The 57,671-nt window shown below is 37.4% G+C and carries 65 protein-coding genes and 1 riboswitch (2 of these 66 running past the window's edge); of the genes, 59 read left to right on the forward strand and 6 right to left on the reverse strand.

Going from position 1 to position 57,671, the window contains the following annotated elements; all coding sequences use genetic code 11:
• The 11 genes from M3175_RS03120 to M3175_RS03170 all read left to right on the forward strand — a co-directional run.
• Positions 1-920: the 3' portion of a pyrimidine-nucleoside phosphorylase gene (locus M3175_RS03120; RefSeq protein WP_251515274.1), read on the forward strand. Its footprint begins 385 nt before the window's first position; only the last 920 of its 1,305 coding nucleotides appear in the window; its start codon lies beyond the left edge, outside the window; the stop codon is at positions 918-920.
• A 120-nt stretch (positions 921-1,040) separates the two neighbouring features.
• A complete protein-coding gene (locus tag M3175_RS03125) occupies positions 1,041-2,210 on the forward strand; it encodes a D-alanyl-D-alanine carboxypeptidase family protein (protein ID WP_251514569.1) in 1,170 nt (389 codons plus the stop codon).
• Positions 2,211-2,335: 125 nt separating this feature from the next.
• Complete coding sequence (gene spoIIAA / locus M3175_RS03130) at positions 2,336-2,686, forward strand: anti-sigma F factor antagonist (protein ID WP_119709004.1); 351 nt, start codon at positions 2,336-2,338, stop codon at positions 2,684-2,686.
• Between the two features lie 3 nt (positions 2,687-2,689).
• Positions 2,690-3,130: an anti-sigma F factor gene (gene spoIIAB / locus M3175_RS03135; RefSeq protein WP_251514570.1), complete on the forward strand. Its 441-nt coding sequence runs from the start codon at positions 2,690-2,692 to the stop codon at positions 3,128-3,130.
• A 13-nt stretch (positions 3,131-3,143) separates the two neighbouring features.
• The gene (sigF, locus tag M3175_RS03140) at positions 3,144-3,902 is read left to right on the forward strand and encodes an RNA polymerase sporulation sigma factor SigF (RefSeq protein ID WP_119709002.1); all 759 of its coding nucleotides are present in this window, start codon (positions 3,144-3,146) and stop codon (positions 3,900-3,902) included.
• Between the two features lie 125 nt (positions 3,903-4,027).
• Positions 4,028-4,648: a stage V sporulation protein AA gene (locus tag M3175_RS03145; RefSeq protein WP_251514571.1), complete on the forward strand. Its 621-nt coding sequence runs from the start codon at positions 4,028-4,030 to the stop codon at positions 4,646-4,648.
• The gene (locus M3175_RS03150; RefSeq protein WP_251514572.1) at positions 4,638-5,060 is read left to right on the forward strand and encodes a stage V sporulation protein AB; all 423 of its coding nucleotides are present in this window, start codon (positions 4,638-4,640) and stop codon (positions 5,058-5,060) included. The genes M3175_RS03145 and M3175_RS03150 overlap by 11 nt, the downstream gene beginning before the upstream one ends.
• Positions 5,061-5,085: 25 nt before the next feature.
• Positions 5,086-5,655: a stage V sporulation protein SpoVABEA gene (gene spoVAEA / locus M3175_RS03155; RefSeq protein WP_251514574.1), complete on the forward strand. Its 570-nt coding sequence runs from the start codon at positions 5,086-5,088 to the stop codon at positions 5,653-5,655.
• Positions 5,648-7,129 carry a spore germination protein gene (locus M3175_RS03160; RefSeq protein WP_251514576.1) on the forward strand — a complete coding sequence of 494 codons (1,482 nt, stop codon included), beginning with the start codon at positions 5,648-5,650 and terminating at the stop codon, positions 7,127-7,129. Before spoVAEA ends, M3175_RS03160 begins: the two co-directional genes overlap by 8 nt.
• Before the next feature lie 120 nt (positions 7,130-7,249).
• Positions 7,250-8,569, forward strand: a complete 1,320-nt coding sequence (lysA, locus tag M3175_RS03165) for a diaminopimelate decarboxylase (RefSeq protein WP_251514577.1) — start codon at positions 7,250-7,252, stop codon at positions 8,567-8,569.
• Between the two features lie 352 nt (positions 8,570-8,921).
• A complete protein-coding gene (locus M3175_RS03170) occupies positions 8,922-9,275 on the forward strand; it encodes a GNAT family N-acetyltransferase (protein ID WP_119708997.1) in 354 nt (117 codons plus the stop codon).
• 19 nt (positions 9,276-9,294) lie between these two features.
• On the opposite strand, the gene M3175_RS03175 is transcribed toward M3175_RS03170, so the two are convergent.
• Positions 9,295-9,819, reverse strand: coding sequence for a DUF309 domain-containing protein (locus tag M3175_RS03175; protein ID WP_251514579.1), 525 nt, complete (start codon positions 9,817-9,819; stop codon positions 9,295-9,297).
• Positions 9,820-9,998: 179 nt separating this feature from the next.
• Between M3175_RS03175 and M3175_RS03180 the strand changes: the two genes are divergently transcribed.
• From M3175_RS03180 to M3175_RS03265, 18 genes are all read left to right on the forward strand, one after another.
• Entirely contained in the window at positions 9,999-10,742 is a 744-nt protein-coding gene (locus M3175_RS03180; RefSeq protein WP_251514580.1) for a segregation/condensation protein A, read from the forward strand.
• Positions 10,743-10,750: 8 nt separating this feature from the next.
• On the forward strand, positions 10,751-11,338 hold the full coding sequence (gene scpB / locus M3175_RS03185; protein ID WP_251515277.1) for an SMC-Scp complex subunit ScpB: 588 nt from the start codon (positions 10,751-10,753) through the stop codon (positions 11,336-11,338).
• A gap of 124 nt (positions 11,339-11,462) precedes the next feature.
• Entirely contained in the window at positions 11,463-11,885 is a 423-nt protein-coding gene (locus tag M3175_RS03190) for a hypothetical protein (RefSeq protein WP_285852111.1), read from the forward strand.
• Between the two features lie 58 nt (positions 11,886-11,943).
• Entirely contained in the window at positions 11,944-12,432 is a 489-nt protein-coding gene (locus M3175_RS03195; RefSeq protein WP_251514582.1) for a YpuI family protein, read from the forward strand.
• 105 nt (positions 12,433-12,537) lie between these two features.
• Positions 12,538-13,434 (forward strand): superoxide dismutase, encoded by an 897-nt coding sequence (locus M3175_RS03200; RefSeq protein ID WP_251514584.1) that lies wholly within the window; start codon positions 12,538-12,540, stop codon positions 13,432-13,434.
• Positions 13,435-13,537: 103 nt separating this feature from the next.
• Positions 13,538-14,665, forward strand: a complete 1,128-nt coding sequence (locus tag M3175_RS03205) for a D-alanyl-D-alanine carboxypeptidase family protein (RefSeq protein WP_251514586.1) — start codon at positions 13,538-13,540, stop codon at positions 14,663-14,665.
• Positions 14,658-15,245 carry a nucleoside recognition domain-containing protein gene (locus M3175_RS03210; protein ID WP_251514588.1) on the forward strand — a complete coding sequence of 196 codons (588 nt, stop codon included), beginning with the start codon at positions 14,658-14,660 and terminating at the stop codon, positions 15,243-15,245. The genes M3175_RS03205 and M3175_RS03210 overlap by 8 nt, the downstream gene beginning before the upstream one ends.
• Positions 15,246-15,253: 8 nt before the next feature.
• The gene (locus M3175_RS03215; RefSeq protein WP_251514590.1) at positions 15,254-15,787 is read left to right on the forward strand and encodes a spore maturation protein; all 534 of its coding nucleotides are present in this window, start codon (positions 15,254-15,256) and stop codon (positions 15,785-15,787) included.
• A 148-nt stretch (positions 15,788-15,935) separates the two neighbouring features.
• Entirely contained in the window at positions 15,936-16,658 is a 723-nt protein-coding gene (rluB, locus tag M3175_RS03220) for a 23S rRNA pseudouridine(2605) synthase RluB (RefSeq protein ID WP_119708989.1), read from the forward strand.
• Between the two features lie 123 nt (positions 16,659-16,781).
• Positions 16,782-17,309 (forward strand): thiol-disulfide oxidoreductase ResA, encoded by a 528-nt coding sequence (gene resA / locus M3175_RS03225; RefSeq protein ID WP_251514592.1) that lies wholly within the window; start codon positions 16,782-16,784, stop codon positions 17,307-17,309.
• A 19-nt stretch (positions 17,310-17,328) separates the two neighbouring features.
• A complete protein-coding gene (resB, locus tag M3175_RS03230) occupies positions 17,329-18,975 on the forward strand; it encodes a cytochrome c biogenesis protein ResB (protein WP_251514593.1) in 1,647 nt (548 codons plus the stop codon).
• Positions 18,972-20,159, forward strand: coding sequence for a c-type cytochrome biogenesis protein CcsB (gene ccsB, locus M3175_RS03235; protein ID WP_251514595.1), 1,188 nt, complete (start codon positions 18,972-18,974; stop codon positions 20,157-20,159). Before resB ends, ccsB begins: the two co-directional genes overlap by 4 nt.
• Positions 20,160-20,247: 88 nt before the next feature.
• Complete coding sequence (locus tag M3175_RS03240) at positions 20,248-20,964, forward strand: response regulator transcription factor (protein WP_251514597.1); 717 nt, start codon at positions 20,248-20,250, stop codon at positions 20,962-20,964.
• Positions 20,961-22,736, forward strand: coding sequence for an ATP-binding protein (locus M3175_RS03245; RefSeq protein WP_251515283.1), 1,776 nt, complete (start codon positions 20,961-20,963; stop codon positions 22,734-22,736). Before M3175_RS03240 ends, M3175_RS03245 begins: the two co-directional genes overlap by 4 nt.
• Positions 22,737-22,914: 178 nt before the next feature.
• Positions 22,915-23,442 carry an RNA polymerase sigma factor SigX gene (sigX, locus tag M3175_RS03250; RefSeq protein ID WP_251514598.1) on the forward strand — a complete coding sequence of 176 codons (528 nt, stop codon included), beginning with the start codon at positions 22,915-22,917 and terminating at the stop codon, positions 23,440-23,442.
• Positions 23,439-24,629, forward strand: a complete 1,191-nt coding sequence (locus M3175_RS03255; protein ID WP_251514600.1) for an RsiX family anti-sigma factor — start codon at positions 23,439-23,441, stop codon at positions 24,627-24,629. Before sigX ends, M3175_RS03255 begins: the two co-directional genes overlap by 4 nt.
• Positions 24,630-24,857: 228 nt before the next feature.
• Positions 24,858-25,799, forward strand: a complete 942-nt coding sequence (locus M3175_RS03260) for a peptidoglycan DD-metalloendopeptidase family protein (RefSeq protein ID WP_251514602.1) — start codon at positions 24,858-24,860, stop codon at positions 25,797-25,799.
• A gap of 71 nt (positions 25,800-25,870) precedes the next feature.
• The gene (locus tag M3175_RS03265; protein WP_251514604.1) at positions 25,871-26,683 is read left to right on the forward strand and encodes a histidinol-phosphatase HisJ family protein; all 813 of its coding nucleotides are present in this window, start codon (positions 25,871-25,873) and stop codon (positions 26,681-26,683) included.
• Positions 26,684-26,717: 34 nt separating this feature from the next.
• Here the strand turns inward: M3175_RS03265 and serA are convergent, their stop codons facing one another.
• Both serA and M3175_RS03275 read right to left on the reverse strand, forming a co-directional pair.
• Entirely contained in the window at positions 26,718-28,292 is a 1,575-nt protein-coding gene (gene serA / locus M3175_RS03270) for a phosphoglycerate dehydrogenase (protein WP_251514606.1), read from the reverse strand.
• Positions 28,293-28,465: 173 nt separating this feature from the next.
• Positions 28,466-29,401 carry a manganese-dependent inorganic pyrophosphatase gene (locus M3175_RS03275; protein WP_251514608.1) on the reverse strand — a complete coding sequence of 312 codons (936 nt, stop codon included), beginning with the start codon at positions 29,399-29,401 and terminating at the stop codon, positions 28,466-28,468.
• A gap of 156 nt (positions 29,402-29,557) precedes the next feature.
• A riboswitch (FMN riboswitch) is annotated at positions 29,558-29,692 on the forward strand.
• A gap of 162 nt (positions 29,693-29,854) precedes the next feature.
• Here M3175_RS03275 and M3175_RS03280 point away from each other — a divergent pair.
• Entirely contained in the window at positions 29,855-30,439 is a 585-nt protein-coding gene (locus tag M3175_RS03280; RefSeq protein ID WP_251514609.1) for an ECF transporter S component, read from the forward strand.
• Between the two features lie 44 nt (positions 30,440-30,483).
• On the opposite strand, the gene M3175_RS03285 is transcribed toward M3175_RS03280, so the two are convergent.
• Entirely contained in the window at positions 30,484-30,732 is a 249-nt protein-coding gene (locus M3175_RS03285; protein WP_066047499.1) for a ferredoxin, read from the reverse strand.
• Between the two features lie 245 nt (positions 30,733-30,977).
• Between M3175_RS03285 and M3175_RS03290 the strand changes: the two genes are divergently transcribed.
• The 12 genes from M3175_RS03290 (at position 30,978) to M3175_RS03345 (ending at position 41,577) form a co-directional block, all read left to right on the forward strand.
• On the forward strand, positions 30,978-32,027 hold the full coding sequence (locus tag M3175_RS03290) for a YpbB family protein (protein WP_251514611.1): 1,050 nt from the start codon (positions 30,978-30,980) through the stop codon (positions 32,025-32,027).
• Positions 32,024-33,523 carry a RecQ family ATP-dependent DNA helicase gene (locus tag M3175_RS03295; RefSeq protein ID WP_251514613.1) on the forward strand — a complete coding sequence of 500 codons (1,500 nt, stop codon included), beginning with the start codon at positions 32,024-32,026 and terminating at the stop codon, positions 33,521-33,523. The genes M3175_RS03290 and M3175_RS03295 overlap by 4 nt, the downstream gene beginning before the upstream one ends.
• Positions 33,516-34,118, forward strand: coding sequence for a CPBP family intramembrane glutamic endopeptidase (locus M3175_RS03300; RefSeq protein WP_251514615.1), 603 nt, complete (start codon positions 33,516-33,518; stop codon positions 34,116-34,118). Before M3175_RS03295 ends, M3175_RS03300 begins: the two co-directional genes overlap by 8 nt.
• On the forward strand, positions 34,111-34,806 hold the full coding sequence (locus M3175_RS03305) for a LysM peptidoglycan-binding domain-containing protein (RefSeq protein ID WP_251514617.1): 696 nt from the start codon (positions 34,111-34,113) through the stop codon (positions 34,804-34,806). The genes M3175_RS03300 and M3175_RS03305 overlap by 8 nt, the downstream gene beginning before the upstream one ends.
• A gap of 96 nt (positions 34,807-34,902) precedes the next feature.
• On the forward strand, positions 34,903-35,361 hold the full coding sequence (locus M3175_RS03310) for a YpbF family protein (protein ID WP_251514619.1): 459 nt from the start codon (positions 34,903-34,905) through the stop codon (positions 35,359-35,361).
• A 79-nt stretch (positions 35,362-35,440) separates the two neighbouring features.
• The gene (locus tag M3175_RS03315; RefSeq protein ID WP_251514621.1) at positions 35,441-36,073 is read left to right on the forward strand and encodes a CBS domain-containing protein; all 633 of its coding nucleotides are present in this window, start codon (positions 35,441-35,443) and stop codon (positions 36,071-36,073) included.
• A 62-nt stretch (positions 36,074-36,135) separates the two neighbouring features.
• On the forward strand, positions 36,136-36,528 hold the full coding sequence (locus M3175_RS03320) for a hypothetical protein (RefSeq protein WP_251514623.1): 393 nt from the start codon (positions 36,136-36,138) through the stop codon (positions 36,526-36,528).
• A gap of 17 nt (positions 36,529-36,545) precedes the next feature.
• Entirely contained in the window at positions 36,546-37,328 is a 783-nt protein-coding gene (locus tag M3175_RS03325; protein ID WP_251514625.1) for a metallophosphoesterase, read from the forward strand.
• Positions 37,329-37,410: 82 nt separating this feature from the next.
• On the forward strand, positions 37,411-38,319 hold the full coding sequence (locus M3175_RS03330) for a MerR family transcriptional regulator (RefSeq protein WP_251514627.1): 909 nt from the start codon (positions 37,411-37,413) through the stop codon (positions 38,317-38,319).
• An 84-nt stretch (positions 38,320-38,403) separates the two neighbouring features.
• Positions 38,404-38,982: a genetic competence negative regulator gene (locus M3175_RS03335; RefSeq protein ID WP_251514629.1), complete on the forward strand. Its 579-nt coding sequence runs from the start codon at positions 38,404-38,406 to the stop codon at positions 38,980-38,982.
• Between the two features lie 275 nt (positions 38,983-39,257).
• Positions 39,258-40,535 carry a Glu/Leu/Phe/Val family dehydrogenase gene (locus tag M3175_RS03340; protein ID WP_251515286.1) on the forward strand — a complete coding sequence of 426 codons (1,278 nt, stop codon included), beginning with the start codon at positions 39,258-39,260 and terminating at the stop codon, positions 40,533-40,535.
• 76 nt (positions 40,536-40,611) lie between these two features.
• On the forward strand, positions 40,612-41,577 hold the full coding sequence (locus M3175_RS03345) for a YpdA family putative bacillithiol disulfide reductase (RefSeq protein WP_251514631.1): 966 nt from the start codon (positions 40,612-40,614) through the stop codon (positions 41,575-41,577).
• A 32-nt stretch (positions 41,578-41,609) separates the two neighbouring features.
• Here M3175_RS03345 and M3175_RS03350 read toward each other — a convergent pair whose 3' ends face one another.
• A complete protein-coding gene (locus tag M3175_RS03350; protein ID WP_251514633.1) occupies positions 41,610-42,578 on the reverse strand; it encodes an asparaginase in 969 nt (322 codons plus the stop codon).
• A 141-nt stretch (positions 42,579-42,719) separates the two neighbouring features.
• On the opposite strand from M3175_RS03350, the gene prsW reads away from it, so the two are divergent.
• The 9 genes from prsW to fni all read left to right on the forward strand — a co-directional run bounded on the left by prsW (position 42,720) and on the right by fni (position 50,708).
• Entirely contained in the window at positions 42,720-43,412 is a 693-nt protein-coding gene (gene prsW, locus M3175_RS03355) for a glutamic-type intramembrane protease PrsW (RefSeq protein ID WP_251514635.1), read from the forward strand.
• 129 nt (positions 43,413-43,541) lie between these two features.
• On the forward strand, positions 43,542-44,588 hold the full coding sequence (gene sleB, locus M3175_RS03360; protein WP_251514637.1) for a spore cortex-lytic enzyme: 1,047 nt from the start codon (positions 43,542-43,544) through the stop codon (positions 44,586-44,588).
• 13 nt (positions 44,589-44,601) lie between these two features.
• On the forward strand, positions 44,602-45,954 hold the full coding sequence (gene ypeB, locus M3175_RS03365; protein ID WP_251514639.1) for a germination protein YpeB: 1,353 nt from the start codon (positions 44,602-44,604) through the stop codon (positions 45,952-45,954).
• Positions 45,955-46,056: 102 nt separating this feature from the next.
• Complete coding sequence (locus tag M3175_RS03370) at positions 46,057-46,719, forward strand: flagellar brake protein (RefSeq protein ID WP_251514641.1); 663 nt, start codon at positions 46,057-46,059, stop codon at positions 46,717-46,719.
• A gap of 57 nt (positions 46,720-46,776) precedes the next feature.
• Positions 46,777-46,956: a YpfB family protein gene (locus M3175_RS03375; RefSeq protein ID WP_251514643.1), complete on the forward strand. Its 180-nt coding sequence runs from the start codon at positions 46,777-46,779 to the stop codon at positions 46,954-46,956.
• A 146-nt stretch (positions 46,957-47,102) separates the two neighbouring features.
• Entirely contained in the window at positions 47,103-47,780 is a 678-nt protein-coding gene (cmk, locus tag M3175_RS03380) for a (d)CMP kinase (RefSeq protein WP_251514644.1), read from the forward strand.
• Positions 47,777-48,358, forward strand: coding sequence for a lysophospholipid acyltransferase family protein (locus M3175_RS03385; RefSeq protein ID WP_251514646.1), 582 nt, complete (start codon positions 47,777-47,779; stop codon positions 48,356-48,358). The genes cmk and M3175_RS03385 overlap by 4 nt, the downstream gene beginning before the upstream one ends.
• A gap of 151 nt (positions 48,359-48,509) precedes the next feature.
• A complete protein-coding gene (gene rpsA, locus M3175_RS03390) occupies positions 48,510-49,646 on the forward strand; it encodes a 30S ribosomal protein S1 (protein ID WP_251514647.1) in 1,137 nt (378 codons plus the stop codon).
• 12 nt (positions 49,647-49,658) lie between these two features.
• On the forward strand, positions 49,659-50,708 hold the full coding sequence (gene fni, locus M3175_RS03395) for a type 2 isopentenyl-diphosphate Delta-isomerase (RefSeq protein WP_251514648.1): 1,050 nt from the start codon (positions 49,659-49,661) through the stop codon (positions 50,706-50,708).
• Between the two features lie 27 nt (positions 50,709-50,735).
• On the opposite strand, the gene M3175_RS03400 is transcribed toward fni, so the two are convergent.
• Positions 50,736-50,879, reverse strand: coding sequence for a YpzI family protein (locus M3175_RS03400; protein ID WP_251514649.1), 144 nt, complete (start codon positions 50,877-50,879; stop codon positions 50,736-50,738).
• A gap of 105 nt (positions 50,880-50,984) precedes the next feature.
• On the opposite strand from M3175_RS03400, the gene M3175_RS03405 reads away from it, so the two are divergent.
• The 8 genes from M3175_RS03405 to spoIVA all read left to right on the forward strand — a co-directional run.
• On the forward strand, positions 50,985-51,593 hold the full coding sequence (locus M3175_RS03405) for a YphA family membrane protein (protein ID WP_251514650.1): 609 nt from the start codon (positions 50,985-50,987) through the stop codon (positions 51,591-51,593).
• Positions 51,590-52,477 (forward strand): YIEGIA family protein, encoded by an 888-nt coding sequence (locus tag M3175_RS03410; RefSeq protein ID WP_251514651.1) that lies wholly within the window; start codon positions 51,590-51,592, stop codon positions 52,475-52,477. The genes M3175_RS03405 and M3175_RS03410 overlap by 4 nt, the downstream gene beginning before the upstream one ends.
• A 1-nt stretch (position 52,478) precedes the next feature.
• Complete coding sequence (locus M3175_RS03415; RefSeq protein WP_251514652.1) at positions 52,479-52,664, forward strand: capping complex subunit for YIEGIA; 186 nt, start codon at positions 52,479-52,481, stop codon at positions 52,662-52,664.
• A 226-nt stretch (positions 52,665-52,890) separates the two neighbouring features.
• Positions 52,891-54,201, forward strand: a complete 1,311-nt coding sequence (gene der / locus M3175_RS03420; RefSeq protein WP_251514653.1) for a ribosome biogenesis GTPase Der — start codon at positions 52,891-52,893, stop codon at positions 54,199-54,201.
• Positions 54,202-54,219: 18 nt separating this feature from the next.
• Complete coding sequence (locus M3175_RS03425; RefSeq protein ID WP_251514655.1) at positions 54,220-55,272, forward strand: NAD(P)H-dependent glycerol-3-phosphate dehydrogenase; 1,053 nt, start codon at positions 54,220-54,222, stop codon at positions 55,270-55,272.
• A 232-nt stretch (positions 55,273-55,504) separates the two neighbouring features.
• A complete protein-coding gene (locus tag M3175_RS03430; protein ID WP_251514657.1) occupies positions 55,505-55,705 on the forward strand; it encodes a DUF2768 domain-containing protein in 201 nt (66 codons plus the stop codon).
• Between the two features lie 38 nt (positions 55,706-55,743).
• Positions 55,744-56,451, forward strand: coding sequence for a YphF family lipoprotein (locus M3175_RS03435; RefSeq protein ID WP_251514659.1), 708 nt, complete (start codon positions 55,744-55,746; stop codon positions 56,449-56,451).
• Between the two features lie 190 nt (positions 56,452-56,641).
• On the forward strand, positions 56,642-57,671 hold the 5' portion of the coding sequence (gene spoIVA, locus M3175_RS03440) for a stage IV sporulation protein A (protein WP_119708952.1). It continues 449 nt past the right edge of the window; the window shows 1,030 of its 1,479 coding nt (coding positions 1-1,030); the start codon lies at positions 56,642-56,644; the stop codon falls past the right edge of the window.

Raw genomic sequence — 57,671 nt, forward strand, 5'->3', positions numbered from 1 at the left:
GTTTTCATGTGGAGTTGGAAAATGAAGAGTTTGTCCGACTAGTGAACCAAAATAAAATAGCGGTTATTGGCCAAAGTGGGAACTTAACACCAGCTGATAAAAAGCTTTACGCCCTTAGAGACGTAACAGGTACGGTAGAAAGTATTCCATTAATCGCTAGCTCTATTATGAGTAAAAAAATTGCGGCTGGCGCCGATGCGATTGTGTTAGATGTAAAAACCGGTGCTGGAGCTTTTATGAAAACACTTGAGGATTCTCGTGAACTTGCAAAAGCAATGGTTCGAATCGGAAACAATGTTGGGCGAAGAACGATGGCCGTCATCTCTGACATGAGTCAGCCATTAGGATTTGCTATTGGAAATGCTTTAGAAGTAAAAGAAGCCATTGATACGTTAAAAGGAGAAGGACCAGAGGACTTAACAGAACTTTGTTTAACCCTTGGTAGCCATATGGTCTTGTTGGCTGAAAAAGCTACGAATGTAGAAGAGGCACGAGAAATGCTAAAGAATGCCATAAAGGATGGTTCAGCACTTGAAACATTGAAAGTCTTCCTTCGTTCCCAAGGAGGAGATGATTCTGTTGTTGACGATCCATCTAGACTGCCCCAAGCCACTTTTAAGATAGAAGTAGAAGCAAAGGAAGAGGGCTATATCGCAGAAATTATTGCAGATGAAATGGGAACAGCTGCCATGCTTTTAGGAGCTGGTAGAGCGACAAAGGAATCAGAAATCGATTTAGCTGTTGGGCTTCTATTAAAGAAGAAAATTGGAGATCAAGTTCAAGTAGGAGAATCGATTGTTACCATTTATAGTAATTTTGAGAATGTTCAAGAGGTAATAGAAAAGATTTATAATAGCATCACAATCACGAAAGAAAAAGTCTCAGCCCCTATACTCGTCCACGAAGAAATAACAGAATAGTAAGTGTAAACCTTCCTAATATTAGGAAGGTTTTTATTTTTTTCTTTGATTGGATCTTTTTGTATATTTTCTCTTTTCTTGGTGAAAAATGGATGTATAAAGAATGGAGGGCTATGTGCTATGAAGAAGATTCTATCATTATTAATGGCTTTTACTTTTTTAACATCTATTGCAACCCCAACTTTTGCTGAAGAGAAAACAACGGGTGTTGAGCTTGTTGATAATGCAAAGTCAGCCGTATTAATTGAAAGAGATACTGGAACAATTCTTTATAACAAAAACAGTGATGAAATGCTTCCGCCTGCTAGTATGACAAAAATCATGACGATGCTGCTAATTATGGAGGCTATCGACTTAGGAAAAATAAAATGGGATGACAAAATTCGAACAAGTGAATACGCAGCTTCCATGGGAGGTTCTCAAATTTTCCTAGAGCCTGGCGAAGAAATGACCACTGAAGAAATGCTTAAGGGGATAGCGATCGGTTCTGCAAATGACGCTTCCGTTGCGATGGCGGAAAGAATTGCAGGTTCCGAGGAAGCTTTTGTCGAGATGATGAATGCGAAGGTTAAAGAGCTTGGCTTGAAAAATACGGTTTTTAAAAATGTGACCGGTTTACCGGAGGATGGACATTATAGTACAGCTCATGACATGGCAGTTATGGCAAAAGAACTATTAAAATATGAGGGAATTACAAAATTTACAGGTACATACGAAGCCTACTTACGTGAACAAAGCGATAAGAAGTTTTGGCTTGTTAATACAAATCGTCTTGTTCGTTTTTATCCTGGAGTAGATGGGCTAAAAACCGGTTTTACTAACGAGGCAAAATACTGCTTAACGGCAACCGCAGAGAAAGATGGCATGCGTGTGATTGCAGTTGTTTTTGGTGCCCCAACCTCTAAAGAACGAAATGCTCAAATTTCGAAGATGCTGGACTATGCTTTTGCACAGTATCAAACTCATCCGATGTATGAAAGAAGCTTTTCAGTAGGTGAAGTAAAGGTGAGTAAGGGAAGTGAAAGCAAGGTTGAGGCCCTTACGAGTGAACCAATTTCCTTGTTAACGAAAAAAGGTGAAAAAGTCGATGATGTAAAGAAGGAAATCACTTACGAAAAAAATTTAAAAGCTCCAATTGAGAAAGGACAGACCATTGGTACATTAAAGCTCGTAAAAAATGGAGAAACTCTTGTGTCTAGTCCACTGGTAGCTAATGTATCCGTTAAAGAAGCAAATTGGTGGACGCTCTATAAACGTGCATTTGGTATGTTCACAAAAACGTCCAAATAAATATGTCGAATGACTTTTTATTCATGCTTTTTTTAGCGAATGAACACTAGTTTTGTCTGTAAGAAGGAAATCATCATTCCAATATCGAAAAAGACTCACTATACCACATAAGGAGGCTATGGATAGTGAGTCTACACATTGATATGGAAACAAAGAACGATGTCCTATTGTTACGACTTAGCGGCGAATTGGACCACCATTCTGCAGATGTACTTCGTGCAGAAGCAACCAAAGCCATTGAAACACATGATATACGTCATATTATTCTTAACCTAGAGCAGTTAGATTTTATGGATAGTTCAGGTTTAGGTGTGATTCTTGGGAGATACAAGCAAATTAAGCAGCAGCATGGTGAAATGGTTGTTTGTGCAATTTCACCTCCTATTCAAAGACTTTTTGATATGTCAGGCTTATTTAAAATTATCCGTTTGGAGCCGACAGAAGAATTTGCTCTTCGAGTATTGGGGGTAGCGTAAACAATGAAAAATGAAATGCAGCTTCAATTTACTGCTTTAAGTCAAAATGAATCTTTTGCACGTGTCACGGTAGCAGCCTTTGTGGCTCAGCTAGATCCAACGATGGATGAATTGACGGAGATTAAAACCGTCGTTTCTGAGGCGGTGACAAATGCCATTATTCACGGGTACAATAACGATCCTTCAGGTACGGTCTTTATCTCAGTAAAGATTGAGGATAGTTTTATTGAGTTGGAGATAAGAGACGAGGGCTCTGGAATTTTGGATATTGAGGAAGCTAGACAACCTTTATTTACAACCAAGCCAGAGTTAGAAAGATCAGGAATGGGCTTTACGATTATGGAAAATTTTATGGATGAAATCGACGTTCATTCAGAGCTAGGAATAGGTACCACAATTCGATTAAGAAAGCATTTAGCAAAGAGCGAAATGCTATGCAATTAAGGGAGTATTGCTTATGGATGTGGAGGTAAAGACTGATAGCAAACAAACGTATTTAAAGGATCATGAAGTGAAGGATCTAATCAAGAGAAGTCAAGATGGAGATCAAGAAGCTCGAGATACAATAGTGCAAAAAAATATGCGTCTTGTTTGGTCAGTTGTTCAACGCTTTCTCAATCGAGGCTATGAACCAGATGACTTATTCCAAATTGGATGCATAGGGTTACTGAAATCTGTCGATAAATTCGACTTATCTTATGATGTAAAATTTTCAACCTACGCAGTACCGATGATCATTGGAGAAATTCAACGTTTCATCCGAGATGACGGATCCGTTAAAGTGAGCCGTTCCTTAAAAGAAATGGGCAATAAAATAAGAAGAGCGAAGGACGAACTGTCCAAAAACCTAGGTAGAATACCAACTGTTTCTGAAATAGCCGAACATTTGAATCTGACTCCAGAAGATATCATTTTAGCTCAAGAAGCAAGCCGTCAACCATCTTCTATTCACGAAACGGTGTACGAAAATGATGGGGATCCAATTACCTTACTCGACCAAATCGATGATGGGAATGAAGGGAAATGGTTTGATAAAATTGCGTTAAAAGAAGCGATTCGAGAGCTAGATGAACGTGAGAGGCTGATTGTATATCTACGTTATTATAAGGATCAAACACAATCAGAAGTGGCAGAACGGCTAGGGATATCGCAAGTTCAAGTATCTAGACTGGAAAAAAAGATATTACAACAAATGAAAGATCGAATGGATTTATAATCCGTTCGATCTTTTTTTTTTTTTTGGATATTTACCCCATTCAACCCACTTATTGGTGAACATGAAGGAAAACAATCCAAAGCATACTATTTATACGAGGAAATCACTGTGTGGGAGTGAACGTTGTGGAAAATACGATTTACATCCGAATGCGACATCGCCTCCAAGTTCGACCTCACGATTCCATAAAACTTCAGGATGTTGCGCAAATAATCGCTGAAGATTCACTGTTAGAAAAGGTAAAAGATTGCATTGTTTATACAGTGTCAGAGAAAGACCAAAATATTATTATTCTGGATGTGATGAAAGTAATACCAATCTTAACAAATGTGATTGAACAAATTAATATTGAAATTATTGGTCAAACACAAACAATTGTTGAGGTAGTATACAAAAAAATCGGCGTATCTATTCCACTTTTTATTCTCATTTGGCTTCTGTTGTTTTTTGGTGCAGCACTCGCCATTATGAATTTCCATGAGGATGTTAGTATGCAAGCGGTCCATCAGAGGATATATAAAATTATTACAGGCAAGGAAAATGTAAAACCACTTTTACTGCAAATCCCCTATTCTATTGGCTTAGGTGTTGGTATGATTTTATTTTTTAACCATGTGTTTAAAAAGCGGTTAAATGAAGAACCTAGTCCGCTTGAGGTAGAAATGTTCAATTACCAGCAAGATCTCGATCGTTATGTGATCATTAATGAAAACGAAGAAAGTATGAAGAAACTTCATGATCATTAATATCGTATTCATCATTTTTATTGGTCTTGCAGGAGGGATTGCAGTTGGTTCGGGGTTTGTCGCTTTCCTCACCGTATTAGGGATTATTCCAAGGCTTACTCAATTATCAAAAACCATGAAGATGATTCATTGGTATGAATGGTCTGTCGTTTTCGGTGCAATTGCCGGTACAATTGCCTCTTTAAGAGAACCTGCTCTCTTTTTACCTTCGCTCATACTAATTCCGTTAGGCCTTGCTGGAGGGGTATTTGTTGGTTTACTTGCAGCTGCCTTAACCGAGGTACTAAACGTTTTTCCAATTCTCGCAAAAAGAGTAAGAATAGAGGACAAAATTATGATCTTGATGATGGCCTTTGTGTTCGGTAAAATTTTCGGTTCCCTGTTTCATTGGATGTACTTCGTAAACGAGTAAATAAGTAAAGAAAGGAACATTTCCTATGGAGAGACGGCGCCGCGTGATTCTTGTAACAGACGGAGATGAATACGCTAGAAAAGCAGTCGAACATGTTGCGAAGGAAATTGGTGGAAGATGTATTTCGATGTCGTATGGAAACCCGACGAGAATATCAGGCGATGAAATGGTCAAGCTCATCAAAAAGGCACCAAATGATCCAGTGCTTGTCATGTTTGATGATAGTGGATACGTAGGAGAAGGGGCTGGAGAACAGGCAATGAGGTATGTGGCAACACATAAAGATATTGAAGTTCTTGGTGTATTAGCAGTTGCTGCAAAAACAAGAAAAGCCGAGTGGACGAAAATTGATGTTTGTGTGGACCGCTACGGTGAGCTCACACCTTATGGGGTAGATAAATTTGGAGAACCAGATTTAGAACTTGGAAGAATGAATGGAGACACCGTATATTGTGTAGATGAGCTTCATGCACCTGTAGTAGTTGGGATAGGTGATATAGGAAAAATGGCTAGGAATGACGATGTTAAAATAGGAGCACCCATTACACATAAAGCGGTACAAATCATCCTAGAAAGGAGTGGATTCTATGACTAAAACACCAATTAATCCACTACCAATTCCTTCTCTTGACGAACTTGAAAATTATATGAAGGAGCATGTTGGGTTAGAGGAAACATTTGATATTGGAGTTAGAAAGTTTAAGGTATTGAAAAAGGATGTGCATTTGTATTATTTAAATGGTCTGGTTGACACAAATGTGGTTATTCAAAATACGGAGGAAATTGTAAGAATCAATGACCATGAGAAAACCACTTCTGATTATTTAGCCTTAATAGAAAATCGATTAGTTCATCAATCTGTATCTAAAATTAAGACAATAGGTGAAATCGTTGACCAAGTTTTAACAGGAACTCTCGTTATTGTTGTTGAGGGATATGCTGAAGCATTAGTTGTGGATGTAAGGGCGTACCCTGGTAGGACTCCTCAAGAACCTGATACAGAGAAGGTCATAAGAGGATCTCGAGATGGCTTTGTAGAGAACTTTATCGTCAATACTGCGCTAACAAGAAGAAGAATAAAAGACGGAAGATTGCGTTTTGAAAAGCTAACGGTTGGTGAAAGATCTAAGACAGACATTGTAATTGGTTACCTAAAGGATGTTGCTAATCCTGACCTTGTGAACATTATTAGAAAAGAACTCGAATCTATTGAGATAGATGGATTAACCATGGCAGATAAAGCAGTGGAAGAATTCCTCGTAAAGCAAGGGTATAACCCGTATCCTTTAGTAAGGTATACGGAGAGAGCCGATATTGCAGCAACACATATTTTAGAAGGACATGTCTTAATTTACGTAGATACATCACCAAGTGTAATTATCACGCCTACTACATATTTCCATCATTTACACCATGCAGAAGAGTATCGTGAATCCGCACTCGTTGGTACTGTCGTACGTTGGACACGCTTAGTTGGTGTATTAGCATCATTGTTTTTACTTCCGTTATGGTTTTTATTTGTATTGGAGCCTGAGTTATTACCAAAAGCAATCAAGTTCATCGGTCCTAATAAATCAACAAATATTCCAACAGTAGTGCAATTATTTTTGGCCGATTTCGGAATCTTGTTTTTACGACTGGCGGCTATTCATACGCCAACTCCATTGGCTACCTCAATGGGCTTAGTTGCCGCTGTACTTATTGGTCAAATTGCCATTGATGTGGGCTTATTTGTACCAGAAGTGATTCTGTACGTGGCGGTTTCAGCAGTTGGAACTTTTACCACTCCAAGTTATGAACTTGGAATTGCGAATAATCTTATGAAGCTTTTCTTATTAATTGTTGTAGCGATATTTAAACTACCAGGTTTTGTGATAGGGGTAACGGCCTATATTTTATACTTAACAAGTATACGATCCTTGAACAGTCCATATATGTGGCCGTTCATGCCGTTTCATCCTAAAGCCTTTCTTGAAGTACTTTTCCGCAGGTCGGTTCCAGGAACAAAGCTTAGACCAAGCATTGTTCAACCTAGAGATCGTTACAGACAAAAAACAAACGGGAACTAAATGGGAATATTGCGAATTTACTATATCTATGGTAAAGTAATGTTTAATTTCAAACTGGTTTAATCAACAAATAGACAGCCTAGCTGTCTATTTGTGTATCCATAGAAGTGAGGGGAAGAAATGTTTTTTCATGGTTCATCAAAGATAAATGAAAGAGGACACCTAGAAATTGGTGGTGTCGATACCACAGACCTTGTAAAAGAGTTCGGAACACCTGTATATGTTTATGATGTGTCATTGATTCGTGAGCGGGCAAGGGGTTTCAAACAAACCTTTGACCAACTTGGTATAAAAGCTCAAGTTGCTTACGCTAGCAAAGCATTTTCCACGATTGCAATGATTCAACTGGCTGAGGAAGAGGGGCTTTCATTGGACGTTGTTTCCGGAGGAGAGCTATATACGGCAATAGCAGCTGAATTCCCTGTGGAGCGAATTCATTTTCATGGAAACAACAAAAGTCGTGAAGAACTTGAAATGGCATTAAACTATCAAATCGGTTGTATTGTGGTTGATAACTTTTATGAATTAGAACTATTAGATACGATCTGTACGGAGAGAAAGCAATCTGTTTCTATTTTGCTTCGAGTCACACCTGGGATTGAGGCTCATACACATGACTATATTCTAACGGGCCAGGAAGACTCGAAATTTGGTTTTGATCTACAAAATGGACAAGCGGCTGAGGCGCTGCAAAAGGCTGTGAAGTCTGAGTACTTAGACCTACTCGGGGTGCATTGTCATATCGGTTCACAAATATTTGAAACAACTGGATTTTTGTTAGCAGCAAGAAAAATATTTGCTAAGCTTCATGAGTGGAAAGAAATGTATTCTTTTGAATCAAAGGTACTAAATTTGGGTGGTGGCTTCGGTATTCGATATACAAGTGAAGACGAGCCAATTCCTGCTTCTCAATACGTAAAAGAAATTATTAAAGAAGTAAAGCTGCAAGCCGAGGAGTTCTCAATGGCTATGCCAGAAATTTGGATTGAGCCAGGTCGGTCCCTTGTTGGTGATGCGGGCACGACACTTTATAAAATTGGTTCAAAAAAGGATGTTCCTAATGTTCGTAAATATTTGGCTGTAGATGGTGGGATGAGTGATAACATTCGTCCAGCATTGTATGAGGCAAAATATGAAGCGATCCTAGCGAATAAACCACTTCAGCCAGTCGAAGAGACGGTTTCGATTGCAGGGAAATGCTGTGAATCGGGAGATATGCTGATTTGGGATTTGCCATTACCGAAGACGGACAGTGACGATATTCTAGCGGTTTTCTGTACTGGAGCTTATGGTTATTCAATGGCAAATAACTATAATCGTATTCCAAGGCCACCAGTGGTCTTTGTTGAAAATGGAAAAGCGGTTTTAGTTGTACGTAGGGAGACGTTTGAAGATATTGTTAAACAAGATTTGCCATTTGTCCAGCGAGTAAAAAGCTAATTTAGAGGAGCTGTCGCGAATGTGACAGCTTTTTACAGTACATAGATCTTTTGGAGGTATTTGTGAAAAAAAATAATGCGCTTTTATTTATTTTCATTTTACTTATTTCGCTCATTTGGGGCGGGTATTATTGGTTATTCTTATCACCAGGGCTGTAAAGAAAAAAGACTCACTTTATGATACAAAAGTTGTTGAATCTGAAAATACATTGAAGAAATGTAGAGAATCTTGTATGATAATATCGTATTGAGGAATATACATTGAAACAAAAAGAAATAATTGACATATAATACAAATGTATTTAAAGGAAATTTAACTCCTTAAAAGCTCAGGATATGATGAGGGATCACTTATGTTAATTCGCTACAAAAAAGCTTTTGAAAAGATTGCGATGGGCTTACTGTCATTTATGCCTAATGAAAAAGACCTGAAAAAGCTACAGCAAACAATGAAGCAGTATGACCAATCAGAAGATTGGCAATTGTTTCTTTGGAAAGAAGAAGATATTATTGGATTAATTGGGGTAACGACAGTGTCAGAGGACATGCTAGAAATTCAACATATTTCAGTGAATCCTTCGCATCGGCACCAAGGAATTGGAAAAACGATGATAAAGGCATTAAAAGAGTTTTTCCCTGGGAAAGAGATACGAGCAAATGAAGAAACTTCTGCTTTCTTTGAAAAATGCGACTCTCTTTTATCATAAATAGAAGAAGGAAACAGTGTTAATCACTGCTTCCTTTTTTTTGGTTTAATGCATTCAATCTGCTTTGGATGACCTCTGAACGATCTCTCATCGAGTGCCGATGAATAATGTCCCTGTTTGCTAAATTGCTATCAACACCCCATATTAGACCAGCTTTTTTGGCTTGACACTCGCAAGCACTTAATAATGAGGCATCGGTAATAGGAAGATTCATGCTTTTATAAGGAAGTGTAAGTTCAATCTCTTCTTTTTTCCTTAAAATAGCCTCAAGTAGCTTTTCCTCATCAATGCCGTATTCTTTGATTGATTGTTTATGGATGGTTAGTATCGATAATGCTTTTTGTATCGTACGCAAAGCCCCAACAAAATTTCCTCGACGGTGATGATATTGACTGACTGCCAGTTGAATCCATCCAACTAAAATAGATTCCTTGTTACGCGCATCTACATCCTTCCAGTGTTCTTCTAGAATCTCATGACATTCAAAATAATCTCTGTCACTATGAAAATGAACCAAGTAACTAATGAAATCTGTTGTAAACATAGATACGCTCCTTTCGTTACTTCATTTTACCATGTTTTCTACCTATAGGCTTTTCACGTTGCTTATATTATGAAGAAATAGGAACAAACTTTCAGAAAGAAATCTTGGATTAACACAATCTTTCCTCTATACTAAGTATAGTTATTTTAAGAAATTAAGAAAGAAATTTTGGTGGGATTATGCACTATAATGTGAAGATTGATGCATTTGAGGGGCCGTTAGATTTATTACTTCACCTCATTAATCGGTTAGAAATTGATATTTATGATATACCCGTTGCACAAATTACAGAGCAATATTTACTATATATCCACACGATGAAAGAGCTACAGCTAGATGTAGCAAGTGAGTATTTGGTTATGGCTGCCACTTTGCTAGCTATCAAAAGTAAGATGCTACTTCCAAAGCATGAAGAAGAGCTTGAAGATGATATGGAGTTTGGGTACGAAGAAGACCCGAGAGAAGAATTAATTGAAAAACTAATGGAATACAAGAAATATAAAGAAGCAGCTGACGATTTAAAGGTTTTAGAGCAGGAGCGAGGTCTAATGTTCACGAAGCCCCCTAGCGATCTTTCGGATTATTCGAAAGAGGAGGAAATAGACAGACGTCATCTCGATGTATCGTTGTACGATATGCTGGGTGCTTTTCAAAAACTCATGCGGAGAAAAAGGCTTCAAAAACCGTTATCTACTAAGATTGCAAGACAAGAAATTCCTATTGAAAAACGAATGGATGAAATCATGGGGAAGCTGCGGTCAGTGAAGGGAAGAGTTAGCTTTTATGATTTATTCCCAATCCAGGAAAAGGATCATATTGTCGTAACTTTTCTTTCTATCCTAGAGTTAATGAAAAGAAAAGAAATATTTGTAGAGCAAGAAAGTAATTTTTCGGAGATTTATGTGATTGCGAAGGGAGTATAAGATTGTCATTGGATATTATTAATTGGAATGGAATAGTGGAAAGTCTCTTGTTTGCAGCAGGGGATGAAGGTTTAACAATTAAGCAAATTTCGACGGTCCTTGAAATCGAACAAGTCGAAGCGGAACGAATTGTCAGGGATTTAATGGACGAGCTTTCTAAAAATGAAAATCGAGGAATAGCAGTTGTTCAATTGGCTGGTACCTATCAGCTAGCAACAAAGAAGGAGAATTCCATTTACTTAAAGAAACTGGTTGAATCACCAAGTACTTCGACTCTCTCACAGGCTGCATTAGAGACGTTGGCTATTATTGCATATAAACAGCCAATCACTAGAGCAGAAATAGAAGAAATACGAGGAGTGAAGACCGAGCGACCATTACAAACACTGGTCGGTAAAGTGCTTGTCAAGGAAGTTGGAAGAGCGGAAGGAACGGGACGAGCAATCCTTTATGGTACAACAAAAGAATTCTTAGATTATTTTGGTTTAAGGAGTTTAGAGGAACTGCCTCCATTGCCAGAGAAAGTGGATGATGAGTTTGTGCAAGAAGAAGCAGACTTATTTTTTGAGAAATTCCAAGAAAATCTGGAATCATAAGTTTTCTTAAGCATATATTCATTATTTGTGATAAAATATAATTAATTTTCAGAGAAATGCTTCTATTTGGGGGCATTTTTAACACAATTTGCACCTGCCTCATGACGAGGTAAGAAAGGGATGTATGAACGTGTTAATTAAAAGCTGTGTAGGGTATGAGCTGGAAAAAGAAAAATCTAACACTTCAGAGGATTTTTTCAACCGAAGCGAAGTAACTTTTGAAGAAGAGAATACGGAGAAAACGCTCGCCGTTCTTTATGTTCGGTTTTTTGAGGAGAAATTGAATGAGTTCACTCCATATTCAGCGAATCCGATCTTTCAAGAGGATGGACAAGAAATTTATTTAATGGATATAGTTGCTCTCGTATTATTAATTAAAAATCCTGGTTTTAGACATCGAAAAAGAGTGTATATCAATAATCAGAAGGAATTCGCTGCTTATTTTCAGGACATTGATTTTGATAAGATTATTGAAGTTGTTAAAAAGGTAAAAAGTAATCAGGCTTGCCAGCTTTCTTCTCTGTTGGAATATACGGTGCAAGCATAAATTAGTTATCCAATAAACCAAACATTCAGAGTTATTACAAAGGGCAGGGGTGTAGACAGTGGGTAATTCAATGGTGAAGGTTCAAGTAATGGACGTAAAGTCTTTTTTAACAAATACAGTTACTGGTTTAGAGTCTTTCTTAAACAGTACAACGATTGATGGACTATTGTCAGAAAAACAAGGCGACAAAGAATACTATAAACGAATCTTAGGTAATTTAAGAAAGCTGCTTGTATATTGTGAAGAAGGATTAGATGCTTGTGCAGTAATTTTACAGTCAGAGTCTTTTCCAAAAGGAGCAGCTGAAAAGACGCTTTATAGTATTTATCATAAATGTATTGAAGAATTTTTCTCTCCTAAAAATGATGTATGGTATGAAGATAGCCGATCTGCTTATACGGGTAAGAACTCAATTAAATTCCAAGAAGACGTTCCTGATCGTGTTCTTCAGCTGCTAAAAGGGTTTGAAGGGGAATTCCAGAAGATACGTGAAGAGCTAGAGTACTACGAAACAGATTATCGAACAAAAATGACACAATCGAAATAACGACCTATTGGTCGTTATTTTTTTGTACTTTCATTCTTAATGGTGTCAAGTGGGCAATTCCCTCATATGCTTTAAGGTAAACCCAATTGTTCTGAGGTGATGATATTGAATCGGTTTGAACAGTATGTTAAGGACGTTATAAGCTACAACGAAGAACTTAAGCGATTTCTAGAGCAAGAGCATGTCCCGGAAGAAGATGGATTATGGAGTAAACTCGATCATTTTGGTGAAATTATGAATCATGTTACACGAAGCGGAGATTTAACACAGGAAGAATTTACGACTGTTCAAGAAAAGGTCGAAGAATTACATGATGAAATGGAAGCATATTTTGCAAAAAGACAGCAGATAGGATCGATATATTTGCAGGAACCTTCTTTAAAAGCAGGAGAGCATGTTTTGCCAAAACTACCTTACAGGTATGATGCATTGGAACCTTATATTTCTGAAAAGATTATGGAACTACATCATAGTAAGCATCATCAATCCTATGTTGATGGGTTAAATAAAGCGGAGGTCAAGCTTAAGGAAGCTCGAGAAAAAAGTGATTATTCATTAGTAAAGCATTGGTCGAGAGAGCTAGCCTTTCATGGATCTGGACATTACTTACACAGTCTCTTTTGGGAAACAATGAAACCGAATGGTGGGGGACAGCCGACAGGCAAGCTGTTAGAGGAGATTAACAAATATTTTGGCAATTTTAATGCTTTTAAAAAGCATTTTACAGAAGCAGCAAAAGCTGTGGAAGGAAGTGGATGGGCCATTTTAGTTTGGTCACCAAGAGCACGGCATCTAGAAATCCTTCAATCAGAAAAACATATGAATTTGACGCAATGGGATACGATTCCACTTCTACCGTTAGATGTATGGGAACACGCATATTATTTGCAATATAACAATAATCGAGCCGATTACGTCTCCAATTGGTGGAACGTAGTGAATTGGAGAAAAGTGGAGGAGAGACTTTCACAAGCAACACAATTGAAATGGAAACTATTATAAATGGAAGAGTCCACCGCTTGTAAACTGGTGGACTCTTTTTGGCATATTCACTTTTATCAAGCATAGACTTGTACAAACATAACTAGGAGACGAGGGTTGAAGAATGCGTAAAAAGGTATTTGTGTTAATAATAATCACCTTTTTTATTCTTTTTCATATTCCAGTGAGTGCCAATACGAATATCAATGTTAGCTCACAATATGCTGTTCTGATGGAACAAAGCTCAGGAAGAGTATTATTCGAAAAGGGTGCACATGAAAAAAGGCGAATTGCCAGTATCACAAAAATAATGACAGCTGTCCTTGCCATCGAGTCAGGAAAACTAAATGAGATGGTAAAAGTCAGTAAAAATGCGACTAGAGCGGAAGGATCTTCCTTATATCTAAAGGAGAACGAAGAAGTCAAACTAGAAGATTTAGTGTACGGTTTAATGCTTCGCTCTGGCAATGATGCTGCTGTTGCAATTGCTGAGTATATCGGAGGCAGTGTGGAGGGCTTTGCGTTTTTAATGAATCAAAAAGCAGATGAGATCGGAATGTTACATTCTCACTTTACCAATCCTCATGGCTTAGATGATTCTAATGATCACTATTCAACAGCATATGATATGGCTATTTTAACAAGATATGCAATGATGAATGATACTTATAAATTGATAGCAGGAACGGAAGTACACAGAGCCCCTAATCCTACAGAAAGCTGGGACCGGGTATGGCGGAATAAGAATCGTTTGCTAACAGAGTTATATGACTATAGTACAGGTGGAAAAACGGGTTTTACCAAGCTAGCAAAACGCACATTAGTGTCCACTGCTACGAAAGATGGTATGGATTTAATCGCAGTTACATTGAACGGGCCAGACGATTGGAATGATCATATAAATATGTTCGAAACAGCTTTTAAGACGTATGAAATGGTACAAGTTGTTGAAAAGGGGTTCATTTCTGGCATTCAATCAGACAAGTATAAGAATAAGGCGGTAGTGAAACACGACTTTCTGTACCCTGTAATAGAAGCTGAAAAAGATGAATTTGAGCTTGAGTATAAATTAAAACAACTAAAGAGTGAAAGAAATATTCCTGAAGTAATAGGGGAACTAATCATTACCTTTGATGATCAGCCAATCAAAACGATGCCCATTTATTATAACAATGAAAAAGAAGAAACGAGCTTTTTCGAATCTTTTAAAAAAGTATTTACTACGATGATAGGCGTGAACGCTAATGGTTAATATTATATGGGTTTGCTTAACCTTAATTGGTATAGCATTTGCAATGGTTAATGGAACAATGCCTGAGGTAAACGAAGCTATATTTAATGGAGCAAAGGAAGCAGTTACACTATGTATTGGTCTTATTAGTATACTTGTATTTTGGTTAGGAATGATGAGGATAGCGGAAGATGCAGGATTACTTAAAAAATTATCAAATTTATTTAGGCCAATAGTTACGAGGTTGTTTCCAGAAATACCACATAATCATCCAGCAATGGGATATATCCTTTCAAATATGATGGCAAATATGTTTGGACTAGGAAATGCAGCAACTCCTCTTGGTATTAAAGCAATGGAAGAAATGAAAAAAATAAACGGAGGTAAGAATGAAGCGAGCCGATCCATGATAACATTTCTGGCCATTAATACTTCAAGTATCACGCTCATTCCAACGACGGTTATTGCTATTCGGATGAATTATAATTCAGCCTCACCTACGGATATAGTCGGTCCAACCTTGATTGCAACTATCTGTTCCTCTATAGGTGCAATTCTCATTGATCGTTTTTATTACTACCGAAGAAGCCGTAAAGGATGATGTAGAAAATGGGTATCGTTACAGCTATTTCATTATGGTTTATTCCCGTATTGATTGCTGTTATTCTCTTATATGGAACGTATAAACAAGTTCCTACATATGAAAGCTTTGTTGAAGGTGGGAAAGAAGGAATAAAGATAGCTGTCTCAATCATTCCCTTTTTAGTTGGAATGCTTGTAGCTATTTCCGTTTTTCGTGCATCAGGTGCGTTGGAGTATTTTATGAGTTTTCTAAAACCGGTTCTTGAAGCAATTGGTGTACCTCCAGAGATCGCGCCACTAGCCATTATTCGGCCAATCTCAGGAACAGCCGCATTAGGGATGACGAGTGATTTAATGGCACAGCATGGACCAGACTCGTATATTGGTAGACTTGCCGCCACTTTACAAGGAAGTACGGATACTACCTTCTATGTGTTAACCGTTTACTTTGGCGCAGTTGGAATCAAAAAAATGGGGGATGCTCTAAAAGTGGGGCTTCTCGCTGATTTAGTAGGCATAATCGCTGCTATTGTGGTAGTTACTATTGTATTTGGTTATTAATTAATAGAGGATACTCTTCACATTATGTGGGGAGTATCTTTTTTTTACAATAGTTATTTCGTACAGGTTACTTTGAAATCATGAAAATATATGTCATAATGCTAGAGGAGTAAACACTACAGGAAACACACATTATGAGGTGACATAGATGGAAAGATTACAGAAAGTAATTGCACACGCAGGGATTGCGTCGAGAAGAAAAGCAGAACAATTAATTGAAGAAGGACATGTTCGAGTGAATGGGAAGGTTGTAAAGGAACTAGGAATAAAGGTTTCTTCTTCAGATAAAGTTGAAGTTGATGGAATTCCTCTAGAAAGAGAAGAGCCAATCTACTTTATGCTTTATAAACCTAGGGGAGTGATCTCAAGTGTTAACGATGATAAAGGGAGAAAAGTAGTAACAGATTTTTTCCCAATGATTGAACAACGAATTTATCCAGTTGGAAGGTTGGATTATGATACATCTGGTTTATTAATATTAACGAATGATGGCGAATTTGCAAACACACTTATGCATCCAAGTAACCAAATCGATAAAGTGTATGTGGCCAAGGTAAAAGGCATTCCTACAAAGGAAGCATTGAAGGCTCTTGAAAGAGGGGTTCGTCTAGAGGATGGAAAAACCGCTCCAGCAAAAGTGAAAATGCACACGGTAGACAAGAAAAAACAAACCGCCATCGTAGAGATTACCATCCATGAAGGAAGAAACAGACAGGTTAGAAGAATGTTTGAAGCTGTAGGGAATCCTGTTCTAAAACTTAAACGAGAGCGTTATGGTTTTCTGACCCTTCAAGGATTAAAAGTTGGCGATGCTCGAGAGCTTTCTCCTCATGAAGTAAAACAATTACGTGCACTTGCACTAAAAAAATAAAAAAATAAAAAAAGTTCATAGAAGTGTCACAGTCTTTTGATAGCGATAACAATATGAGTATGTTGAAAAATGATATAATAAAGCAAATTGTGCAATCTTGACTGTGAATGGGGGAGGAACCATATGAAAAAGCAGAGGCTGCTAATAAGAACGGTCATTTTACTGCTTCTTGGCGCTGCGGTTGCCTATACACTATACGCCAATTTTACTAAGGATGAGGTACAAAAGGTCGAGGTAGGGAAAAAAGCACCTGACTTTGTTCTTACCGATCTGAATGGGGAAAAACATCAGCTTTCCGATTATGAAGGAGAAGGTGTGCTGTTAAACTTTTGGGCAACTTGGTGTAAGCCTTGTGAGAAAGAAATGCCGTTTTTAAATAACCAATATCAAGCATATAAAGATCAAGGGGTACATGTTATTGCAGTAAACGTAGGGGAATCTAATGTTGCTGTTTCTGATTTTTCTAAACGATATGATTTGCAATTTCCAATTGTTACTGACAAGGACAGTCAAGTAATGACAGCTTATGGAGTAGACCCCCTTCCAATTACGTTTTTAATTGATAAACAAGGAAATGTGGTAGAAATTCATAAGGGTCAGATCGTTGCTGAGGCTGATGTTACAGAGATGATGGAGAAGATAAAACCATAGGGTATGAGGAGATTTTGCAATGAATCAAGTTAAATGCGATTGTGGTCATGTAAATCCACATGGCACAATCCTCTGTGAGGCGTGTGGGAAAATCATAGAGGATGGTACTCAAATTACAGCAGAACCCGTAATAGATATGCGGTATGAAGGAAGTGCAAGAAGGTCACAAACGTATAACAAGTCCATAATTGATAAGGTTTGGAACTTTTTCTCATCGGTAAAAGTAGGGGTATGGCTTATTATCGTGACACTTATTGCTTCTTCATTAGGAACCATTTTACCTCAAGAGATGTATATTCCAACCATTATGCCTGTCGCTGAATATTATGAGGATCAATACGGTTGGTTTGGTAGATTGTATTATGACCTTGGGTTTCATAATTTATATAGTTCATGGTGGTATCTATTATTAATTGCAGCGATCGGTGTTTCTCTTGTTATTTGTAGTCTAGATCGCGTGGTGCCCCTGTATAGAGCATTAAAGAAACAAAGAGTCATTCGACATGAGAGCTTTCTACAAAGACAAAGAATTTATGGAAGTACTAATGATCCGGTAAACGATCAATCTTTTGAATTAGTTAAAGAACAATTAAAAAAGAAACGCTATAACATCCGTGAAGATAATGGAAATATTTTAGCTGAAAAAGGTCGATTCTCTAGATGGGGCCCTTATGTTAATCACGTTGGCTTAATCATCTTTCTTATAGGTAGTATGCTCAGATTTGTCCCAGGAATGTACATAGATGAAATTCTTTGGGTACGAGAAGGGGAAACAAAAGTGATTCCCGAGACAGATGGGCAATATTACTTAAGGAATGTAGATTTCAAGTTAGAGGTGTATGACAAGGAAACCGATAATGAAGCATTTGGGGATGCATTAGATAGTGCAGGAATGGTTGCGAAAAACTATCAATCTGATGTCATTCTTTATAAGACAAAGGGGAATACAGTAGCAGGTGAGGAACCTGAGCTAGAGGAAGTAGATTCTACTAGCATTCGGGTGAATGAACCACTAAAGTTTGAAAAATTCGCTCTTTATCAAGTCAATTATAAACTTGATGAATTGTCAAAAATGTCTTTCTTACTAACAAATAAGAGCACCGGCAAAACATTTGGTGATATTACCGTTAACCTGAATGATCCTGAAAAATTGTATGAGCTTGATAACGGTTATTCTGTGCAACTGATGAGTTACTTTCCTGACTTTGAGTTTGGTGAGGATGGCAATCCCACTACGAAGTCCAGAGTTCCGAACAACCCTGCCTTTGTATTTAAGATGTTTTCACCAGAGAAACCCGAAGGAGAAGTTAGTTTTGTTGCTATTCAACAAACGATTGAACCTTTAGGTAATAATGAATATAAGATGGCCTTCAATGGAATTGAAACGAAGGATGTTACCGGACTTACTGTTCGTAAAGATTTAACTCTTTGGATCATTGGATTGGGTGGGTTGATCTTTATGATTGGTGTGGTTCAAGGCGCATATTGGAACCATCGTCGCATATGGATTCAGCGTAAAGGAGACGAGGTTTGGGTAGCCGCACATACGAACAAAAACTGGTTTGGACTGAAAAAAGAAATACAGCTGGTTCTTGAGGGGACAGAAATAAAAGAACCGTTGGACCAATTGAAGGAAAACCAGGTGGATGAGGGGGAAAAAGATTGATCACTCTTAGTGAAAATCTATTATATATTGCGTTTGTACTTTATTTGCTTTCTATTCCGTTCTTTGGAGGAGCCATTAAGCAAAAGAAAAACTTAGATCATCAGCAAAATAGTAGCAAGTGGGCGACCATTGGAATCGTTATATCGAGCCTAGGATTTGCTTCACAGCTTGGTTTCTTTTTTACACGATGGTCCATAGCTGGACATGCTCCAGTCAGTAATCTATTTGAGTTTACGACTTTTTTTGGAATGTGTTTAGTTGGTGCTTTTATCATTATCTATTTTATCTATAAGACACCTTTATTAGGATTGTTTACAATGCCAATTGCCTTATTGGTGATTGCATTTGCAAGTATGTTCCCTACAGATATTTCTCCATTAATTCCGGCTTTACAAAGTGATTGGCTTCATATACATGTAACAACTGTGGCTTTAGGTGAAGCTATTTTAGCTGTTAGCTTTGGGGCTGCATTAATTTATTTAGTAAAAGTGATTGATCAAACAAAAAATAGTAAAAGTACTACCTGGTTAGAGGTAGTTATGTATGGATTAATCGCTACATTGGGATTTGTCATCGTTGTATCAGCATTTTCTTTTGCTGATTATAAGGCAGAATTTAATTGGGTTGATAAAAATGAGAATGAGGCAAAAGTGGAGTATCATTTGCCAGCTCTAGTTGGTCCCAATCAAGGAGAGCTTCTAACAGAAGGGAAAATGGAACCCCTTGTATCAGTACCAGGGATCATCAATGCGAAAAAGCTAAATACGGTCATTTGGTCATTTGGTGCAGGTATCCTCCTATATGGACTTTTACGCTTAGTCTTAAGAAAAAGAATTGGGGCAGCATTGAAACCATTTACAAAAAATATTAATCTAGACTTAGTCGATGAAATCAGCTACCGTTCTGTGTTAATCGGTTTTCCAGTGTTTACATTAGGGGGACTTGTTTTTGCAATGATCTGGGCACAAATCGCTTGGACCCGTTTTTGGGGTTGGGATCCTAAAGAGGTTTGGGCACTTATTACTTGGCTTTTTTATGCCGCATTTTTACATCTTCGACTCTCTAAAGGATGGCATGGAGAAAAATCTGCATGGTTAGCGGTTATTGGATTTATTATTATTATGTTTAATTTAGTTGCTGTCAATCTTGTAATTGCAGGGCTTCATTCTTACGCAGGATCCTAAAAAGAAAGATTTCGAATAGCCCTTCACTTTTTCGTGAGGGCTGTTTTCTAAACACAGTTACGTAATTAAAAGCTAGGGGGATTGTCCAATGGAAAAGGAAGTTAAGATTCTAGTTGTAGATGACGAGGAAAGAATTCGCCGTTTATTGAAAATGTACTTAGAGCGTGAAAATTATATGATTGATGAAGCAGAAGATGGAAATGAAGCATTGACGAAGGCGGTAAGCAATGACTATGATGTGATTCTTCTTGACTTAATGATGCCTGGTAAAGATGGTATTGAGGTTTGTCGTGAACTACGTGAAAAAAAGGCAACTCCTGTTATTATGCTTACGGCGAAAGGTGAAGAAGTGAACCGTGTCCAAGGATTTGAAGTAGGTACAGACGACTATATTGTCAAACCCTTTAGCCCAAGAGAAGTCGTTCTACGAGTAAAAGCGCTTCTACGTCGTTCATCTAGCACAAGCTATCTACACACAGAAACAACAGCTAAAGATGTGATTGTTTTTCCTCATTTAACCATTGATAATGATGCACACCGTGTTTTGGCAGATGGAAAAGAAGTGAGCCTTACACCAAAAGAATATGAGTTATTATATTTCTTAGCTAAAGCTCCAGATAAGGTGTTTGATCGTGAACAATTACTTAAAGAGGTTTGGCATTACGAGTTTTTTGGAGACTTACGAACGGTTGATACCCATGTAAAACGTTTGCGAGAAAAATTAAATAAAGTTTCTGAGCAAGCGGCTAGAATGATTGTGACTGTATGGGGTGTTGGCTATAAGTTCGAAGTAGTCAATGAATAATGTTTTGGCGTAGTGTTGTAGGAAAACTATGGTTCACTATTCTCCTGCTCGTCTCATTTGTCCTCTTTATCTTAACTGTTTTGTTACTAGAGTTTTTTGAGAATTATCATATAAACGAAACAGAGGGGAATTTGACTAATCTCGCTTCGAATATGGCTCATTTTGTAGAGGATCAGGAATTAGAGATAGGATTACAAATTTCATGGGAGCTACTGGATGATGTTACTGGGGCCATGGTGATTAAAAATGAGGATGAATTGTTTTATTCACCAGATATCCCAAAATCCTTAGAACTGCCGGTAAGTTTCTTTCTAGAAGATACAGAGTTATCCAAAGTTTTGGAACACCAGGAAGTGGCAAAAAAAATAGTTGAGATTCCTTTTTCTGATAACCAAGGAGACTCAAGTGTATTAATTATTGGAGTACCGATTACAAATCTGGATGGAGATAACGGTGCTGTTTATATTTTTCAATCATTACAAGCACTTGAAGAAACAACTGAATCAACAACGAAGTTTATCCTCTTAGCTGCTGGAATTGCGATAATATTAACTACTATCTTTGCTTTCTTCTTATTAACTCGTATTACAGCCCCACTAAGAAAAATGAGGGAGGCTGTTGTAGAGGCGGCAAGAGGAAAGTTCGATACAAAGGTTCCAATTCTTACAAGAGATGAAATAGGAGAACTAGCAACAGCTTTCAATCAGATGGGAAGGCAGTTAAAGTTTAATATGAATGCCTTAAGTCAGGAAAAAGAACAATTATCCAGTATCTTAAGTAGTATGGCTGATGGAGTAATCACGTTTAATCGGGATGGAACTATATTAATTACAAACCCCCCTGCTGAACGCTTTTTACAGCATTGGTATTTTACACTTGAAGGAAAATCTGTCCAGGCGGAAGCGGTTCCGCAGGATGTCATGGAACTTTTTCAATGGGCAGTAGACATGGAACAGGAACAAGTAGGGGAATTCTCTGTTCAAGGTCGTCATTGGGTGGTCATAGTTAGTCCTCTTTATAACAATACATTCATACGTGGTGCAGTGGCTGTTGTTCGAGATATGACGGAAGAGAGACAGCTTGACAAGCTTAGAAAAGATTTTATTGCGAATGTATCACACGAGCTGCGCACGCCTATTTCTATGCTTCAAGGATATAGTGAGGCAATTGTGGATGATATTGCTGAAACAACAGAAGAAAAGAAAGAAATGGCACGAGTGATTTACGATGAATCATTAAGAATGGGTCGTCTAGTCAACGAACTGTTAGATCTTGCCCGCATGGAGGCTGGACATATCCAACTAACTCATGATCACGTGGATATCGACTCCTATATTCAAAGAATCATTCGTAAGTTTCAAGGGCTTGCAAAAGAAAAGGAAATTCAGCTGCTTTACGAGCATGATCTAAAATACTCGACCATTGTGATGGATCCAGACCGTATTGAGCAGGTTCTAACTAATCTTATTGATAATGCCATTCGACATACACCAGAAGGCGGAACAGTTAAGTTAACTGCAAAAATCGATGATCAAAATTTCCATGTGGAAGTAAGTGATTCTGGTTCTGGAATTTCTGAAGAAGATCTCCCGTTTGTGTTCGAGCGTTTCTATAAAGCAGATAAAGCAAGAACAAGAGGAAGATCTGGTACCGGATTAGGATTGGCGATTGCACGGAATATTATTCAAGCCCACAAAGGTGATATTACGGTGCAAAGTAAATTAGACCATGGAACGACATTCAGCTTTCAAATTCCTCGAATAAGTGGATAATTTGCTAAAGAATGCCGAAAATTCTTGATTCACGGGAAACATGCCTTAATGAATAATGTTGGAAGGGAAGGATTTAAGTAAATAAATCCTTCCTTTTTATTTAGATAGATAATATATTTAAAGTGTAACTTTCTATACATAAAGAACGACTAATTAGATGAACGGGGAGGGGAACCCGGTGAACTCGATTTTTGACGAGTTGTACGAAAAATATCATCAAGATGTATTTCAGTTTTTGTTTTATATGGTGAAGAATCGAGAGCAAGCTGAGGATCTTGCTCAAGAGGTATATATAAGAGTTTTGAAGGCGTATAAAAACTTTGAAGGAAAAAGTAGTGAAAAGACATGGCTTTTTTCAATCGCTAGAAATGTAGCAATTGATTCATTCAGGAAGCAAAAAGGATGGAAGCAAAGAATCATTGAGAAATTTGATTGGTCAACGCAGCAAGTAAAGGATATGCACCCAATTCCGGAAGAGATTGCGATGCAAAGGGAAGAATATCAGTATATTTATCAATGCTTAGATCATTGTACAATTGATCAGCGTATCGTAATTATTATGAGGTATATTCAAGAGCTTTCAATCGCCGAAACCGCAGAAGCTTTAAGCTGGACTGAAAGTAAAGTGAAAACTACTCAACACCGTGCGTTAAAGGTCTTGAAGAAGGAAATGCAACAACTATTAGAAAAGGAGGGGAATCGATGAAAAAGATAAGTGATGAACAACTAGAAGAATGGTTACGAGAAATGCCAAAGCTTAAAGATCATCGTGATCCTCATGACATATACGAAAATATTTCAAAAAAGCTAGAGGAACGACCGAGGAAAACGTGGATTATTCCCTCGTTTGCAACCGCAGCAGCTGTATTGTTAGTAGCTATTCTCTCCTTTAATTTATTTGATGGAGCAAGCGTCAACCACTCTGCAGATAAAAGCCTGAAAGAGGAAGCTGCAATTGAGCAAAAGACTTCTTTACAAAAAGAAGAATCTAGTGTCGAAAATGAAGCAAGGACGGATGTAGGTAACGAAGAAAACTCCACTGAAATGAATGATATTACATTTCAAGCGACCGAGGACTCAACAACTGCCGTATATGCTGAGGATTTAGGAGCAATGCAGGTATTTACATTAGCTATACCAGACAGCGAAGGACAAAATATAATTCCTGTAAGTTTATTAGTTGAAACTACAGATTTATCGGATAAACTAAGTCGATTGGAAGAAGCTATGGCAAGCATGGACGAGGAAGAATGGGGACTAGGTGATTATTATCCGTTAGAGGCTGACCTAGCAGTGGATGAAGCAAGTAGTACATTAAATGTCGATGTATTTGCCAATCATCCATATCAATTTGGAAGTACTACACAAGTTATATTTGAAAATGCTATTCAACAACTGCTGAATTCTCTACAATTAAATCAAGCAATATTTACAACGAATAAGATTGAAAAAGGGATAACCCTAAGCAATGACGTATTAACTTCTATTACCAAAACAGAACCAAGAAATCGTCCTTTTTATCTTTTTTACACCAATGATATACCATACCTTGTTCCATATTCAGAATCATATTCTACAATTGAAGAAGCTTTTGAAGCAATGAAAACAAATATAGATACACATAATCTAAGAGCGCCATTATTGGTTGATCAAATAAGTGAAGTTGCTATAGATGAAACCAATAAGAGTGTAGTCATTACATTTAATAAAGAGATAAACATAGAGGATACACCTGAAACCACACAATCGATTGAAGCCATTCTTTTAACCGTAAAGAGCTTTGGATATGAAAAAGTGAAATTTAATAATGCACCGATTGATTATGTCGGAAGATTTGCATTACAAGAAGAAATCCAAGTACCAATCGCAGCAAATAAAAAATCTATCGACTAAAAACAGAGGAGATCAGCATCATTTGCTGATCTTTTTCTATTTTTATGTATAAAAGAAAACACTTCGTCCAAATAATAACAAATGTGTTTTTATTAATCGCTCGCTTTTTAATAGTGACGATATATAAAAGGAGGCTGCTTCCTTAGTTGTACTTTTTAGATAGAGGTCTTTTTTTAGACATGCTGTCATAGAGTGAGAAAGGAGAGTACAATAACAAGGAGGAAAAAAATGCGAGACTACATAAAACGTTTTTTGATTGCGGGTTTAATGGCATTATGTGTCACATTGCTATTTCTCGGAGGAAAACACTCTCAAGCAAGTATGAATATTAGTCAGGAGACTGCTGACTGGATTTGGCCGGCTGATGGAATGATCACCGATACATACGGAACAAGAAAAGGAAGCCACAAAGGAATCGACATAGCATCTTCACTAGGTACACCCATTTTCTCCGTTGATGGCGGAGTCGTTACTAAATCTTACTATTCGGGTTCATATGGACATGTTATATTCGTAAAACATCAAAATAATATTGAAACAGTTTATGCTCATTTAAAAGCAAGATTCGTGAACGCTGGAGATACAGTAGCAGCAGGTCAACAGCTTGGCGAAATGGGAAGCACTGGTGACTCGTCAGGTGTCCACTTGCACTTTGAAGTTCATCTCAACGAATGGACGGTTGATAAAAGAAATGCTGTTAATCCAGTGTTAGCATTAGGTGAGGTGAAAGTGGGACAAGAAGTAGCGGTTCAAAAAAGGGAAGAAGACTCAAGTGTACTAGAGACAGTTGCCAAAACGAGACTATATGAAGGACACGGAAAAACTTATCAGGCAAATGAAGAATCGGAGAGCGTTGTGTTGTCTGCGGAAAAAGTAGAATCAAACATTACCCATACGGTTAAAACTGGGGAAACGCTATCGTCTATAGCAGAACAATATAATATAAGTATCACTGCCATACAGTCTGCCAACCATCTTACTAGCGATACGATAGTTGTCAATCAAACGCTAACAATTGACCCATCATATACAAATAAATATGTTGTCCAGGAAGGCGATACTCTTGAAGAGATTGCACATAAAACCGGTAAGTCTGTCCAGCAGTTAAAACAGGTGAATCAGTTACAAAATGATATGATCATACCAAGACAAGTATTGCAATTAGAATAATATGAATTGCCATTGCGACAGTCTATGAATCGGTATATAATAGAAAGAAAATTCAAAAAGAGGCTGGTTGGATGTTAACAGATTATCATAATCATTTGGAAACAGGGACATTAACGTTAGATTATTTAAAGAAATTTACGGATGAGGCAAAGGCGAAGGGAATCGGGCAATTTGGAATTTCTGAGCATGCTTATCATTTCTATCAAACAGCAGATATTCTTCAAAATCCATGGGTAAATGAACGTAGATACTATGATATGAAAGACTATGTGAATTTGTTTCATGAGGCATGGAGTCATGAGATCGACGTAAAAATGTCAATTGAAATGGATTACACTCCTGGAAAACATGCGGAAATGGAAGCTTTTATTAAAAGCTATGATTTCGATTATGTAATTGGTTCGATTCATTGGGTAGATGACTTTGGGATTGATTTAAAGGAATATATTCATGAATGGGAAAAGCGTGATTTGCACGAAGTCTATCGAAATTACTTTCAACAGGTCGTTACATTAGCAGAGTCAAATCTATTTGATATTGTAGGTCATTTGGATTTAGTAAAAATCTTTAAATACATACCAAAAGAAGAAGAGTTTTTACTAGAGCAATATGATAAGGCTACAACAGCACTAGCGAACTCAAAAACCTGCGTCGAAATTAGCACAGCTGGTTTACGTAAGCCCATTGGCGAATTGTATCCTGACAAACGATTATTGCAGATGTGCTACGATAAAAAGATACCAATCGTATTGTCATCAGATGCCCATTTTCCAGAGCACGTGGGTGCTGATTATGATCAGGCACTGGTGCTTGCAAAAGAGGTAGGGTATAAAGAAATTATGACGTTTTCCAAAGGAGAGCGTAAAATACATCCGCTAGGATAAGAAAAAGATCGGAGGGATAATCCTCCGATCTTTTTTATAGGTTGATTCGATTAATCGACACGATATCTTCAACCGCTGCTAGAGTAGTGATCTGTTGATCGTCTAATGGCTTATCAAATGATAGAACCATAATCGCTTCTCCACCAGCTTGCTTTCTTCCCACTTGCATGGTTGCAATATTGACCTCTTGATCACCTAGGATCTTACCAACTCTACCAACGACACCTGGTCGGTCCATATGCTGAATATATAGCATATTTCCTTCAGGTAGGAAGTCGATTACAAAGTCATTTAAATACACTATTCTTGGTCCATAATGCTCAATAAAGGTACCTCTTACCGTAAACTGATGGTTTTCTGTTTTGGCTGTGACAGTGATGCTATTTGCATATCCAAAAGTATTCGTTGATATTTTCTCACCGATGGTTATTCCTCTTTCTTTGGCAGCGAGTAACGCATTTACTTCATTGACGTTCACGTCTATTCTGTTTTTAAAAAATCCAGAAAGGACTGCTTTTGTTAAATAGGATGTTTCAAGATCAGTTACTGTGCCAGAGTAAGTAATAGAGATTTCATTTACTCCTTGTTTCATGCACTGTGATAAAATAGTTCCGATTTGTTTAGATAACTGGTGGAAGGGTTTGATCTTTTCAAAAATATCTTTAGACATTGCTGGTAGGTTAATAGAGTTTAACACCGGCTTGCCTTCAAAATACATACGAACTTCTTTAGCGACCTGTGTAGCAACATTAAGCTGAGCTTCCTTCGTAGACGCACCTAAATGTGGTGTGACGATCACATTATCAAACTTAAATAACGGATGTTCTCCAGGTGGTTCTACTTCAAATACATCGATAGCAGCTCCGGCTACATGACCATTGCCAACAAACTTCGCTAAAGCTTGTTCATCGATAATTCCCCCACGTGCACAATTAAGGAAGTAGACACCTTTCTTCGTTTTACTTAATGTTTCTTCGTTAATGAGTCCTTTAGTTTCTGGTGTTAATGGAGTGTGAACAGTAATAATATCTGCCTCTGCCAATACTTCATCTAAACTACCATGAGAAACACCTAGCTTTATTGCACGCTCTTTGGTTAAGAAAGGATCGTATACTTTTACATTCATACCGAACACTTTTGCTCTTTTAGCTAATTCAGACCCAATACGGCCCATACCAACGATACCAAGAGTCTTTCCAAATAGTTCAGTTCCGATAAATGCATTTCGTTTCCACTCAAGATTTTTAACCGATTGATGGGCTTGTGGGATTTTTCTCATTAAGGATGCCATCATGGCAAAAGTATGCTCAGCAGTAGAAATCGTATTTCCATCTGGAGCGTTTACGACGATGATTCCTCGTTTCGTAGCCGCATTCACGTCGATATTGTCAACACCAACACCAGCACGTGCAATAATTTTTAATTGAGGCATTTTCTCGAGCAGTTCTTCTGTAACAGTTGTAGCACTTCGAACTAGAAGCGCATCAATTTTTTCTAAATCTACTTCTGGATCATTAATTTTTTTCTGAATTAAAGTTACTTCATGAAAATCTAATAAGGGAGAAAGTCCTTCCTCATTTATTGCGTCGGCTACTAAAATTTGAAACATTCAAAACACCTGCCCAATTATCAATTTTCTGATTATTTTACAAAACGAACATTTATCTGTCAATGGACAAAAACGTTCAGATCGAATCATGTAAACGCTTTAATGCTTTAAAGTCACGATTTTGTTATATTTTTTAACAAAAAGCGCAAACTTTTAAGTTTGCGCTAAACATACTACATTTTTGAATTGAATAGATCGGTAAGAACAGGCACGATTTGTTTTTTACGTGATACAACACCTTTTAAAACGGCTTTGTTGTTTTCTAATGTTACTCCGTATGCTTCTTCAACAGCTGATCGAGCATTTCCTAATGCAAGAGCAGTTGAATCATTTGTTAAGATATCTGTTACAACAAATAAGAACAGGTCTAGACCTTTTTCTGAGATAATGGTTGATAACGCTTCTTCTAGTTCAGATTGTCTTGAGTATACGTCGTTAATATCAACTGCATTCACTTGAGCAATTTCTACTTTACTTGCTCCCATTTGGAATTCTTTTGCGTCAAGGGATACAAGCTGCTGAATGGATTTGTCGCTTAAATCTGCGCCAGCCTTAAGCATGTCCAAGCCATAGCTTTCAGCATCTACACCAGCAATTTCAGCTAATTCTTTTGCTGCGGCTACATCTTCAGCTGTACATGTAGGGGACTTGAATAATAGTGAATCAGAGATAATTGCAGAAAGCATAAGACCGGCAATCTCTGGGCGAATTTGAACATTATTTTCTTTATAAAGCTTGTTTAGAATAGTTGCCGTACAACCAACAGGCTCACAGCGGTAGTAAAGTGGGTCGCTCGTTTCGAAATTTGCAATTCGGTGATGGTCAATTACTTCTAGAACACGAACTTGGTCAATATCACTTACACTTTGTTGTCTTTCGTTGTGATCAACTAGAATAACGCTGTTCACTTCACCAGCAACTGTTTCAACTAGTCTAGGAGCTTCTGATTTGAACGTATCAAGAGCAAATTGTGTTTCACCACTTACTTCTCCTAATCGAACCGCCTCCACATCCATACCAAGAGCTTTTTTTAATTCTGCATAAGCGATAGCTGAACAAATTGTGTCAGTATCAGGATTTTTATGACCAAAAATAAGAACTTTTTCCATGATTATCTCCTTTTAAATTAATCAATATCGTATGTACATATACTTTAATAATTTAACACAAATACAAAAGAAGAACAAAAAATAATTCGCCGAGAATGCAAACTTCTTCACAAAAAATAATTTCTAAGCTATAATTATGTGGAAAATATAATATTGGTCTATCTTCGGGGCAGGGTGTAATTCCCGACCGGCGGTAATGAGTGTAAACTCTAAGCCCGCGAGCCTGATTTTTGGGCAGGATTTGGTGCGATTCCAAAGCCGACAGTAAAGTCTGGATGGGAGAAGATGGAGGTTCTGCAGACGTTTAAAAATGAGAGTTTTGAACGTTTATTAAGCGTGACTTCTATAACATCTCCCTCAAGCGACTCGCTTGGGGTTTATTTGTTAATGAGGTGCGTGATGCTGAACCTTTCTTCTTTAGGTGAGATGGATCCTAAAAAAGGAGAGAGGGAAATGAAAAGTTTTAACGTAAGAACACTTGTATTGATTGGAATGTTAAGTAGCATCTCGTATGTATTAATGCTTCTTAATTTTCCACTGCCACCTTTTCCACAGTTTTTAATGGTGGATTTTAGTGATGTGCCAGCTTTGATTGGTGCTCTAATACTCGGGCCAGTAGCTGGAATTTTGATTGAACTTCTTAAAAACGTACTTGATTACTTTTTAACAGGAAGTGCTACGGGAGTTCCTGTGGGGCATGTTGCTAATTTTGTAGCAGGAATACTGTTTATTTTGCCAACATACTACATTTATGAAAAAGTGAAATCTTCAAAAGGAATGACAGTTGGTTTAATAGTAGGTACCATATCTATGGCAGTTCTAATGAGTGTGCTTAACTATTTCATTATTTTGCCTGCGTATACATTTTTCTTGAATACGCCTGCTATGTCAGGGGAAGAAACGAGACAAATGATTGTTACGGCTATACTTCCATTTAACTTTGTTAAAGGGATTTTAATATCAGTTATTTTTATGCTTTTATTTGCAAGAATGGGAACATGGATGAACAAACAAAAAGTACAAAGCAGAGCAGCATAGTTACAAAAAAAAGCAACGGCGAAGCCGTTGCTTTTACTTATTTACTATTCGAATTTAAGTGCGTCTCCATCAAATGCCTCATCAGCCACTTTAATAGAATCTGTTGGGCAGCCTTCAAACGCATCCATCATATCGTCTAATAGGACGTCTGGAATTTCAACGATACCTTGGTTATCGTCAAGTGTAACGAATGCAATGCCTTCATCATCGTAATCGTAAATGTCAGGTGCAGCTGCTCCGCAAGCACCACATGCAATGCAAGTTTCTTTGTCTACAATTGTGTATTTTGCCATGTAAAATACCTCCCAAAAAATTAAACAAGTATATTTTATCATTCCCAAAAAGCATTAGGAATGCATCCCTCATATCTTATTGTAAAACTGAATGGTCAACATTTCAATAGAAAAAGTATTGAGAATGCTTATCATATAAGGGTTTGACTTTAATGGCATTTTTTATTCATTAAATGCGACTCATTTCATGCTACAATAATAGACATAAAAATACAAAAAAACCTACGTAGCGAAGGTGAAGTAAATTGATAAATATTCTTGAACAGGTCGTTCTATATTGTTTATCAAAACTAGGTAAAGAACGTAGCAGCTCAAGTGTGTTTCACTTATTAAATGGTAAAAAATCATCTCAAACCATACAGGACTCATATCTTTTTCAATTAGATTGTTTTTTTCATACAGCGCATCATTTAACAAGAGATCAATACGAGATCATTATAAGCAAACTAATAAAACATGAATTTATGTATATATCTAGCGACCAGCAGATTGTCATTAGCGAAAGTGGACAACTTTTGATTAAAAAAATGTATTCAATGTATCCATTCTTGAAAAACTTGCAAGGAGGAAAATATCACAATTGTATGCAATTTTGGGAAAGATTATCTTTACTCATTCAAGTATGCTCTAATCAAGTCAATAAACAAACAAGCTATATACCCGTTCAGAAAAGTAAAGATACTCAAAATTGGATTAAGCATTTGTTCTCAACATCTGTAGGAAACAGCAAAGACTTTCCTCATCAGTTGCTACAGGAATTACAGGCATTATTGGAGTCTTCAGAACTAGAGGTTGACCCAAGCGTATTAGTTGCCAGGTTTTCGGGATTTCAATCAATTGGGTTAACGGAAATGCAAACGATAGAAATGCTTGGGATTGAAGAGAACAGCTACCGATTTCAATTTCAAGCCTTGCTTCATTATTTAATGAGGACAATTGAGGAAAACCCAACAGCCTATCCTTTGTTAGCTAGAATGGCAGTTACAGATGAGCTTCATCAACTAACAGCTTCAGCCAAAAAAACATTCGAATTAATAAAGAAAGGAAAAGGAATTGTAGAAATCGGCCGAATCAGAAAACTAAAAGAAAGTACGATTCAAGATCATATAGTTGAGATTGCCCTTTTCGTTAACGGGTTTAATATTGACCGATTTGTTGAGGAGCCGCTTCAGGAAAGGATTAAAGAGGCGGTTCAAAAAGCATCGTCAAAGCAGTTAAGGAAAATACGAGAAATAATAGATGTAGATTATTTCCAAATTCGATTAGTGATTGCGAAATTTGGTGACCTACTATGATGCTAGAGCAGAAATTAAAAACACATTTTGGATATGAGCAATTTAAAATAGGGCAAAAAGAGATTATTGAAGCATTACTACAAGGAAAGAATGTCCTAGCAATGCTCCCAACCGGAACTGGTAAGTCACTTTGTTATCAACTTCCCGCTTATCTTATGGAAGGCGTAGTCGTAGTAGTTACCCCATTGCTCTCATTGATGCAGGACCAAGTTGAACAGATGATGGCTCGCGGTGAAAAACGAGTAGTAGCGATCAATTCTTTTCTAGAACGCGAGGAGAGAGGCAGTGTATTTGGTCGTTTGCATACGTATAAGTTTATTTATATCTCACCTGAAATGCTAATGAATGAATTTGTTGTTTCACAGCTAAATAAGTTAGTAATCAGCCTATTTGTGGTAGATGAGGCACATTGTATTTCACAGTGGGGGTATGATTTTAGACCTGATTACTTAAAGTTAGGTGACATTCGTGAAGCACTTGGAAGTCCTCAAACGATCGCTTTGACAGCCACAGCCGATCAAGAGGTTCGGTCAGATATTGTAAGAACATTAAAGCTAGAGGGGTGGGAGGAGTTTGTTTCCTCCGTTGACCGTCCCAACATTAAAATGGTCGTAGACTATATCCATGATACTAGGGAAAAGCTAGATAAGCTGTTAGAGTGGGTATCTTTTTTACAAGGTCCAGGGATTATCTATTTTTCTAGTAAAAAATTAGCCGAGGAAGTAGCGGTTATGCTACGAGACAGTGGCGTTCCAAGATCAATGGCGTATCACGGTGGGCTTGACCAGGAGAGTAGAATTCTTATTCAGCAGCAATTTATTAAAGGGCAGCTTGATGTAATTTGTGCAACTAGCGCTTTCGGAATGGGAATCAATAAAGAAAATGTTCGGTTTGTGATTCATTTCCATATGCCTTTACAGCTAGAGTCTTACTTACAGGAGATCGGCAGAGCGGGAAGGGATGGAGAGAATAGCATTTCCATTCTTTTGTACTCTCCTTATGATGAACAACTTCCCTACCAACTAGCTGAAGGAGAACTTCCCACAGAATTTCAAATTCGCTGGCTGTTTCAACATTTTGGAGACCAACTGCTTTGTGAGTGGGAAGAAATGGAGGAAACCATTCGACAAATTGGGGGATTTACGGATACTTCCTGGAGATTAACAAAGGATTTTCTCCGTAGTCTATCTAACAGTATGGATCTAAAGATAGAGGAAGAACGGTTTATAGAATATGTTGATAATAGAAAAAAGCTTAAAAGGAAAAAGATAGTGGAGATGTTGAACTGGATTCAGTCCAAGGAGTGTAAGCGCAAGAAAGTTCTTTCTTATTTTGGAGAAGTGACCCACGGGAACGTTGACGATTGTTGTTCTGTGTGTGGAATTGTTTACGATCACTACAAAATCAAGTGTACAGAGGTAGTAGAGTATACGCCTTTTCAGTGGAGGGATTACTTGAGGGGCTTGCTAACGAAGAGTGGGACAAGTTATGAATAATAAATATGCAGAGTTGATTGACGAACTATCAGATAAGGAATTGTTAAAACATCTATACATGACACAAGTCATACTTGTGGTCCTTTCTTTAGTTATAGGGTATTTTTTATTTGACAGCTGGAAGTCCTTTCTGGGACTCTTTGACTGGAACGACCCTTTCATCTGGTGGGTAGGTGTTCCTGCAGGATTCCTTATCGTTTGTGTTGATGCTATGTTTATGAAATTTCTCCCCTCCTCTTATTATGACGATGGAGGGCTAAATGAGAAATTGTTCTCTAACAGAAAAGGATGGGAAATTCTCTTTATTGCAGCAATTGTTGCCACAAGTGAAGAGATTCTATTTCGAGGGATTATACAAACTCATTTTGGATTAATTGTTTCTAGCATTATATTTGCTGTAATCCATTATCGCTATCTATTTAATTGGTTTCTCTTTTTAAATATCATTCTGCTCAGTTTTTTTATCGGAGTTATATACGAGTGGACTGGAAATCTCCTAGTGACAATTATGATGCATTTTGTTATTGATGCGTTATTGGGATTTATGATCAAAAGAAAAGAGAGGATAAGAGAGGAACGTGAAAGAAATGAATAAAGAAGAGCCTATAAGAGATCAAGCAGAAAAACTTCGGAAAAGAATGAAGGATGTTGATCTAAAAGTAGATTCGACACAAGACGGAGAGACTGCCGTTTCAAATGAAAAGCTTCCCCCAAGGAGTAGAGTTCATAAACAAAAACAATTGAAAAAAAAGACAAAAATAAAAGTGAAGTATCCTCTTTTACGCTTGCTAGGTATGTTTTTTATCTTACTACCAATCGTGATTTTTAGCATTTATACGTATAATGACTCACAAAAATCATCGGTTAGTACCACCGTTGAAGAAAGTAAGGGAGCAGAAGCTGTTTATTATACAGATGTTGAAGAGGAGGTAGCGGAAGAGGAGAAAGAAAAAGCGGAATCTGAAGAAATCGCAGTCGATAAGAATGTGGAAGCAGAATCAGGTACAGTTGAAGAATCAGCCAAAGCGGAGCAGGCAAAACCAAGCGAAACTGCTCAAGAAACAACAACTACTCCAGAAAGTACAACTAACTCAACTACAAAAGCAGAACCAGTTGATCAAACCGTTGTTTACCATAAAGTTCAACCAGGAGAAACCGTGTTTAGACTGGCCATGAAGTATTATAAATCACAATCTGGTATTGATATTATTAAGAAAGCAAATTCTTTGTCATCAAACGAAATAACGGTAGGGCAAACCTTAACTATACCGCTAAGTAAGTAATTGAGCTGGGCCAATTAAATGGCTGAGCTCTTTTTTTTGATTCATCATAAAACAACGGACATGTTCATATTTATTTGATAAGGGGAGGGTAAAATAATGGAATCTGAAATTTTATTATTGGACGATCGAACGGATCAGGCTACTAGGCAAATGTTACAGAAAGTAATAGATAAAAAAAGGAAATTTGATAAATTAAAGCTTCGTCATTTATTTGTGATGTGGACGACCATTTTTCTCTGCTTTATATATTTTTACTATCTTTATAAAGTAGTACTTACTCCTTACTCTTATTCTTTTGCAGCCATGTTTTCAGTATTTGTTGATCAATCAAGTAATCTCTATATGCTAGTCATTATTGTTGGATTATATGGGTTTATGAATTTACTTCGAGAAAAGCGTGAGAAAGCTGAAAAGGAATATCATGCACTACGCTGTGAAATCATTGATAAAAGTAAGGACCTTTGGAAAAAAGAAGATGAGTGGAAAAATCGTCACAAAGTATTTGAAATGATGAAGAAAAATTTTGACATAAACCTTTATCATGAAAGTAAGTAGGGCTTGATGAAAAAGGATTCTTTGCCCTTATTGTCGAATAAAATATGGAAGACATTTACTCTTTCCTGAGGTGATTGACATGTTCGTAAAAAGTATTATGATACCAAAGCATCATTGTCATGTTGTTTCTTATCAAGACTCTCTGCTAAGTGCGCTTACTAAGCTTGAGGAAGAACAAATTGATGGGTTGCCCGTGTTAGATGGACAAACTTATGTAGGAACGGTTACAAGATACAGCATTTATGAAAATTACTTTAAAAGTCAGCTAACAAAAGATGAGTATTTAACAAATACAACTGTCTCACAAATTGCCACACATCAAGATCGCTTTCTGGAAGGAAATGAAATCTTTGAGAATTTATTGTTAGATTTGAAGGATTACCCTTTATTGTCGGTAGTTGATGAAAATCGAAAATTCTTAGGGGTTGTCACTCGCTCCGATGTTTTAGAGCAATTCGGTTCAGCGTTTGGTGTACATCGCTCAGGAATTCGTATAGCATTTACCTCTGTAGAAACAGAGGGCAGGATTGCAAAACTAGCAGAAATTGCTCATCAATTTCATGAGCAAATTATTTCATTAGTAACTTTTGATGAAACGGATAAATTGGTTCGAAGAATTGTCTTGAAAATTGAAAAAAATAATAATGTTGATAAGTTTGTAAAAAAGCTAGAGGATTTTGGATTTCGTATTTTAAACATACATGAAGATTAATTGTAGGATAACTGTGTAACAAGATTGATTCCTCTCATACATTGTTTATGGGAGGGATTTTTATGTATGTGAAGAAACTCATGAAACTTTTGAGCGGATATATATGTGGATTGTTATTTATTGTATGGATACCCATCCATTTTCCAAATAATTTATCAGATATTATTGTAGAGGTTGTATTGAGTCCTGTTCCTTTTATTGCTTCTATTTTAGCGTTTTTTATTGGGTTTTTAATAAATGCTGACTTAATTAAGAACGGAATAGAAATGATGGTAGTTAGCAGGTGGAGGGGGAAGTTGTTAAAGCTTGAATGTCTTTTCCTTTTTTTTGTGTGTTTAAGTTTTTATTTCCTATCAATCGTCTCTCTTTGGCCAGCTGTTGCTTTTTTTTGTTTCTCATTGCTTTATGGTATGATTTCATTAGATTACGAGCTTCTTCGTGAAAGTAAAGAATAATATAATGTGGAGGATATATGGAGTTCCTATTTTATACGTTTGTTTTGGTAGTCATCTCTCTTCTTGTTTTTATGTACAAAGAGGCATTTCGAAATAAAGTTCAAACCCATCATTTTACTTTTTCAGAGTTTCCTAAGAGCTTTGGTGAACTAAAGCTTTTTTTTATATCGGATATTCATAAGCGTCTTATCTCCGACGAAATCATACAGGATGTGAAAGCGAAAGGACAGGTAGACCTAGTCATCATTGGTGGTGATCTTCTTGAAAAAGGAGTTGATTTTCAAAAGGTAAGAAAAAATCTTTCCCTTCTTAAACAGTTGGGACCATTGTATTTTGTTTGGGGTAATAATGATTACGAGGTTGACTACCATGAGCTTGATGCTTTGCTTCTTGATAACGGAGTGAAGATATTAGATAACACAGCGGTTTCCTTTGAATCAGAGGCAGGGGAAGTGATGGTCCTTCTAGGAGTGGATGACCTTCAATTAAAGAGGGATCGGTTGGACTTAGCACTACAGGATGCCCAGGAGGAAGGTTTTCGTATACTCGTAAGCCATAATCCTAGAATTACGGAAAAAATACAGGTACAAGACAGGATTGGGTTAGTGTTGAGTGGTCATACTCATGGAGGTCAAATCAGACTATTTGGGTTTGGACCTTATGAGTTAGGAGGATATCACCAATTAAAAAATACCTCCCTTCTTGTAAGTAATGGCTATGGAACGACAGCTGTGCCACTAAGGCTAGGAGCAAGAGCTGAAACGCATGTTATTTCTATTTCCAATAAAAATCAAGAGTGAGTGGCAGCCTATACAAAGTTTACACAATTTTTATATGAACTGTATAATGTGAGTAAGTTACGAGTTATACGGAGGAAAGACAATGGTGACAGAAGAAGGAAAATATAATATAAAAGCAGTCTCAAAAATGTTAGGAATTCAAGCAGGAACGCTACGTGCTTGGGAAAGGCGCTATCAGATGGTAGCGCCAAAAAGAAACGAGTCGGGTCATCGTCTATACACAGAGGAACATGTAAAGGTATTAAGATGGCTTCAAGACAAAGTGAATAAAGGCTTTACCATTAGTCAAGCTGTTACGTTACTTGAAAACAATGAGGTTGAAGAACATGAAGGTCACCTTCATGTTCAAACAGGTGGAGACCAATCAAGTGCCATGGCGGACAAGTTACTTCAATCACTACTTGCCTTTGATGAAAAAACGGCACATGATCTCATTAACCAAGCGTTTAGTTTGTTTACAGTAGATAAGGTAATGGTAGATATTTTGGGCACATTGCTAGTGAAAATTGGTGACTTATGGGAAAATTCTAAGATTACTACCGCACATGAACACTTTGCCTCATCTATACTCCGATCAAGAATTGGTATGATTCTGCACTCCTTTCCGCATAATCCGATGATGCCAAAGGCCATCGCAGTTTGTGGGCCAGGTGAGTGGCATGAACTTGGCCTACTTATCTATACATTATTTTTAAGACGTAAAGGATTTGAGGTCATTTATTTGGGAGCAAGTATAGCTGAGAAAGATATCGATGAGGTGATTAAAATTGTAAAGCCAAAATTTATCTTCTTTTCCTGTACCATGAAGGAAAATGTTAGCGGAACGCTACAACTCACAGAGAAATTAATAAAGAACTACGAAGACATACATATTGGATTAGGTGGGTTTGCATTTGATACCATTTCTGAAAAAGAAAAGGTCAAATATCATGAACACATTATTGGTGCGTCTCGTAATGAGTGGGAAAGTTGGTTAAAAAATAGAATGTAAGAAGGAATATCGATTAGACAATTCACCTTCCTGCAAGAATTTCATACACTAAACAAACAGTTGTTCACAGCAGGGGGCTTTATAATGCGCTTAGAACGATTAACATACAATAAAATTAAAATTTTTTTAACTACGGATGATTTATCAGAAAGAGGATTAACAAAAGAGGATATTTGGAAAGATTCGTTAAAGTGGCATCAATTGTTCCATGAAATGCTTGAAGAAGCAAGTGAACAATTTGATGTGGATATACAAGGAACGGTTGCGGTAGAAATCTTTACGATGCATACCCAGGGTATGGTCATGATTGTCACAATGGATGAGGAAGAAGAAGATAACTCTCTCATGGATTCCTATTATGATTTACAGGTAAGTGTAAAGGAAAAGCAGGACCTGATTTATGAATTTACCAATTTTGAGTTTGTAATTCAAGTATCCCATCAGCTTAAGGTACTCGGCTTTACTGGTGGTAGCTTATATGTAATGGATGACAGATATTATTTTTGTATAGAAAATGTAGAGGACTGTAACTTAATGTTAGTGGCAGTTGTTCTATCTGAGTACTCAAACCCTACTCTTGAAAGTATTCATCGGATAAAGGAGTATGGGAAAACAGTGATTGATCAGAAAGCGGTTGAGACAATTGTCCATTACTTTAAGTAATGGATTGTCTCTGCCGTTTTTTTTCTAAAAGAATATCTTGAGGCGAAAAACAGACACTAGTAAATAGTATTCAAGTAGAAGGTGGAACGCCCCATTTTAGGCTAATTAGGGACGGGTAAAAATACAGAAAATTCCCTAAATAACAACAATGGTAGCGTTTTCAAAAAATATTGTAAAAATGTCAAAAAATTTTCATTTATTATTGCATAAATTACCTAAAAGTGTATACTATGTCATGAATGGGACAACATTGTTAGTGATTTTAGGAGGGTAAAATAGTGGCCGAAAAAGGGACTACAAACATAAACCATGAAGAAAAGCTTGATGTGCTAAGATCAACTCAAACCGTTATTCACAGTGCATTAGAAAAGCTTGGCTACCCTGAAGAAGTATATGAACTATTAAAAGAACCAATGAGAATGTTAACAGTAAAAATCCCAGTAAGGATGGATGATGGGTCAGTAAAAATATTTACTGGGTATCGTGCACAACACAATGATGCTGTTGGACCTACAAAAGGCGGAATTCGTTTCCATCCAGGTGTAACAGAAAAGGAAGTAAAGGCACTTTCTATTTGGATGAGCTTAAAATGTGGAATCGTTGACTTACCATATGGTGGTGGTAAGGGAGGCATTGTATGTGACCCGCGCGATATGTCATTTCGTGAATTAGAACGCTTAAGTCGAGGCTACGTTAGAGCAATCAGTCAGATTGTTGGACCAACCAAAGATATCCCTGCACCAGATGTGTTTACAAATTCACAGATTATGGCTTGGATGATGGATGAGTATAGTCGAATAGATGAATTTAATTCTCCAGGATTTATTACTGGAAAACCACTCGTATTAGGTGGTTCACATGGTAGGGAATCGGCAACAGCAAAAGGTGTAACGATTTGTATAAGAGAAGCTGCTGCGAAGAAAGGTATTAATATTGAAGGTGCGCGCGTAGTTGTCCAGGGATTTGGAAACGCAGGTAGCTATCTATCAAAGTTTATGCATGATGCAGGTGCAAAAGTAGTGGGTATCTCCGATGCTTATGGAGCATTACATGATCCAAATGGATTGGATATCGATTATTTATTGGATAGACGTGATAGCTTTGGAACCGTTACAAAACTATTTAATAATACGATTACTAATAAAGAGTTGCTTGAATTAGAGTGTGACATTTTGGTTCCTGCAGCCATTGAGAATCAAATCACAGAAGAGAACGCCCATAATATCCGCGCGAAGATTGTTGTTGAAGCAGCTAATGGTCCAACGACACTCGAAGCGACTAAGATATTAACGGATAGAGGAATATTACTTGTACCAGATGTGCTTGCCTCTGCGGGTGGAGTTACTGTTTCTTATTTTGAGTGGGTACAAAATAATCAAGGGTATTACTGGACGGAAGAAGAAGTGGAAGAAAAATTAGAAAAGGTTATGTGTAAATCTTTTAATAATATATATGACACTGCACAAACAAGACGCGTTGATATGCGCTTGGCAGCATATATGGTTGGTGTAAGGAAAATGGCTGAAGCATCAAGATTTAGAGGATGGATTTAATGATTTATATTTGAAAAGCAATAAAAAATCTCCTATCATAAAATGATGGAGATTTTTTTGTTTAGGAGAGAGAGCGATGCAAATAGAAGATGCAATAATAATTGGTGGAGGACCGTGTGGTTTATCAGCGGCAATCGCATTGACAAAAGTAGGGAAGAATCCACTTATTATTGAAAAGGGAAATATAGTGAATGCGATTTATCATTATCCTACACACCAAACATTTTTCAGTACGAGTGAGAAGTTAGAGATTGGAGAAGTTCCTTTTTTAACAGAAGAATACAAACCAAGAAGAAATCAAGCGTTGGTCTATTATCGGGAAGTAGTAAAAAGGAAAGGTTTACGGGTTCATCCGTTTGAAAAAGTAACAAGTGTGAAAAAAGAAGCAAATGTGTTTATCGTACGTACCGATAAAAAGGAGTACGCTACAAGATATGTCATTGTAGCAACTGGTTATTATGATCATCCAAATTTAATGGGTATTCCAGGTGAGGGTTTACCAAAGGTTTCTCATTATTTCAAGGAGGCACACCCCTATTTTGATCAGGATATCGTTGTCGTTGGAGGAAAGAACTCAAGTGTTGACGCTACGATAGAGCTTGTAAAAGCAGGTGCAAGAGTTACCGTCATTTATCGTGGAAAAGAATATTCTCCTTCTATTAAACCATGGATTCTTCCTGAATTTGATTCACTCGTTCGAAATGGTGTTGTAAAGATGGAATTTGAAGCAGAATTAAAAGAAATTGAATTTGATCAAGTCACTTATCTCAAGCATGGCAAAGAATATGTCATAAAAAACGATTTTGTTTTTGCTATGACCGGTTATCATCCAGATCATAGTTTTCTTGCTCAAATGGGTATAGAAATTGATCAAGACACTGGAAGGCCAAGGTATAATGGAGAAACAATGGAAAGCAATATTGATGGCGTTTATATTGCAGGTGTATTGGCGGCGGGAAACAATGCGAATGAAATTTTTATTGAAAATGGTCGCTTCCACGGAGAGCAAATAGCTCGATCAATAGCTAATAAAGAATCGTAAGAAATACCGGGCAAATGGTTGCCCGGTATTTCTTATTGAAACATTTGATCCAGTTTGTTTATATCAGTAGTTGTTTCTAGAGCAATCATTAATTTAATTCTAGCCTTCTGCCCATTAAGACCTTTAGAGAAAATGACGCCTAAATCCTTAAATTGTTTTCCTCCGCCCTCATAGCTATAGACATCTTCCGCGAGTCCGTTAAAGCATCTTGAAACAAATACAACGGGTATTTTGTTTTCAAGCAGAAGCTTGATACCATGAATAGTAGCTGGAGGTAGATTTCCTTGTCCTAAGGCCTCGATGACAACTCCGTCAAAATGTAAATCGTTTATCGCATAAAGAAGGGAGGAATCCATTCCGGCATGAGCTTTAATTAATACCACACGTTTAGAAATGTTCTCCACATGATACATTTCTCTTTTCTTTGGTGAGTGGTGAAAGAAAACTCCTCTCTTTGTCACAGTCCCAATGGGTCCATATTGCGGACTTTGAAAGGTAGATACATTGCTTGTATGAGTCTTTGTTACATTTACTGCTGTGTGTATTTCGTCGTTTAACACCACTAGAACTCCATTGTCAACTGCTTCTTCACTATTTGCTACTTTTAATGCTGAAAGTAAATTATATAGACCGTCTGAACCTATTTCGTTACTTGACCTCATTGCCCCTGTCAAAACAATGGGTATGCTTGTCCGAATCGTTAAATCTAAGAAATAGGCGGTTTCCTCTAAAGTATCAGTGCCGTGTGTAATCACAACTCCGTTAATTTTATCTTCCTTTATATAAGATTCAATCATTGTTTTTAATTGCAACATTTCTTTTGCCGTAATATGGGGGGAGGGGAGCTGGAAAGGCTCCTCAATGATTAAATTCGCAACGGATAAAAGCTCTTTTGTTTTTTCAACAATTGGATTTTTTTCGCCCGGTTTTACAGCTCCTGTTTCCGTATCCTCACTCATTGCTATCGTCCCGCCTGTGTGGATAACTAGTAGATTTTTCATAAGAACCTCCTGTTCAATCTGCATGTTAAAATCATACCTATACGAAAGCCGCTTCGTCTACATGTAACATCAAAAATATAGATTTTCTTTCTTAAGAACTCATGATACGATGGAAGAAACGAATGGAAAAGAGGATAGCAAATGCTAGGGATTTTTTCTGCTGGGATAGCTCCTGGCTTAGCTCTTCTTAGTTATTTCTACTTAAGGGATGAGTACGGGTCGGAACCAATCTCAGTGGTATTACGTACATTTATATACGGTGCGCTGCTTGTATTTCCAATTATGTTTATTCAATATGTGATTGACGTAGAGCATTTAGTGGTTTCAGATTTTTTAAACGCCTTCTTTACTACAGGGTTTTTGGAAGAATTTTTCAAGTGGTTTATACTTTTTTATGCCATTTATCAACATATTGAATTTGACGAACCATACGATGGAATTGTATATGGTACCTCGGTAGCACTAGGATTCGCAACAAGTGAAAATATATTGTATTTGTTGGCAAATGGGGTCGAGCACGCTGTGGGCCGTGCATTATTACCTGTTTCAAGTCATGCACTTTTTGGTGTGTTAATGGGATACTATTTAGGAAAAGGGAAATTTACGAAAGAGAAAAAAGGGAAATGGCTCCTTTTTTCACTGTTTCTTCCTGTCTTTTTTCACGGTTTATATGATTATATTTTAATATCCTTTGAATACTGGCTCATCTTTATTTTGCCGTTTATGATTTTTTTATGGTGGCTTGCTCTCCGTAAAGTGAAGAGTGCGAGACACTTGAGCGGAATAAAGGCTACTAATGATGATATACACATTCAAAACCCCCTTCAATTATAAAATTGAGGGGGTTTTGTTTGTCTTTTGATTCTAATTAAAGAAGTTTCTAGTAGCTTTTTGCATAAAAAACCAACCTCTACAAAAAATAGGATTAATGTTAATAAGATTTACATCTGGGGGTTGCAAACGATGAACAAAAAAATTTTATTAATGAAAGTTGCTACAATCTTCTTTTTAACACAAGTTATTTTCCCCTTTACAACAAAGGTGGATCAGGTTGATGCCTTCACCAATCAAGTAATTCAACAAGGGGCAGTAGGTGAAGATGTTATTGAACTTCAATCACGTCTTCAGTACATCGGTTTTTATAATGGGAAAATTGACGGTGTATTTGGATGGAAGACGTATTGGGCTCTAAGAAACTTTCAGTACGAATTTGGAATGCCGATCGATGGACTTGCTGGACCATCAACAAAGCAAAAATTAGTAAAAGCCACAAAGTACAATGAACAATTTGTTAAGGAACAAATAAATAATGGAAATAAATTTACTCACTATGGTGGAGTAGATTTAGCAAAGCAAAAGAAGCCTAACCCGAAAGTAAATAAGACACAGACGAATAAGAATCAAGGAACGGCAACAGCAAAAAAACCAACAACAAAAACTCAAGCAAAAACTCCAGCTGCACAACAACCGCAACAAAATACAACTGCTAAACAAAGCAAACAAAATACAACAGCAGCTAAGAAGCCGCAAAATAATAATACGGCCGCAAAGAAACCTGCTGCACCACAAGCGAATACTGGAAATCAAGCTGGCCCGAAAGCAACTGCTGCAACTCCACCAAAAAAACCTACAGCAGCAAATGTACCAAGTGGGTTTTCACAGAATGATATTCAGTTAATGGCAAATGCTGTTTATGGAGAAGCAAGGGGAGAACCTTATATTGGTCAAGTAGCGGTGGCTGCTGTCATATTAAACAGGGTGCAAAGTGCTACATTTCCTAATACGGTTTCAGGTGTGATTTTTGAGCCAAGAGCGTTTACTGCTGTTGCAGATGGGCAGATTTGGCTAACTCCAAATGAGAACGCAAAAAAAGCGGTTCTAGACGCAATGAACGGTTGGGATCCGACTGGTAATGCCATCTATTATTTTAACCCTGACACGGCGACAAGTGGATGGATTTGGTCTAGGCCACAAATTAAGCGCATCGGAAAGCATATATTCTGTAAATAGGGGTGAGGTCGAATTGATTAGAACAATCTTAATAGGTGTTTTGGTGCTCGGGGTAGCAGGAACGGCTTTTTGGGGCTACCAAGAGCATCGTGAAAAAAATGCTGTACTCATTAATGCTGAGAACAACTATCAAAGAGCGTTTCATGATCTAAGCTATCAGGTAGATTTACTGAATAATAAAATAGGAACCACATTAGCTATGAATTCTAGGGAATCATTATCACCTTCTTTAGCAGAGGTTTGGAAAATAACATCTGATGCTCATAGTGATGTTGGTCAACTACCATTAACTCTACTACCTTTCAACAAGACGGAGGAGTTTCTTGCGAAAATAGGTGATTTTAGTTACCGGACTGCAATTAGAGATTTAGAAAAAGAGCCACTAACTGATAAAGAGTACCAATCATTGCAGGACCTGTATAAGCAGTCAGCAGAGATACAAGGTGAATTGCGAAAGGTACAGCATATGGTGTTAGAAAATAACTTACGCTGGATGGATGTTGAACTGGCTCTAGCAGCATCAGAAGAACCCTTAGATAATACGATTATTGATGGCTTTAAGACCGTTGAGAAAACGGTTGAAGGATATGGAGACACAGATTTTGGACCTGCATTTGTATCTTTAAGTCAAAAAGAAGACAACGAGTTTAAATACTTGCAAGGAAAACAAGTAAAAGAAGAAGAAGCCGTCCAAATAGCAAAAAAATATGCAGCCTTTGGAAATGATGTAGCTATAAAGGTTACGGAAAGCGGGAAAGGTGCAAATACTGGGTTTTATAGCATTTCTGTACAAAAGAAGGGTACGAATGAAGAAGCAAATATGGATGTCACGAAAAAAGGTGGTTTTCCAATTTGGTTTATCTATTCTCGTGATGTGAAAGAGCAAAAAATTAGTCTAAATGATGCAAGTACGAAAGCGATTCAATTCTTAAAGGATACAGGATTTGAAAACTTAGATCTGTTTGAAAGTACACAGTACGATAATATTGGAGTATTTACCTTTGTTACAAATGAAAAAAATGTTAGAGTATATCCTGATGCTATTAATGTAAAGGTAGCATTGGATAATGGAAATATTTTAGGCTTTTCTGCAGATGATTATTTACGCTCTCACCATGTAAGAGATATTCCTAAGCCAACTCTATCGGTGGAAGACGCACAAAAGAAAATAAACCCAAGTGTTAAGGTGATGGAAAATAGACAATCGATCATTATTAACGATATGAACGAAGAAGTACTGTGTTATGAATTCATGGGTACACTTGGTGATGACACGTATCGTATTTTCATTAACGCGGATAGCGGGATCGAAGAAAAGGTCGATAAGCTAGAGAATGCCGAGGAAGTATATGAGGATGTTGTCTAAGGAAAAGCGTACGCTTTTCCTTTTTTTTATATTCGTATTGCGTCAATGAAGGGGTTCATGTCATAATTTGTGGTGACAAGTTTTGACAGGATGTGTGATCGTATGTTGAAAATAGGCACTGTAATTATGCTTGAGTTAAAATATGGAGATAAACTAGATAAGTTTAAGTGTAAGGTTGTAGAACAAAAGGAAAATCAAATTTATATCGATTATCCAATCAATATGGCAACAGAGAGAACGGTTTTTCTAATTGATGGGACACAGTTAAAAGGTTCATTTGTCTCTCAGGACAATAACTCGGTCTTTTTATTTGAATCTGAGGTACTAGGTAGAACCAAGCAGAATATTCCTATGCTTATTCTTTCTTATCCTGGTGACGAGCACTTGGTAAAGATACAAAGACGTCAATACGTAAGGGTCGAAACGACTGCAGACGTGGCAGTACATGCTACAAATTCAGAGTTTAAGCCATTTACGACTGTTACAGATGATATAAGTGCAGGCGGTGCAGCGATCCTTATTAACGATAAACATGGAATCCTCGCTGGTCAAACCCTTCGATTATGGATGGTACTTTCTATGCAAAGCGGAGAAGTTCATTATTTACAAGTGAAGAGTAAAGTAGTAAGACTTATTCCTTTAGATGACAGCCGTATGAAGGCATCGTTACAATTTGTTGATATGAGTCCACAGGACCGTCAATTGTTGCTTCGTTTTAGCTTTGATCGTCAGTTGCTTATGAAGAAGAAGGGGCTTGAATCTTGAATAAAATGGCCATAAATTTCCTATAATAGTACTGATATTATGGGAGGAAGTGAAATCGTGAAGACGTTTGAGCGTATTATTGTTAAGATCATTGTCATTCAATTTCTTTTCCTTATCGGAACACAGTTTTTCTTTCATCAGTTAAGCATCTTTCCGGAGTTGAAAATCATTACAAAATACGAAGGAGTAAACAAAAATAATTTTGCGGATTTTCTAGAAACCTTTAATGGGAAATGAAAAGCAGGGGCTCCTGCTTTTTTTGTTTTTTACAATATTATTAACAAGCAACGAACAAGTATATGCTAAAATATATAAGGAATCATTCGTTTACGATTCAATTGAACAAACTAACAATATTAAAGTTCAAACAACTAGGAGGACATATGAGTAAAATATCTATCGCAATCGACGGTCCTGCTGCTGCAGGAAAAAGTACTGTTGCCAAAATAATAGCTGAGAAACTCTCATATATTTATATTGATACAGGTGCTATGTATCGTGCAATTACATATAAAGCTTTACAGTCTAATTGTGAACTTACCGATGAGAGCGCCCTTAATGAGCTTTTAGCAAATACAAAAATTGACTTGTTGCCAGGTGAAAAAGGACAACTTGTATTCCTTGACGGTCAAGAAGTTACAAACGAGATTCGATCTGCCGAGGTGACCAATCAAGTCTCTATCGTGGCAAAACACCGTTTGATACGAGAAGAAATGGTGAAAAGACAACAGCAATTCGGGGCGAATGGAGGAGTGGTCATGGATGGGCGAGATATTGGCACACATGTCCTTCCCTACGCAGAAATCAAAGTGTTTCTTCTGGCAAGTGTTCAGGAAAGAGCGGAAAGAAGATATCAAGAAAACCTTGAAAAAGGCTTTCCAGCGGACTTAGAAATGTTAAAACAAGAGATCGCGGCTAGAGATAAACTTGATTCTGAACGAGAGATCGCGCCTTTAAAAAAAGCGGAGGATGCAGTAGAGATTGATACCACTTCCTTATCTATTGAAGAAGTGGTTGGGAAAATCTTAGCATTAGCAGAGGAAAGGATAGGATCCTATTGACAATATACACATTTGCACGATCCGTTGTAAACATGATCTACAAGCCTTTGTATCGTATAGAGACAATTGGCCAAGAAAATATTCCTAAAATAGGATCAGTGTTACTTTGTTCCAATCATATTTCTAATCTGGATCCAATTGTCGTAGGAACAACAACTCCTCGCCCAGTCCATTTTATGGCTAAAGAGGAGTTGTTTCGTGTACCTGTGGTAGGGAAACTTTTTCCTCATTTGAATGCATTTCCAGTCAAAAGAGGGATGAGTGATCGTGAGGCTCTTAGAAAGGGCTTAGCTGTCCTTAAGGAGGGGGAAGTTCTTGGATTATTCCCTGAAGGTACTCGAAGTAAGACTGGAGAGCTAGGAGAAGGGCTAGCGGGTGCTGGATTTTTTGCTACAAGGTCTGAAGCCCTTATTGTTCCTTGTGCGGTTGTAGGTCCATATAAAGCTTTTAATAGGCTAAAGGTGGTTTATGGAAAGCCTGTTGATTTTACAGAATATCGAAAAAACAAGATATCTGCAGATGAAGCAACAAAAATTATTATGGAAGAAATCAGAAAACTGATAATTGCGAACAAATAGGATGTATCTCGCTTGACAAAAGAGGCCATTTATAAGAAGTTTAATTAAAGAGATTTTTTAGATTATTCTCTAAGTAAGGTTGTTTCAAATAGTGGTGGGAACACCACTTTTTATAAAAATGGAGCAGTCAAAGGATTAAGGAGGAGTACATATGTCTGAAGAAATGAATCAAGTGGAAGTTATGGATTTTCAAGTGGGTGACAAAGTAAGCGGACAAGTAACAAAGGTGGAAGAAAAACAGGTTATTATCTCAATTTCAAACAGCAAGCTGGATGGAATCATTCCAATTAGTGAGTTATCAAGTCTGCACATCGAAAAAGCAAGTGATGCGGTTAATGAAGGTGACCAGCTTGAGTTAGAAGTCCTAAAGGTAGAAGAAGATGCCCTGATCCTTTCAAAGCGAAAAGTAGATGCTGAAAATGCATGGCAAGAGCTTGAACAAAAGTTTGAATCTGGAGAAGTCTTTGATGCTGAAATTAAAGATGTTGTAAAAGGCGGACTTGTAGTTGATCTTGGAGTAAGAGGTTTTGTTCCTGCTTCATTAGTGGAAGCACACTTTGTTGAAGATTTCTCTGATTATAAAGGTCAAACGATGCTATTTAAAATTGTTGAACTAGATAAAGAGAAGAATCGCCTTATCCTTTCTCATCGTGCTGTTATTGAGCTTGAAAAAGGAAAACAAAAGAAAAATATTTTAGATTCATTAGCTCCTGGTCAGGTTCTTTCAGGTACCGTACAAAGAATTACTGATTTTGGTGCGTTTGTAGATATTGGTGGAATTGATGGATTGGTTCACATTTCTCAGCTCTCTCATGAGCATGTGGTTAAGCCAACGGATGTTGTTCAAGAGGGACAGCAAGTTCAAGTAAAAGTGCTAAGTGTTGACCGTGATAATGAGCGTATTTCTTTATCAATTAAAGAAACATTACCTGGACCATGGGCTAATATTACTGAAAAAGCTGCAAAAGGGACCACTTTAGAAGGGGTAGTAAAACGTCTTGTTTCTTATGGAGCTTTCGTTGAAGTATTCCCAGGTGTAGAAGGGTTAGTTCATATTTCACAAATTTCCCATAAGCATATTGCTACACCGCATGAAGTATTAAAGGAAAATGAAACAGTTAAAGTGAAGGTTCTTGAAGTAAATGAGCAAGAACAAAGGCTTTCACTAAGTATGAAAGAACTAGCTGAAAAGGAAGAAGAAGTGAAGGATTATGAACTTCCTGAAGAGTCAAAAGGCTTTCAGTTAGGTGAAATGATTGGAGATCAACTAAAGAATTTAAAGAGATAATGGTGATAATCATTGACTAGATCGAAACGAAAATGGGACCATATACAATTTGCTCTCTCCACAGGGCAATCTAGAGATACTGGTTTTGATGATATTACGTTTATTCACCAAAGCTTACCTGACTCCTCAACTGAGCAGGTGAGTCTTGATACCATGATTGGCGAACTTTCTTTGAGTTCGCCTCTTTTTATCAATGCTATGACCGGCGGTGGTGGAGAACGAACAGAAGAAATAAATGGACAGCTAGCCCTTGTCGCAAAGGAAACAAGAGTTGCAATGGCAGTTGGATCTCAAATGTCATCAATAAAAAACCCTATTGAGGTAGGTACTTATAAAATTGTTAGAAAAGAGAATCCGAATGGACTAATATTCGCAAATTTAGGTAGTGAAGCATCGGTAGATCAGGCTCTTCAAGCGATTGATATGCTAGAAGCCAATGCGCTACAAATCCACTTAAATCCAATTCAAGAACTAACAATGCCAGAGGGAGATCGTGATTTTACTGGTGCACTATGGCGCATTGAAGAAATAGTAAAAAAATCTCCTGTACCGGTCATTGTCAAAGAAGTAGGTTTTGGTATGAGTCGTGAAACAGTAAAGAAGCTCACTCAAGTTGGGATTTCTATTGTCGATGTTGGTGGTTTTGGTGGGACAAACTTTGCCAAAATCGAAAATGAAAGACGAAATCGATTGCTGTCGTTTTTTAACTCATGGGGAATTCCAACAGTTGCTTCCATTGCAGAGGTAAAATACAGTTTCCCCGACCTAACTGTATTAGGTTCAGGTGGCATACAGTCAAGCTTAGACATTGTTAAGGCGTTGTCTATAGGTGCGTCCGCAGCAGGGTTAGCAGGGTATTTGCTGAGAATCCTATTAGCTGAAGGAATAGAAGCAAGTATTTTTGAAATTGAAGAAATTAAGAAAGAAATTGGGTTTATGCTGACCGCTCTTGGTGCAAGAACGATAAAAGAACTTCAAGATGCACCTTTGGTAATCGAGGGGAAAACTCACCATTGGCTTAATGAACGAGGTATAAACACAAAAATCTATAGTAATCGATAAAGCTCCCGGATAAGGGAGCTTTTTTCATTAATACCTTTTATTATTATTTAGCTCTCTAGCCTCTTCTGGGCTGGATAGTTTGGTTGCCCCTTTTTTCTCCAACGCTTGATCTCGATCGGACTCGACACGACCACTTGCTTTTAATTTGCTTTGTTGACGATCTTTACCCATGATCCCACCTCCTCTTATTTAACATGAATCATTTTTGAAAGTTTATACATCTTACGGTTAAAGTACATAGTGAAAAGCCATAATGGAGATGATAGGAGGGGTGACATGGAAGGAATATTCTTTTATTGGACATTTTGGACTCTTTGGATTTGTACGACCTTTTTTATGAGTAAAACGAATCCGAAACGAGTGAAGTACACGGTCATCATATTATTTTCGATTATTTTGTCTTCTCAATCTATACACTTGTTTGGGCTAGAAATGTCTGTTGTTTCAATTTTCTTTTTAATTTTAGGCTATTTTGAGATTGGGAAAATGAAAGGAAAATCACTGGTCTACTTTTTGATTACATCATTTATTCTTATGCTTGCCTATGGCAGTTTTCAATTATTTGAGCTTTTTGATCCGGTGTGGTTAATCCTTGATAGAAATTGGATGTTTGCAGTCGTATTAACGTATATGACCATTATGGTGCATAATGAGGTTTTTAAAAGGGTAGTAGCGCTTCTTTTTGGGAGCATCCATGGTGAATTTGTTTATTCGCTCGTCTTAGATGCATATTCAATGGAAGTTCCAATCGGGTCATTTCAATTTTTGGATGTTATATCCATATCTGTATGTCTCATTTTGGCCTGGAGTGGTTTTGAAAAGCTAACAAGCTTATTTGAAGGACATGTTTATCAACTAGAAAAGGGGAGAGGAAGACAATCGTGAGTGAGTACACTTATCCTATATTATTTGGAGTGGTTGTTGGAACAGCAACAAGAATTTATATGTTACGAACAGATTATCGACAGTATCCTACATACCTCCACGGAAAAATCATTCATGTGGCTTTAGGGTTCATCGCTGCAGGACTAGGTACTGTCGCCATACCATCTATACTTGAGGAAGAGTTTACTGCCATCACCTTTTTAACTTTGGCTGCTTCACAATTTAGAGATGTTAGAAATATGGAAAGAAATACATTAAATGAACTGGATAACTATGAATTAGTACCACGAGGGAAAACGTATATTGAAGGTATTGCTATAGCTTTTGAGAGTAGAAATTATTTAGTGATTTTTACTTCCTTTCTATGTACGCTTGGATTTCTCCTTTTTAATATTTTAGGTGGAATCATTGCAGCAGTCATTGCTATTTTCATTTCTACCAAACTAATGTCTGGAGGCAGGCTTGGTGAAATTGTAGAAGTAGAATACTTTGAACCTCGTTTTGATGGTCCAGGCTTGTATGTCGACAATATTTATATAATGAACATCGGACTACCGGAAAGACAAAAGGAAGTACTAAGATATGGGATGGGATTTATTCTTAAACCGAAAAATTTTGACGCAAGAGCGACAATTGCGAATCTTGGGCAGCGCCAGGCCATCCTGCATGATGTATCCAACGCTTTAGGAGTGTATCGCGATTCTGGTACACCAGCTCTCGTTCCCTTGGCTAAAAGAGACCTAGATGATGGAAGAGTGGGGGTTTTTATTCTTCCGCAAGAAAATGATATTGAGAAGGCAAAGAAAATTATAGAAAAGGTTCCAACCTTAGAAAATGCCATCCGAATGCCTAAAGAGAGAGAGAAAAAATTAGAGGAGAGATAAAATGGATATTGAAAAATTTATCCTTGCTGCCATTACGACGAATCCGAAAAAAGTCCCATGTGGGGTGGCGGTCTTTCATTGTGATGATAAAGAGGAGATGGAAAAAATTACGACGAATCTTGAAGCGATTTTGGATGGAATTGCTCATTCTCTTACAGATGAATTGTACGTTATTGTAAAACATTAAAGTGGTTTCTTTTGATTTTGTTTGCTAGTCCATGACCACTTTGATAATATAATAAAGTTAGACCCTTCTGTTTGTAGAAGGGTTTCTTTACTAAATGCCGATTTACACCATAATTAAATGAGATGTTCGTAATTTCAACTGTTCTTGCACGGATACATAACTTTGCTTATAGATTGTCTGAATAATTGTTGATATCTCTTTTATTATTTTAGAAAGGATGAAAAAAATGGTAAAACCTGTAATAGCGATTGTGGGTCGTCCAAACGTTGGAAAGTCTACAATCTTTAATAGAATAGTTGGTGAGCGGATCTCGATTGTTGAGGATATACCTGGGGTTACTCGAGATCGAATTTATAGTTCTGCTGAATGGCTTAGTCATGATTTCAATATTATTGATACCGGTGGAATTGATATTGGAGACGAACCATTTCTAGAACAGATTCGTCAACAAGCAGAAATAGCGATTAGGGAAGCAGATGTAATTATTTTCTTAACAAATGGTAGAGAGGGAGTTACCTCTGCAGACGAAGAAGTAGCGAAAATACTTTATCGTGCGAAGAAACCAGTGGTTCTTGCAGTAAATAAAATTGATAATCCGGAAATGAGAGATTTAATTTACGACTTTTATGCCTTAGGGTTTGGAGAGCCTTATCCAATCTCTGGTTCACATGGACTAGGTCTTGGCGATCTTTTAGATGCAGCTGCTAAGCATTTTCCGAGCAAGGACGAGAAAGACTATGATGACGATGTGATTAAGTTTTCACTTATTGGACGACCGAATGTAGGGAAATCATCACTTGTCAATGCGATGCTTGGGGAAGAGCGAGTGATCGTAAGTGATATCGCGGGTACAACAAGAGATGCGATCGACTCAATGGTAACAGTAAATGGTGAACGCTACGTCATTATCGATACGGCAGGTATGAGAAAAAGAGGAAAAGTGTACGAAACAACAGAAAAGTATAGTGTGCTTCGTGCGCTACGTGCTATAGAACGTTCCGACGTCGTTTTAGTCGTTATAAATGCAGAAGAGGGAATCATAGAACAAGATAAAAAGATAGCTGGGTATGCCCATGAAGCAGGACGAGCTGTTGTGATTGTTGTGAATAAATGGGATGCAGTGGAAAAAGATGAAAAGACGATGAAAGAATTTGAGGAAAAAATTCGTGCACATTTCTTATTCCTTGACTATGCTCCAATTGTATTCTTATCTGCTAAAACAAAAAAGAGAATTCATACATTGATTCCAATGATCAACAAGGCAAGTGAAAACCATTCGATGCGTGTGGACACAAGTGTGTTAAATGATATTATTATGGACGCTGTAGCAATGAACCCAACACCAACAGACAATGGAAAGCGTCTGAAAATTTATTATACGACTCAAGTTTCAGTCAAGCCGCCTACTTTTGTTGTGTTTGTGAATGATCCAGAGCTTATGCATTTCTCATATCAGCGATTTATAGAAAATCGTATAAGAGAAGCTTTCGGGTTTGAAGGAACTCCTATCAAAATCTTTGCTAGAGAAAGAAAATAAGTAAAAGGTTGTGATGCTATGCAAATCCAAAAAGAAAAAATTGCTGTAATTGGAGCGGGAAGCTGGGGAACCGCGCTGTCGCTAGTGTTGGCTGACAACGATCATGAGGTAAGATTATGGGGACATAATCCCGACCAAATTAGAGAGTTAAATACCACTCACACAAATAAGAAGTATTTACCTGAAGTTATTCTTCCGGAAACAATTGTGGGTTACGACTCTCTTGAAGAGGTTTTAAAAGAAGTAAGAACCATCATATTGGCTGTACCAACTAAGGCCATTCGTGAAGTGATAAAAAAGATGGTTCCGTATGTTGAAAATCCGCTTACCATTGTCCATGTTAGTAAAGGAATTGAACCAGATACGCTAATGCGTATTTCAGAGATGATTGAAGACGAAATACCCGAGCATCTTTTACAGGATGTCGTTGTGTTATCTGGGCCGAGTCATGCTGAAGAGGTGAGCCTTCGTCAACCAACAACAGTGACTGTCTCATCCAAGAGCATGGAAGCAGCTGAACGTGTGCAGGATTTATTTATTAATCAACATTTCCGCGTTTACACAAATCCTGATATTATCGGAGTAGAAGTGGGTGGTGCATTAAAGAATATTATTGCGTTAGCTGCTGGTATTACTGACGGGTTAGGATATGGGGATAATGCGAAGGCAGCCTTAATAACTAGGGGGCTTGCTGAAATTGCTCGACTTGGTACAAAAATGGGTGCCAGCCCGCTAACATTTTCTGGATTAACAGGAATTGGTGATTTAATCGTAACATCTACAAGTGTTCACTCAAGAAACTGGAGAGCTGGAAACTTGCTCGGTAAAGGCCAAAATTTAGATGAAGTGTTGGAGAACATGGGAATGGTAGTAGAGGGTGTACGAACCACAAAAGCGGCTTATCAGTTAGCGGAAAAGTACAGTGTAAAGATGCCCATTACAACGGCTTTATACAACGTTCTATTTAACCAAGCAAGACCGAAGGATGAAGTTGATCTGCTCATGACACGTGTAAAAACTCATGAGATGGAAGATCTTGCGAATGTACTTGTTGAAAAGGGATTAGAATAAATAAATATTTTCAAAAATGGGCCTTTCAATGATGCGTTTACATAGAGAAATGCATACAATGCAACGAAGCAAACCTGGTAAATTGAACAGGGAGTATGTATATTTAGTCTTACGAGCTAAAGTAAAGTGACGCCCCTCCTTTACTTTAGCTTTTTTTTCGGTCTAAAAACGAATAAGGCAAGCATTGAGACAATTATGATATAATATTTTAGGCAAAGGGAGGGAGTTACAAATGTCACCGTCACTAATGAAAATGTGGATCTCCTTGGCGGGGATGGGCTTTATGTTTATTTCCATTATTTTAATTTATTTAAGCAGATTTAAGTTTTCTAACAAAGTTTTAAAAGCGATAACGGCTATTATTGCTTATGTTTTAATGATTCTTTCCGGAATAATCATTTTTTTTGTCGTACTATCAGGACCAACAAGTTAAGTGCAATGGAAAATACATAGGTTAAAAGGGTTGAGTGTATGAAAGGCCAAGTATTATTGTTATTGTCCATCGTTATAATGGTGTTGACGGGCTGCATGTATCCGCAGGATGAGTTAGCTCAAAATCAAATACCGTACGAAGATCAAGTTCAAGCGGTTCAATCTGCGGTTAAGCAATTTCAAGAGGACAATGGTGGTATATTACCAATAAAAACAAAGGAAATGGACACTCCTATTTATGAAAAGTATCCGATTGATTTTAACAGAATCAGTCCGAAGTATTTAGCAGAACCACCTGGAAACGCTTATGAATCCGGAGGTGTATTTCAATACGTACTTGTTGACGTAGAGGAGAATCCAACGGTAAAGATTTTTGACTTGCGAATGGCGGAAAAAATTAAAGATATAAATCTTTTAATTCGTTTACAAAAATACCCTCCATATAAAGAAGAAATAACAAAAGGCGTATACACAATGGATTTCAAGAAAATAGGTTATGAGGAAGAACCATTTGTTGTTAGCCCTTATACGAACCAAAACCTTTCTTTTGTTATAACTGGAAGTGGAGAAGTTTTTGTAGATTACAGAAGTGATTTATATCAAGCGATGCAAAATGGAAGTTGTAAGAAGACAGCGGGTGAGGATATTCGTGACTGCTTATTGGAGGATTCATTGTTTGTCCCTGCCTTTTCCCTGCCTTATACAATGGATGAAAAGACAAAAGAACCTATCTTTTTAGTGGATTAGTCATAACCTCTCTCCTATATAAATACAATGTAGGAGAGAGGTTTTTTTATATTTGTATGGACTATAACAGTTAGGCAAAAAAAAATTATAAAAACTGTCATAACGTTGTAGGACAACGTCATACACATATATTGTCTATACATTAGGGTTATTTTATCCCACTATCTCATTGATTTCAGGAGGGGATCACTTGGAAAAGGTAGATATTTTTAAAGATATTGCCGAAAGAACGGGCGGCGATATATATTTAGGAGTTGTAGGAGCAGTAAGAACAGGGAAATCAACCTTTATCAAGAAGTTTATGGAGCTAGTTGTTATACCAAACATGGCAAATGAATCAGATCGAGCTCGCACCCAAGATGAATTGCCTCAAAGTGCTGCTGGAAAAACGATTATGACAACTGAACCAAAATTTGTTCCAAATCAGGCTGCAAGCATACATGTTGACGATGGGTTGGATGTGAATATTCGCTTAGTTGACTGTGTAGGTTATACGGTTCCAGGTGCGAAGGGTTATGAAGACGAAAATGGACCTAGAATGATTAATACACCTTGGTATGAAGAGCCTATTCCATTCCATGAAGCAGCTGAAATTGGAACAAGGAAGGTTATTCAAGAGCACTCAACGATTGGTGTGGTCATTACTACAGATGGTACCATTGGAGAAATTCCACGTTCTGCATACTTAGAAGCTGAGGAAAGAGTAATTAATGAATTAAAAGAGGTTGGAAAACCATTCATTATGGTCATTAACAGCGTACAACCTTATCATCCGAATACGGAAAAATTACGTACAGAGCTTTCAGAGAAATACGATATTCCTGTATTGGCGATGAGCGTGGAAGGAATGCGCGAGGGTGACGTCATGAACGTAATGCGTGAAGCGCTTTATGAATTCCCTGTGCTTGAAGTAAACGTGAATCTACCTAGCTGGGTCATGGTACTTAGAGAGGATCACTGGCTAAGAGAAAGCTATCAGGAAGCAGTAAAAGATACAGTTAAAGATATTAAGAGATTAAGAGATGTTGACCGAGTCGTTAGTCAATTTAGTGATTATGAATTTATTGATCGTGCAGGCCTTGCTGGAATTGAGATGGGTCAAGGAATTGCCGAGATCGACCTGTATGCGCCAGACGATTTATACGATGACATTTTAAAAGAAATTGTCGGAGTAGAAATACGAGGAAAAGATCATTTGTTAGAGCTAATGCAAGACTTTG

Source organism: Robertmurraya korlensis (assembly GCF_023715225.1).
GTDB lineage: Bacteria > Bacillota > Bacilli > Bacillales > Cytobacillaceae > Robertmurraya_A.

What these genes read in the sequence shown, in the direction of transcription:
- M3175_RS03125 (WP_251514569.1), top strand. Translation starts at nt 1,041, where the DNA reads ATGAAGAAGATTCTATCATTATTAATGGCTTTTACTTTTTTAACATCT.
- spoIIAB (WP_251514570.1), top strand. Translation starts at nt 2,690, where the DNA reads ATGAAAAATGAAATGCAGCTTCAATTTACTGCTTTAAGTCAAAATGAA.
- sigF (WP_119709002.1), top strand. Translation starts at nt 3,144, where the DNA reads ATGGATGTGGAGGTAAAGACTGATAGCAAACAAACGTATTTAAAGGAT.
- M3175_RS03150 (WP_251514572.1), top strand. Translation starts at nt 4,638, where the DNA reads ATGATCATTAATATCGTATTCATCATTTTTATTGGTCTTGCAGGAGGG.
- spoVAEA (WP_251514574.1), top strand. Translation starts at nt 5,086, where the DNA reads ATGGAGAGACGGCGCCGCGTGATTCTTGTAACAGACGGAGATGAATAC.
- M3175_RS03160 (WP_251514576.1), top strand. Translation starts at nt 5,648, where the DNA reads ATGACTAAAACACCAATTAATCCACTACCAATTCCTTCTCTTGACGAA.
- lysA (WP_251514577.1), top strand. Translation starts at nt 7,250, where the DNA reads ATGTTTTTTCATGGTTCATCAAAGATAAATGAAAGAGGACACCTAGAA.
- M3175_RS03170 (WP_119708997.1), top strand. Translation starts at nt 8,922, where the DNA reads ATGTTAATTCGCTACAAAAAAGCTTTTGAAAAGATTGCGATGGGCTTA.
- M3175_RS03175 (WP_251514579.1), bottom strand. Translation starts at nt 9,819, where the DNA reads ATGTTTACAACAGATTTCATTAGTTACTTGGTTCATTTTCATAGTGAC.
- M3175_RS03180 (WP_251514580.1), top strand. Translation starts at nt 9,999, where the DNA reads ATGCACTATAATGTGAAGATTGATGCATTTGAGGGGCCGTTAGATTTA.
- M3175_RS03190 (WP_285852111.1), top strand. Translation starts at nt 11,463, where the DNA reads ATGAACGTGTTAATTAAAAGCTGTGTAGGGTATGAGCTGGAAAAAGAA.
- M3175_RS03205 (WP_251514586.1), top strand. Translation starts at nt 13,538, where the DNA reads ATGCGTAAAAAGGTATTTGTGTTAATAATAATCACCTTTTTTATTCTT.
- M3175_RS03210 (WP_251514588.1), top strand. Translation starts at nt 14,658, where the DNA reads ATGGTTAATATTATATGGGTTTGCTTAACCTTAATTGGTATAGCATTT.
- M3175_RS03215 (WP_251514590.1), top strand. Translation starts at nt 15,254, where the DNA reads ATGGGTATCGTTACAGCTATTTCATTATGGTTTATTCCCGTATTGATT.
- rluB (WP_119708989.1), top strand. Translation starts at nt 15,936, where the DNA reads ATGGAAAGATTACAGAAAGTAATTGCACACGCAGGGATTGCGTCGAGA.
- resA (WP_251514592.1), top strand. Translation starts at nt 16,782, where the DNA reads ATGAAAAAGCAGAGGCTGCTAATAAGAACGGTCATTTTACTGCTTCTT.
- resB (WP_251514593.1), top strand. Translation starts at nt 17,329, where the DNA reads ATGAATCAAGTTAAATGCGATTGTGGTCATGTAAATCCACATGGCACA.
- M3175_RS03240 (WP_251514597.1), top strand. Translation starts at nt 20,248, where the DNA reads ATGGAAAAGGAAGTTAAGATTCTAGTTGTAGATGACGAGGAAAGAATT.
- M3175_RS03255 (WP_251514600.1), top strand. Translation starts at nt 23,439, where the DNA reads ATGAAAAAGATAAGTGATGAACAACTAGAAGAATGGTTACGAGAAATG.
- M3175_RS03260 (WP_251514602.1), top strand. Translation starts at nt 24,858, where the DNA reads ATGCGAGACTACATAAAACGTTTTTTGATTGCGGGTTTAATGGCATTA.
- M3175_RS03265 (WP_251514604.1), top strand. Translation starts at nt 25,871, where the DNA reads ATGTTAACAGATTATCATAATCATTTGGAAACAGGGACATTAACGTTA.
- serA (WP_251514606.1), bottom strand. Translation starts at nt 28,292, where the DNA reads ATGTTTCAAATTTTAGTAGCCGACGCAATAAATGAGGAAGGACTTTCT.
- M3175_RS03275 (WP_251514608.1), bottom strand. Translation starts at nt 29,401, where the DNA reads ATGGAAAAAGTTCTTATTTTTGGTCATAAAAATCCTGATACTGACACA.
- M3175_RS03280 (WP_251514609.1), top strand. Translation starts at nt 29,855, where the DNA reads ATGAAAAGTTTTAACGTAAGAACACTTGTATTGATTGGAATGTTAAGT.
- M3175_RS03285 (WP_066047499.1), bottom strand. Translation starts at nt 30,732, where the DNA reads ATGGCAAAATACACAATTGTAGACAAAGAAACTTGCATTGCATGTGGT.
- M3175_RS03295 (WP_251514613.1), top strand. Translation starts at nt 32,024, where the DNA reads ATGATGCTAGAGCAGAAATTAAAAACACATTTTGGATATGAGCAATTT.
- M3175_RS03300 (WP_251514615.1), top strand. Translation starts at nt 33,516, where the DNA reads ATGAATAATAAATATGCAGAGTTGATTGACGAACTATCAGATAAGGAA.
- M3175_RS03305 (WP_251514617.1), top strand. Translation starts at nt 34,111, where the DNA reads ATGAATAAAGAAGAGCCTATAAGAGATCAAGCAGAAAAACTTCGGAAA.
- M3175_RS03310 (WP_251514619.1), top strand. Translation starts at nt 34,903, where the DNA reads ATGGAATCTGAAATTTTATTATTGGACGATCGAACGGATCAGGCTACT.
- M3175_RS03315 (WP_251514621.1), top strand. Translation starts at nt 35,441, where the DNA reads ATGTTCGTAAAAAGTATTATGATACCAAAGCATCATTGTCATGTTGTT.
- M3175_RS03320 (WP_251514623.1), top strand. Translation starts at nt 36,136, where the DNA reads ATGTATGTGAAGAAACTCATGAAACTTTTGAGCGGATATATATGTGGA.
- M3175_RS03325 (WP_251514625.1), top strand. Translation starts at nt 36,546, where the DNA reads ATGGAGTTCCTATTTTATACGTTTGTTTTGGTAGTCATCTCTCTTCTT.
- M3175_RS03330 (WP_251514627.1), top strand. Translation starts at nt 37,411, where the DNA reads ATGGTGACAGAAGAAGGAAAATATAATATAAAAGCAGTCTCAAAAATG.
- M3175_RS03335 (WP_251514629.1), top strand. Translation starts at nt 38,404, where the DNA reads ATGCGCTTAGAACGATTAACATACAATAAAATTAAAATTTTTTTAACT.
- M3175_RS03345 (WP_251514631.1), top strand. Translation starts at nt 40,612, where the DNA reads ATGCAAATAGAAGATGCAATAATAATTGGTGGAGGACCGTGTGGTTTA.
- M3175_RS03350 (WP_251514633.1), bottom strand. Translation starts at nt 42,578, where the DNA reads ATGAAAAATCTACTAGTTATCCACACAGGCGGGACGATAGCAATGAGT.
- prsW (WP_251514635.1), top strand. Translation starts at nt 42,720, where the DNA reads ATGCTAGGGATTTTTTCTGCTGGGATAGCTCCTGGCTTAGCTCTTCTT.
- sleB (WP_251514637.1), top strand. Translation starts at nt 43,542, where the DNA reads ATGAACAAAAAAATTTTATTAATGAAAGTTGCTACAATCTTCTTTTTA.
- M3175_RS03370 (WP_251514641.1), top strand. Translation starts at nt 46,057, where the DNA reads ATGTTGAAAATAGGCACTGTAATTATGCTTGAGTTAAAATATGGAGAT.
- cmk (WP_251514644.1), top strand. Translation starts at nt 47,103, where the DNA reads ATGAGTAAAATATCTATCGCAATCGACGGTCCTGCTGCTGCAGGAAAA.
- rpsA (WP_251514647.1), top strand. Translation starts at nt 48,510, where the DNA reads ATGTCTGAAGAAATGAATCAAGTGGAAGTTATGGATTTTCAAGTGGGT.
- M3175_RS03400 (WP_251514649.1), bottom strand. Translation starts at nt 50,879, where the DNA reads ATGGGTAAAGATCGTCAACAAAGCAAATTAAAAGCAAGTGGTCGTGTC.
- M3175_RS03405 (WP_251514650.1), top strand. Translation starts at nt 50,985, where the DNA reads ATGGAAGGAATATTCTTTTATTGGACATTTTGGACTCTTTGGATTTGT.
- M3175_RS03415 (WP_251514652.1), top strand. Translation starts at nt 52,479, where the DNA reads ATGGATATTGAAAAATTTATCCTTGCTGCCATTACGACGAATCCGAAA.
- der (WP_251514653.1), top strand. Translation starts at nt 52,891, where the DNA reads ATGGTAAAACCTGTAATAGCGATTGTGGGTCGTCCAAACGTTGGAAAG.
- M3175_RS03425 (WP_251514655.1), top strand. Translation starts at nt 54,220, where the DNA reads ATGCAAATCCAAAAAGAAAAAATTGCTGTAATTGGAGCGGGAAGCTGG.
- M3175_RS03430 (WP_251514657.1), top strand. Translation starts at nt 55,505, where the DNA reads ATGTCACCGTCACTAATGAAAATGTGGATCTCCTTGGCGGGGATGGGC.
- M3175_RS03435 (WP_251514659.1), top strand. Translation starts at nt 55,744, where the DNA reads ATGAAAGGCCAAGTATTATTGTTATTGTCCATCGTTATAATGGTGTTG.